Below are 57,018 nucleotides of genomic sequence, written 5' to 3' on the forward strand. Positions count from 1 at the left end.
GAATTTAGACTCAATTTACGATTGTAAAGATGATTCGTTTCTGATTTTCCCATCGTTGGATATAAATCGCGAGTGGTGGTGCTTCTATCAGAATAACAGATTAAACAAAATCGGTATTTTTGAATCGTATCAAGATGCTGTGGAGTATGTGAAATTGAAGATTGATAGTTATATTAATTGATCAATTTCACGCTTTATTTTCTAATTAAACTCTATTATTCTGTACATCTCTTTAAATAATAATTTAAAAAAATAATTAGGAATAACAAAATGAAGAAAATAATTCTATTAAGCGCTGTTATAGCTAGTTTTTTATTAACTGCATGTAATGATAAAATATATACAGTTAAAGAATTTAAAGAAGATAAAGGCCTAAGGGATAAATATTTTCAAAAATGCAATAATGGAGAGCTTAAACCTTTAAGTGATGAAAACTGTATAAATGTCATGAATGCAAAAATAGCGACAGACGGGTTTACTCAATGGAGTAGTAGATAGACGTATTTAACAAGGGTAAGATTATTACATTAATTTTACCCTATCCCTAATATCTAAATTAAGTATATTGATTTATTCGGGCTTAGCCGGAAATACTACATTAATATCTGATGCATCAACACGAGTTAATAAAATGCGGTATTTTCTCCACTGTTTTAGCTGTTCCTCTTCATTATCTTCTTGCATCTCTAAATCAATAGTGTCCTGAAGTACTGCTATTTTCTCGTTAGCTTCGCTTACTAATGAATTTTGTTTTGCTTTGTTTTGTGTGATTAGTTGTTCATTCGTTAAAGCCATTGGCTCTGGTTCGACTAGTTTTAGTTTTCCTTTTACCTCTTTTAGCAGTTTTCCTTCTTCATTCGCTTTTATTGCCATGTCTGCATATTCTTCGTTTGTATATGTCATGTTAATAACCTCTTACCGTCCATCGAATTAAATTTATGCCTGGGTTTATGTCCGTGTATGAAAAAAGCACAAATGAATTGAAATCTGTACTACCACAGGCAAATTTAACCCAGCCCCATGGCCCACCTCTAGCATATAAATCAACACCAACTCCATAATTATTTGTTTTCATTGGTTTTAATAAATTAATTGCCGTCCATTTGGCTTCTTGAATTACATCTGTATTCACTGAAATAACGCCAGATTGCTCTATAAACCCGTTTGAGTATACGTTATACCAACTATCACCATTTATATATGATTCAACAATATAAATCGGTTCAATACCTGCTATTTTGGGGTTTGAATTAAAGTTAATCTGACTTGTTACATTATAAATATTACCTAGTTTAACCGCAGGTAAAGCACCAACAATATCGGCAGAGGCATTCACTGTTGTTATTTGCTCAATCCATGGTCCCCATGTTCCACCGTTAAATCCCCCAGTATAATTTCTTATAAACTGTCTAGAACTTGAAGTTGTATATATTTGAACGCAACCGTTGCCACCAACATACGTTGGTAATACCGTCAATGTTCCAGCCATTTTAATTGGGTAATGTAATTCTGGTAATGCTTTTTCATCTAAGTTTTGTACATATACACCTTTATTCACTGCACCTAAAAAGCTAATATCTTTATTATCAAGATAACCGCGGTATGGGAAAAAATTGGATATATCTATTGTCGATGCTGAATTACGAGCATCATTTGCAGCAAGCTGTGCCTTCTTACGTTCTTCTACAACCTGTTGCAAGAACGATGGAGTAATTTCACTTTCAGACGGGTTTAATAAAAAATCATTTAAAGAGCCATCAAGAGAATCAGAATAAACTTGAATTGTGCCAAGACGTTTCTTTGGGAAGCCATTTATAATAAGACTCACATCATACTCGCATGGCAGTACATTCATTGAATAACTACCATTATTTGCAACTTTAAACGCTTGAGTTTGAGTAAGTACCTTGCTTGTTGTTTTTTTTGCATATAACTCGATAGTGCAGTCGTTAATGATTTGTCCTGCCCCATCTGTTAAAATTCCTGAAATTTTTGCCATAAATTTACCTTAAATTAATCATATGGAGTTGTATCTATATAAAGTGAAGGTGAATGTTCGTCATGAGAGCTTGAGTCGGATATAATTCCACCAGGCCCCGCAGATGTCCCAGCGCCTCCATATATCCGCGTTTGATTGCCATTAGAAACAGCAGCATAGCTATAATCTATGTCATATATCCTAACATCACCACCTTGGGGATCTCTCCATGTAAGAACTATTCCTCCACTGTATTGAGGGAAAACTGCATAGCTACCATTTAATATCATATTTGTTTTAAATGAATTGATTTCACCACTATTTGCTAAACTTAATCTTTTTGTTTCATTTGTTAGAACACACATCCCATTTTCATTGAATAATGCCATCCCATATTTAGGTATTGGTTGAATTAGATTGATTGAAAAAATGTAAATATCGACATCACAAGTAAAACCATAACCGATAAAAACAAAAAGAAGTTTCCAATTATTATTGTCACTTTTTTTTAACTCACAATACGGTGAATCAGGATTATTAATATCAGTTGATCGGTATTTAATAAAAGGAATAATGGGAATCGTTGACGGCGTCATTAAATCAAACCCAATAGTTTTATGTTCAGTTGAATCCAGTCTAATTGAAATTTTATCCTTGAACGTTATGACATCCATTCCGTCTTCATAAAACACATCCCCATTTTCATCTAACAAATATGCACCATATCGGCTCATTGCAGTCTCCTAAAATAAGCAAGAATATAAGCTCCAGTCGCTAGAAAATTTCCAAACCCTGCGGTTGGTTTGGTTGCTGGTTCGACAATAATGCTATTATTTGAAACATAAACCCTTCTGTATTGACCATTACTTGACGAAGCCATATTCATGTAACTCAAATAAATAAATTTAAGTTGCATGCTTTGTCGATCTTCAAACGTATACACAGCATTAGTGACCCCAACATCTAAGTAAATTAATTTTCCTGACGAAATAAACCACCCAGTATTGTTGCTTACACCAGTTTTATCAAATGTTTCTAACCCATATTGCATTTTACTTTTACCTCAATCGTCCAAGTTTCATTCGTATAACACCATTTTCATCAGTTAATTGAATTAAATCATTTTGTTGAATCATTGACGCTTTCCCATTTTGATACTTAATTAATACGTTACCCAATCGATCTACTTTGAATAAATCATTTATATTAATTTCACCACCTTTAATAATAGGGGCTTTGATTTCAGTATAAGCTACTAACCGATCGCCATTTATCGAGCCTGTTGCGATTAATCCACCATCCAGAAATAATGCAGGCTCAATCCATTTTGCGCCGTCATACATTTTTGCTTCTTTCTTTATGATTAATCCGTTGCCATCTTCTGCATAAACAATCAACACGGTATCTCGTGACGGCCACATTTCTAAAACATCATGAAATAATTTGGTTGCATCATCATTATTTTTAGGAAATACACCGTCATTGGTTTTTATTCTGAAAATACCACCTGCTGTGCCGACTGTATCATCGGCTGTTGTCGCTGAGCCTGTACACATACCGGATCGCCCTGCTGCATTAACTGCAATTACACCGTAATAGTAAGTTGTAGACGCTTGTACATCAGCATCAATTAGCTTATTAGAAGTTCTACCCAGATAGTTAGTCATAGCTTTAACTTCATCAAGTGTTGAACCTTTGTAATACTCAAATATCGTACCCAAACCGACATTAGATGACATAATCGGCTTAATTGTGACAGTGTTACTTGTTGATGCGAAAACAAGTTGAGTTGGTGTTTCCGGTGCTAAAATTGAAAAGACTATTGTGGATTCATCACCAAGCCGACCATCTTCTGTTGATATACCTCTGACTGATGCAGTATATTTACCTTCATCAAGATTTTTCATCGTTACGCACATTTCAGGCACTGTCTGGCGAGATACTAAATTACTATTGCGCAAAATAGTGACCTGAAATTCAAGATGGCTCATTGTTCTTGGCGTTGTCCATGAAAGCACCGCTTGATATTCGTCGCTGTCTGGGGTGACTGATACTGCAAGACCTTCTATAGGCGGAATACCCCAACTAATAGATTGATTGTTTTCTGGTGCAAAAACAGCCCCATTATCAACAATTGCCTCTTTTCTTGGCTCGTGCTGTAATGCGGTTATAGAATAAGTACCATCGTCGTTTTCAGCGATAGATATCGCTTTGAATAAGCGTGACGATACATTAACATTAGTTAAAATCCATGTTGACCATTGGTCGGTATTTACATTTTGCTCTAAAACTAAAGTGTTTGGTGCTTTTTGCGAAACGACTTTGACTTTTACTAGTTTTGCATTGATATCTTGATAAGATAAATATGATTTTTTATCAATTTCTACGTCTCTATCAAGCGTAACAATATTATCAACGGCTGAGACAATTCGACCTCCAGATTGAGACATCACATATTCATTATCTAAAATTTCAATCACGTCACCCGGTAAATGCCGCAAGCCCTCACGACCAACTGAAAAAGTTACAGTTTGCTTTTCAAATTTTTCTGTAGTGATTATCCATTTGCCTGTTCTGTGAGCTTGCCCTCTAGATGTACAACCAAACGCTTCAACATCAATAATATTTAATCCAAATCGATTAATTGTTTCATCATCAGCAGGAACATACTCTGGGATTGGTTGCCATCCATAATCAGGGTCGATATATTTAACTCTCGCAGCTGTATGGCGGTCTTTCATTGCTGAAGATGAATAACTGAATTTTCCCTCAACCACATTTGCATTAGTATATATAGCAACGGTATCGCTTGGTCTGTCAATAACAGCGGTTAACTGTGTACCATCCCAGATTGGCATCGCTCTAAAAATTGAGAAAAAGTTATTAATCAAATCGTAGGCTTGTGATTGCTCTGTTATATAACAGTTACAGGTAAAACGTGGTTCTTTACCTCCAAATCCATCATCAACAAGTTGGTCACAATATTGAGCTATCGAGTAAAGCATGAATTTATCAACTGAGAATTGACCAAAGCGATATGCCATGCCATAACGAGTATTAGTGAGAATATCGTAGACTATCCATGCTGGATTATTTGTCCATTCAGTTTTAAACTCACCTAACCATAATCCGCTATAAGTCCGTGATATTGGGTCATAGTTATTTGGTATTTTGCACCTGATGCCTCGAATTAAATATGTTCTAGAGGGTACACCGTTAAACTGTGATGAATCAAACCTTAACCCTACAAGTGCGGTATTTGGATATGACAATTTAACATCGTAAATTTCAGTGTATGACGACCAAACAGTATTATTTACCAGTAAATCGTCTTTACTATCTGGCGTTATACGAACCACTCGAATATTAAAAGGAGCTTTAGGTAAATTATCTAAAATCACTGAAGTTAAATATTGAGAACGTGTTTTTTTGTTTGTGAGATTTACTGTTTTTTTTGTGATCCAGCTATTACCTGAACCTATCTGCACAGCCATGCTTACTGATGTTCTTGAAACATCACCACTTTTATTTTGACTATATAAAGCTGAAACGCCAACTGTTACGCGAACACGATCGACATACGGGTCGGTTATAGTTCTAACCAAAGGATTTGTTTGTTTAACTTCTAACCCAACCGGTATTTCATTTTGCGTTTCGGAAAAACCAGATAAAGGTAATTGTGATTGTGTACCTGTTGTGTATTCAACTTCAACACCGCTGAAATTAAACGAACCATCTTCTGCTTGAATCGGGGTTTTATTTAAAAAAACACCTTTTAACCCACCAACTGGACCCTCAATTTGCCCCTCCCCGATAACGTCAATGATAGCTAACTGTTGTTTTGATTCCAGATTGTCAGCTTCAATGCGTGGCGTTTTGGCCTTTCCTGAACTTTTACCCATTTATCACTCCACGTCCATTGTTTCAACGCCTACTGATTCAACCATTGACCCGACCATTATTTCACCGTAAGGAAGTGGAACAGGTGACCCTTGTGCGGCTGTATTATCTAAATTAGAAAACGATGTGCTTTTTTTGCCTTCATCATTTGACGCATTTTTCATTTTTGGTGTTTTAGTTAACATCATTGCGGTACCACCAACCGCCATTCCTATACCCATCCCAACTAACCAATATTGTCCAGTCCATGCACCTACAGCCACCATTGCTACGCCGGCTATAACACCAAAAATACCGCCACTTTTAGCACCGGCAGTAACTGGTACAATGTGGATTACTGAATTGTGAGGAAGTTGAGATTTAAGCCCAAAATGAAGTGTTTTATCTGAAATGTCTTTTTTATTGATTCTGACGCGAAAATAGCCTTTTTTAATATCTTCTTTAAGTCCTATAATTTGTAGATATAGACAATTGAGGGCTTCTGCTGCTGTATCAGCATTTATTTTGTATTTATCGCCATATTGTTTAAGATTGCCATAAAATTTGACGGTTGCCATTGCTTATGCCTCCAGATTGAATGATAGTTTTTTAACCAATAGCCACTGAATAAATCGCGTTTTGATAGCCGTTTAGGTAAATGATGGAGAATTAAGTTGTTACCGATATAAATAGCTGCGTGATTAACGGTTTTACTATTGAGAGAGAAAAGGATTACGTCACCTTCTTGTAAACTAGATATACTTACTTGATGGAATCCATTGGATTGCATGTTATCTAGATAAAGATTTTGTCCGTTATCCCACCAATCATCATCACGATGGAAGTCTGGAAAGTTAAAACCGCATAAATGATATGCGTCTCTAAATAACGTGTAACAATCTGTTGTGCCGTGTATAAACTCACGACCGATAAGAGGTTGCATATACCTAAATTTATGAATTTGGTTATCACAAACGAGCCACCAATCCACCGCCGTTTGTTGCTGGAAAATTTGGTCGGCTTCGCTAAGTATTGGTAAGCCATCAGGGTGAGAGTGAACAACTGCGGTTATAACGCCCTGTTCTTCTGCTGTTATCCAATCATCAGGTGAGATTTCAAAATGGTTTTTAGGGTCGTTAGATATGTTGTCACATGGAATGTACGTTTTATTATCAATAACAAAACCGCAGCACTCATCCTCACCGCATTGTTTAGCGTGATATAAAATTTGTGTTTTCATAATTAATTAAGAGAGTTTTGCTGAGGCAGGAAAGCCACCGAAAGGAAGAATACCGTTTTTGCCAAACCTAAGTTTGCAACCAGTAAGAGTGTAAGAGCATTTATCTTTAGTTATGTCGTTTGTTGGATTATCTCGTTCATCCGCAACCGCGCCACCTGTATAACTACATTCAGAACTGCGATACCGCCAACAACAAGTGTGCGCAATCATTACTCTGGCTGGTAACATTACTCCGTCACTTTCACATGGTAACGCTAATTCAAATGTAGCTGATTCGCTCGGGATTAAATTTGACGAACGTTCAACTATATATTGAGATACAATTTCTTGAGTAGGGTCAGCTTTATCATTACCAAATTCAAAATTAACAGCATCTAAAAATTCAGCTAAAACTTGACGCCGAGTAACTACTGCACCAAGCAAATCTTCATAGGTACTTGTTAGTCCTGTCATTAAGCCAAAAGCATTTGATACTACCATCGTTGGTCTATTACTCGTTCCTTGTCCATTTTTTTGAAACCCTGTTACTTGGATTGGGTACGGCTCATAAGTGTTACCTTGCCATATAATAGCTTTTCTTAATTGATTTAATCCTGCATGAAATCTGAAAATTAATCGCTCATTAGCAAATTTTGATAAATTAACCTCGTACAAATCAAGAATAGCTCCCTGCTCAAACTTGGTTAGTAATTTGAGTGTTTCTGTAGGTACAGGTGAAGTCATGCAACTACCTCCTCGAATGTAGCGGTGATTGTTTTAGCTGTGTGCATAACTTTTGATGACCACGATGGACATTTAACTGTGATTAGACGATTTCTGTTAGGTTCTTTCCATAGAAATGCTTTAACTCCGCCATGTCTAGTTAAGAAATCATCAATCGGTGGGGCTTCATCTATCGGAACAGTTAGCGTTACACTATATGAACGCAAGTCGTTGTTTATACCGTCTTTGGTACGTTGCTCATAGCCATCGCCTAACTTAATTATTTTCACTTTTGGCTCGGCTTTTTCATTAATACCGGGTGCTACATCCCAATTGAATGTTTCCATATTTTCTCCAGACAATAAAAAACCCGCCGAAGCGGGTTAGATCATAAATTTGGTTAATTAAATTTATTATTCTTTTTTTATGAAAGAAATTTGTACAATACCTACATTATCTATACTATTTTCAGCTTTAATTACAGATAGAGTAATTTTTAATTCGGTATCAATATTATCTGTGTACATTTTCTCTGAAATTATGCATGGTCTATCCCCTTCACATGTAGGGTTAACCCAAAAATTATCGCGAGGATCAATGCTTTTGTTAACAGAACTTGAATAATATAATTTATCAAATTTACTAATATATGAGTTATATAATGATATTGCCTTTTCACCTGTTGGATCATAACTCTCATCACTAATAACTGTTGGGGAAGAATAATAATTACTATTTTGAGTATAATTAATTAATCCGTTATTTTGTTTAAATATAACAATTTTAAAATTCAGTTCAGGAAAAGATTCAGATTTAATTAAATAATATTGATTATTATGATTCTTGCTTTCCCCTTTCAAAGAAATATCGACACCTTTAAGCTTTACGTCATCAACACTCATTCCCCATTTCAGTTGGTTTGGTAGTTCAATTTTAGTTTCTTTTTTATTACAACCAATACTTAGAAAACAAAACAGAATTAAAAATAAGATCTTTTTCATACTATCCTTTTTAATTTTTAGACAATAGTATGAAAATCCACCCATTAAATCAACGCCTATTTAGTTTTCCGCCTGGTCTTTGTTGATCATCAATTATAGATAATACAGATTGTTTAATCATTCCAGCAAATGCTTTTGCATCATCTTCCGTTAATCCGCTATTACCAACATTTACTGGCACTGTAACAGTTATATTTCCTCCAGATTTACTAGATGCTTGCAAGAAATCTTTTAAATCAGAGTTAGTGCGAGCATCAATAACACGTTCGCCTTTATCTAATAGCCAAGTTCCCTCTTTAGGAATATTATCAATACCGCTGTGAGCCATGCCAGCTATAGTTTGTGCCGCTATAATACCTACCGATGCGTAACCTAGCCCTCTTGTAACTCCTGACATAATTCCTGTAGGGTCAAATTCTAATGCTTTTGTAGCTGCTACTTCTGTACTAATGATAGCTTGTGCTATAGATGCCGCTTTACTAGCAAGAAACATTACTTTATAAGCTGCTGATGATTCACCTGCTGTTTCTTTGAACATATCAGCAATTGAGCCAGTTAAGCTTGAAAACGTTCCAAGTGTAGCTAAAGTGTATGCAGATTGAATGTCCTTTTGCTTTTTCTGCATTGTTTCTTCAATTTTAACAACTGCGTTAGCATATTCTTGCTGGTTGATTTTTTTCTGATTCAATAACTCTTGTTGAATTTGTAGCTGTTGCTCGTTCCAATCGCGCAACTTTTTATCATCTTCCGCGACATTCAGTAAATCGCTTCCAATACCGTTGTATGAGTTTTGGAAACTGAAAGTAGGAGCTGATTCCATCGCCTTTTTAGACATCTTATCAAGTAATTCTTCACGCTGTTGCAATGAAAGATTAGCTTTTTCGATAATGCTTAATTGTTCTTTATAGGTATCAAGTTGTTGTTCAACAGGACTACGCAACGAATCAAGAATTGATTTATACTCTTTCTGGGCATTAAGTTTGTCTAGCTCAATGGCTTTTGTTTCCAATGTTTTCTTTTGAATTTCAGATAGCTTATTTAATTCACCATCTGCCATCTGGCGGCGTATTTTTTGCAATTCGGTGATATCAGTATAAGCATTGATCTGATTATTAAGCCGATCAAGTTGCGTTTTATAAATATCTGCGGTGCTTTTGCCTGTTTTTGTATGCTTAAAACCCTCTTGTAGCTTAAAACTTTCATGCAGTTTTTTTGCAAACTCAGATAGTTTTTGAGCGAGTTCATCAGTCATTTCCCCCGATAAATCTTGCCCTTTCGCTAGTGCAATTAAGTCTGCTGCATGTTCAAGTGCAGCATCACCTGCCGCTCGTTGTAAACCAGCTAAAACAAATGCTGCTTCTGCACCATTTTCCGATTTAACTTTATTTACATCAAGTTGCAGACTAAGTGTACCTAATTGATTATCTAAATTTGGAAATGATGCTGTATCTAGTAGTTTTATTCCAGTCGCAGCTTCAGATGATGCTTGGCCAACAGCATCCAATTTTTCTTTATTTTCAGCTAATTTTTGAGTGTTTTGTAATAAATTAGCAGTGATATTCCCAATTAATATTTTAAACTGCTCACCACCACCAGTTGCTGTAATTAATTTTTGACCCAAATCATACAAACTCTGTCCAAATTCAGCTGAAGATATAGAGCCTTCTTTTACCTTATTTTTTAGAGAATCAATCCCTTGTACATAATTATCGATTGCTGCTTTGTTAGATGGAGATAGATAAAACGATGCACTTGATCCATCATATGAAACCAATAATTCGGATAGATTATCTTTCAATTGATCTTTAATATCATCGATATTAACATCAATATCTTTAACATTTACTGTTATTTCTGTTTGTAAGCCAGATGTAATTGATTGTTGTCTGGCCTTATCGACTTCTTTATATTTTGCGAGAAGCTGATCAAGTGGTAACTGTAGTTCTTCAATCGGCTCTTTAGCTTTATCAGCACCGTCGCCCATCATTAGAAATGCTGCACCAACAGATACAGCCGTTGAGAGCAGCCCTACAGGGCCACCTAACAATCCTAATAACCCACTACCTGTCCGAGATAATATACTTAGCCCATTATTAGAAAGAACAGCTTGCTTATTAGCTACTGCTAGCCTATTTTTAGCCTGTATTTCTTTTTCATTTAAAGCTATTTCTTGAGCTTCAAGTTTTAATATGGCTTGTCTTATGTGTATGCCAGATCGAATACTAGTAATATTTTGAGATCTGGCTGTTAATGCTAATTTTGAAGTAGCAATAGATTGCTTTTCAACTGCTATTTGTTGGAGTTCAGCTTCTGCTAGGTGTTTTTGAGCTAAAGCATTTCCTCTTGTCTCATTTGCATTGTTAATTATTTCTACTGTAGCATTTTTAAATGAAGTATATACACCACCTATATATCGAGATAATCCGATTCCAACAAAAGCCGCACCAGCACCAGCAACTAAATTGATATTATCCGCAACAACTCTTAATCCACTAGCAATACTTTGTGTAATACCCTTACTACTGTTTAATTCACCAATAAAATGTTGGAAACTGTTTGATATCTGAGTGAAACCATCTTTAACAGTGTTACCCATGCCGTCAGCAAGTTCACCTGTTCGATCTTTAGCTGCTATCATTGCATCTGCTAATTGACGCATTGAAATTTGACCGTTTACACCTAGTTTTTTAATATTTACTTCAGCCAAACCCATTGAATTAGATAACTCTGTAACGATGTTAGGTGTGGATGTCATTAACTGTTTCCACTGCTCGTTACTGATTTTACCTGTAACCATTGATTTAGTTATAGCATTAATGCTACTCGCCACTTTATCAGCAGATGTTGCATTTAATGTATAGCTGTTTGACATTGATTCTATGAAATCAAGTGTTTGTTCAGTACTATAACCCAAATCACGCATTGATGATGCGGTAGATACATATAATTCTTGTGAATCACTAATTGATTTAGCATTACGATTACTTAACTCAAGTAACCGATCTTGCACTCGGTTATAACTATCAGCCGAACCTTCTACTGAAGTAATAGCCATTTTGACACGAGCAGCCATTTGTCCCCAGTCGTCAGCCATGTTTACAATACTGGTGAATGCAAAACCACCGGCAAAAGCAGTGGCAACGCTTAATGCTGATGATTTCAACTGAGTTAATTGCATGTTCATTGCTTGAATTGAGCGATTATTACTAGCAATGTATGAATCAAAACGGCGTGAGCGTTCCTCCATTGTTTTGTAATAATCTGTACCGAGACGTGACGCCCTATTCATTTCTCGTTGATATGATGATGAATCTGCGGTAACTCGTATCGCCAATTCTCGCAATGTAGCCATAGTTATTTTCCAAATAAATTAGATAACGCCTCAAACATACTTACAGGCTCTTTTTTCTCTTTTCTGAATTTCATCAAACAGTCATCAAAATCGACTTTTGCACCTTGTGAACGATAGATAGCTGATGTAATTTGTGCAGAGTGCCAGTCGTGACGCTCGTCCCCAATTGGGTTTATTCTGTCGAATGCAACCCAGTAGTAGAATTCACGAGAAGATAGTGATTGCTCAAGCTCGGCGAGAGTTTTACCGAGCCTGAGTGCAAGTTTAAGTTTGAAAAAAAGTTCAGGGTCAGAATCTACTTTTTTTCTGCTTCCTCGATAGGTTTGTTTGATAACCCAGTTAAAGCAATAGATTGATCAAGAACTCGGGTATGAATTGGTCCATAGGATTTAATTAAATCCTCAAGATTGCCATCATTTAAAAGCAAATTACCATTATCATCAATTAGCACAGATGCAAATAAAATAGCCTCAGATTTAATATTTTGGATATCTTTTTCGCGTTCAGTTAATTTATCATCTTCCGAAATATCTCTAATTGATTTAATATAACGATTTAGATTGATATGTAACGGCTCTCTGACCGATACGGTTACCCCCCATTCCGGAACTTCAACCTTTTTAGTACGAAACCCCGAATTTTTTGCAGTAATAATTTCCTTTAAATTCATTATTTAGTCTCCGTAGATCGGCTTGACGGTGTCACTGGTGTTGGTTCAGTAAATTGGAATTTACCTTTGACTTTGAATGAAAATGAGCCAGTTACAATGCCATTTTTAGCACCTTTAAATTCATAACTAGTAACACGCGCAATCCAATCAAGAGAACTGCCGTCTTCATATTTGATCTGAAATGCATAGTTTTCACCTGAATCATAAGACTGGCGTAAAATTTTCTGACCAGCATTACCGACCACAAAATTAACATTCATTGACACTGTTGGTTCGGCTGGTAATCCGCTGATTGTCTCTTTAGTGATAGATGCTAGTGTAGAAACGTCAATTTCTTCACCCTCTGGGGCAGTCATAGAATAATCGGTAACAGTCCCCTCAAGGCCTACTTTTGCCATTGCCGATGTTATAAATTTAAGTGATGGGGCATTACTAACAAATACGCCAATATCTCGTGTCTTTGTGTATTCGCTTTTAACTTCTGTTTGAACTTCAGACATATTAATATCTCCAAAAATAAAAAAACCGCAGTTAAGCGGCATAAAGTGTAAAATTGATTGTTTATTGAATATAAAATTCTAATGTAGCGCGATAGAGTTCGGCTTCTGGTTCGTAATCTTGACGATTAACAATATTGAATGGTTTTAATGGTTTTAGGCTTTCATATGCTTGTTGCTTTATGTTTTCTGCTTCAAGTAAGGTTTTTGCATAAACATCTATCTGAAAACAATATTCAACTGATGATTGTCCACACATAACATCATCATAAACGGCAGAAACTTTTGTGTAACAAACATAAGGTGGGCTTGTTCCTTGTGGTGCTATTAATGGACTTACTCGCCCATCACACAAGGCTTTTAGAGCTTCATTTATTTTAGTTTCTATCATTTTGAAAAAATCTCGTCGATATCTTTTAAATATTGCTCAAATGCGGCATCTTCAGCTTTTTTTACGTTAGCATCAAAAGCCGGACGAACAAAAGGACGTGCTGACATTTTCGATGTGCCATTTTCAACAAAAGACCAATAAAACGGAGTTGTTTTTTTCCCTTTACCTCTTTTGACGCGGACCTTTTTGAATTTAACACCTGCGGTTAATGACCCTCTTACAGTATCAACAGAAATAGATTTTTTTAACTTACCTGTTCTGATGGGCGCACTAGCACGAACAGCATCACGGAAAACAACAGCACCAGCCCTAACGGCTTTTCTTGACACTTTCCGTTGTTCAGAATTAGATAGCAGCTTGAAATCAGCATCGAGGGATTGAAAACCTTTAAATGATAATGTTGGTTTAATCATGATAATTCCATTTTTTGACATGGTAATTGCAGATAAGTTTGCCTTTCATTTGTTAGAATAGCTTTAATATTATAAATGTTACCGTTGTAACATGCCCTCATTTCAGAAGTGATTAAAACATTTTTATATTTTCTAACAGTGATTGTACAATTTGTTATAGATAACTCTGTTTGACTAGCATTAAACTCTCTACCAGTTTGATCCGTTACCACCCCCCAAAGAGTATAAACATCAATCCATCTTTCTACAGTTTGTCCTAATTCATCCTTTTCTGTTGTTTTTTTTTGAAAACTGATACGATTACGTAAGCGACCAGGTTGCATAATTTATCCTATTGCATGTTCTTTAAAAGGATGTAACATAACTTCAACATGAGAAGGAATTTCTCCACTACCTCTACCTTCAAATAAGTTACAAACCAAAATTTTTATTGCAAGTTTAACATCAGCTTCTGCAACAAAATAACGTTTATTATCAGTAGGGATTACCTCACCTTTTGTTATAAATATGCAATTACATTCTCTTTCTATTCGCCTATGAACACTTTCAATCAATGCGGATATAACTGAGTCATGTTCAGTTATATCCGTCTCAATTTGAAGAAAGTTTTTTACATCAATTAAGTCAACAATCATATTGAAGTCTCAATTATTTATAAAATTTGGCTACTTTTCGTTTTTCCACTAATTCGTTTGCATAATTAGCGTCAAACCCTGCAATATCACCTTTTGAATACCGACTAAAAGGACACAGGAATTCAACAATAATTTTGACATCTTTTTGAGGGTTTTTAGGCGGTTTAGGTGTTTTAGGTGGTGTTGGTGGTGTTGGTGGTGTTGGTGGTAATCCACTATGTTCTGCTACGTATTTCAATTCAACTTGATTTTGATTAACAACATCATTCAAACTAAAACCAAATTTTTCTGCACCAACTGTTGTTGATGAAACGGTGCAAGTAAATACACCATCATTGTTCATAGTTAATTCAGACAAAGTACCTTTATTTTCAGAAATCAGTGTAACTTTATCTTCACCTGATGGTTTAACATCATTTCCGTTTGAATCTTTTAATTGGACAGTAATAATTGCCTGATCTGTTCCATTTGCCAATATGCTCTCTTTATCAATTAATAAAACAGATAATTGAGCATCTGTAACTACATCTTTACTTTTTGTCATAATCTTCCCCTAAAAATAAAGCCATCTTATTGATGGCTTTATTATTGATAAAATTAAACTAACTAAATTAGAAAGCAACTTTAGTTCCTAAAGATAATCCTTCTGGGTGTCTGAACCCGATATCATGCTCTGTAACAACACGAATTAGCGACTGATTTCGAGAAAAAGCAGAAACGTGATTACCATTAGCATCTACATAAGTTGCTTCTCGAGAAAAATCAACAGTCATGTTGCCATCTTCACCAATTACAACATCATTAAAGTCGGCAAAATAAATTTCAGTTTCATTTCCCCCTTGACCTAGGTTTGCAGGGATAGCGTTAGTGTGTTCAATTGGATAGCCTTTTAACATGTTCTGTGACATTTCCGGATAAACTTTATTTCCATTACCATCACGAAGTCCATATAAGTGCATCCATGTTCGCGGTGACATGGCCCATCCGCAAGCGATCATTAAGCTGTTTGACTCCATTAATTTTAGAATTAATGAATCTAAATACGCATCAACTGCATTCAAATTTACAGCACCAGTCCAGTCAACATTACGTAAAGCATCCATAGCTGTTGCTTTGAAGCCTTTCGGTGTATTGTTACTACCGTCATCACGTAAAAACGCTTTATCTTCACGTACAGCAATTGCTGATAGTACGTCGGCTAATACCATTTGTTCAACATTAAAACCAGCATGACCAATTAATTGATTGGACATAGGTACAAGCGCAATCATTGTTTTAGCTGTTAATTTAACATCATCAAATTTTGACTCAGTCGCTTTTGCGTCATCTCCTTCCCCAACATAAGATGCTGTTGCACCACCCGACATCCTCGGCAGATTTAAATTCCCGTTTGGCAATGGAATTGTGCGAGCACCAAGTTTTCGCACAACAGTTTTATCACGCAATAGTTCAATAACTTCACTATATAAATTCTGTGGAATTAATGCACCGCCTGATGATTGTGTGGTGTTAATTGCCATTGCCACTTCTTTATCACCGATTTCTTTTTCTGCAAATATTGCCGCGTCAGCCAAATTACCTTTACCTGCAGCAATAGACATAGTAATTCTGGCCAGCCCTGCACCAGGATATTTTTTAAGATCTTGTTTAACAACAACTGATGGAGCATTTACAGTCGTCACTGGTTGAGCTACAACCGCTTGCATTTTTTCTGCTTTTTCAAGCTGTTCGATTTGAGCACTAATTTCATCAAACTCAGAACAGAGTTGAGTAAATTGAGTTGATTCCTCAGCAGTTAAACCAACTTCCGTTTCCGTTTTTTTTGCTAAAGTTTGTACTTTATTATTTACTTCAGCACGTTTTCGTCGTAATTCTAGAATTTTAGACATGAGTTCACCTTTTATTTAGATATAAAAAAAGCGACCGAAGTCGCTTGAAATGAGAGTAAAAAATATTAATTGTTAGAGTCGTGATGCGTTATCAATCGCCTTAGCACGAATTTTGATACTACTTGAATTTTGCTTTGTATCTTGATGATATTTTGCTGCTATTGTATTAATTGCATCTTGTGGGTTTTGTATCTGATCTGCTAACCCAGTGTTTATTGCGTCATTACCAAAATAACATTTAGCCTGAGTATCAATAACCTTTTGAACATCAATACCTCGATATTTAGCAACAGATTCAGTGAATAATTTATAGGTCCAATCCAATTGTCCATTAAGAAATTCTAGTGCCGGATCGCTTAATGGTTCATGACTTGATCCTGCGTTTTTAAAATCACCCCGATATAGCGTGGTGAATTTCAAACCTACACTTTCCTCCAGTTTTGATGTTTCCATGTGTTCAATAATCACGCCAATTGATCCAACACCTGATGTTTCACTAATAATGACATTAGAGCATGCTGACGCTATGAAATATGCCGCAGAAAAAGCATAGAAATTAACAATTGCGGTTATTGGTTTTATTTCACGGGATTGATAAATGAAATCAGCTAACTCTTTACAACCAGTTGCAGCACCACCACCAGAATTTATATCAAGAACAATTTCTTTTATTGAGTCATCATTTAATGCTTGACTGATGACATTTCGTAAACTTTCATAACTAACTAGTTCAGTACACGCAGCATTAATAGATCCTCGACGTGTAGTCAACAAACCATGAACGGAGATTACTTTTACTGGATTTACATTAGTTGTTATCTTTGTGCTTCCATTAACATTTGTACTTAAATTGATTTTTCCCAGATCAATTTCTGATTCTGATAACGAACCACTTAATAAACGAGGTATTACAACAGCTTTTACTGCATCTAACGTTTGTGGAGTAGCATAATGTGGCACTCCGAAAACCTGATTTGCTAAATGAGGATAATTAATTAATTTCGGCATAGTATTGTCTCTATTTCTTTTAGTTGAGATGGAGTTGCTTTTTCAATTCCTGTTAATGTTGATGTATCAACCATATTCAACGGTGTTAAATAAGTATCTCCACCAGGTATTGGAGTTAAATTTTCCATTCTTCGGATATCATTGACAGATAACCACCCCCATTGACGTCCAATTGCATATGATTCATATCGAGCTTTTTGATCACCTCTTAGTAATCCTGATACATTAAATTCAATATATAAATCTTTACGTTCTGACGGTAATAACAAATCACGCATCATTGCTGCTTCGTGGCGTTTTAACCATGGCAATAGTGTATAAATAACAAACTGTAACCCTTGATGCTCAATATTACTAAATGTGGCCTTGTCCAATGACTGGATCATATGAGGAGGAACTTTATACAACCGACAAACTTCGATTACTCCATATTGCCGGCTTTCCAATAGTTGTGCTTTTTCGTTGTCCATCGCCAATTGTTTATAAGTCATACCCTCTTGCAATAAAGCTACTGAAAATGCATTACGGATCCCACTGTGTTTTTCTCTCCATTTATTTAAAATAGCGTCCACTTTTTCTTGAGATTCTATGGGCTTAACATCGCTTGGACGTTCAATTACTCCACTCATGGTAGTACCGTTAGCAAACACCTGAGAGGCATGTTGATCTACAGCTATTCCCAACCCAATAACATCAGCATTAGTTTGTATAGGTGATACGCCTACATAACCATCAAATGAAAAAGCCTTAACATGATGGACCATGTGCATTGGTACAATTTCATTGTGTTCTAGTAGATTGTAAAAAGGTAATCCATCTGGAGATTTTAAAACCTGAATTTTTTTTGGGTTAACAGGAATTAATTCCGTCACATACCCTTTCCCATCGCGCTCTATTAATGAATAACTATTACCTTCAACCCCCAAAAAACCTTGTTTTTGCTCGTTATACTCAAAAATTGTGTCTTTTTTATTAGGTTGACTGTGAATTAGATCATATAGAGGATGATCAGTTGCACGTTCACGTTGTCCATTTTTACCACGTCGATATAACTCACATGGTAATTGAGCGACTGATTCAGCTAGAAGCGTTACACACGCCTGAACAGCACTTTGAGCAAATGCTGTATCACGATTCACCATCACTCCGGCGGTACTAGATTTTCCAGTAACGGAGCTAATCCAACGCCAAGCGTTACCTTGTGGAATTTTATGCTTAGACTTAAACATTGACGGGGTAAACATTATGAACCTTCTTTATCATCAAGTGATCGTGAGTTTGCAATAAATTTGGATGCAATATATGACCACGTAATACAAATAATACCTGCAGTAATTAATCCATATGCCGGCATTATTAACCACGCACCATACGAAACCAAAACTCCACCTAAAATACCGACAATAAATATAATTATATTTAACATAAGACATCCGAATTTTCGTAAATTGAACTGTTATCTTCTTGATCAGATAAAATAATTCGACCAACAGCCATGATTAAACCTAACGCCCCATCAATTTTATTTTCATTGTGTTCCTTTATTGGTCTCACAACATCATCATTACCTGGTAAATATTTAGCAACCACGTTACTGATACACCAAGTCAAGATGGGGTTCCCATCATGATGAAAGCGTCCTGACTGAATAGCTGCTTCCAATTCTTTCATTGGATCGCTTAAATTTGTATAGTTCTGAATTATTGTGACTGGATTCAATCCTTCATCTGCAAGTTGATGTGATAAATTTGTGGCGCCATGAGGGTCTATCGCTGAAACAACAACAGGATGATCCTTATTTGATTCTACTGCTTCATGTAAAATTTCACGATAATCAATTTCAGCACCATCAGTAACAGTTAAATGACCTGTATTAACCCATTTTTGAAACCTTTCCGCTGTTTTTCGGTCCTCAACATCTGCACTATAAACAGAGTCATAAGGGACCCAAAACTTAGGAGCTATTGAATAATAATGTCGTTTACCATTAATGATTCGATAAAACAATTTAACTCCGCTGTTCATATCCAATTTTCGGGCTAGATCATATCCACGAATAACGGATTGCCCTTCAAACTGTTCTAAGGATAAATTTTTATCCTCACAATTAGCCCAGTTAACCATATTAAAAAAAGCTGATTTTGCGGAAACCCAAACATTTAAATGTTTTGTTTTAAAAACATTGGCCAACCTAGCATTATTAATCGCCTTTTGTTGTTGGCTTATCAAAAACTCACGATAAACTGACACGCCAATATTTGGATTTGCTTTTTCAAGCGATCTAGGATCTGTCCAATCATCACCTTCATCAATGGTATAAATAATGCCCAATAGTTCATCATTAGGAACTGAACCATTTAACATATCAATAACTTCTCGACGTTTGTCGTAACATGGACCTTCGATGTTATAACCTGCAGTTGTGATTGCAAACATCAACGGTTGTTTCCGTGCGCCCATACCTGTCAGCATGGTTGTATAAAGGGCATCCGTATCATGCTCATGATATTCATCAACTATCGAACAATGAGGAGAGGCACCATCACCAGGATTACCGATCAATGGTTCAAAGCGAGCACCATCTGCAATTCGGCTAAGATTAGATGCATTAACTGTTATTCCAAATGCATCACAAAGTAAAGGCGTCCGTTTACACATTAACCTGGCTGGACGAAACACTTCCCATGCTTGTTTCTCAGTAGTTGCGCCTGAATAAACTTCTGCCCCAAATTCATTATCAGCCGAAAAACAATACAACCCAACTCCAGCTGAAATAGCTGATTTACCATTTTTTCTCGGAATTTCCGTGTACACTTCACGAAATCTACGTAAATTTGTTTTTTTATGAACCCAACCAAACGCACAACAAATTATGAATAATTGCCATGGCTCTAGTGTAATTAGCATTCGTTTAAATGCCCAATCCCCTTTCGTGTGTGGCAATAATTGAATAAATTTACATGCTTTTTCTGCAAGATCCTTATTGAATTTATACTTAAAAGACTGTTTTTTTTCTTGTTCTAAATCATTTAAATGTCGTTGACATGCTTCAATTACATATTTACATGCAATAATTTTCCCTTTAACTACATCTCTTGCATATTGATTTGCTGAATTAACATTTTTATATGATTTTTTAGCCATAGTTATAGATTACAGAACGGATTGTTTGATTTTTCTTTAGTAGCTAACCCAATCAAACGTTGACGGCTACTAGGATCCAATCCTAACAACGCACCAGTTGTGTTCATTTCTGATTCTTGCTCTTTTTTAGCCGTTAACTCAGGGTTTTTAACTGGCCCACCAGTTGCACCAATAACAGTATTACCCTGTCGAGCAATGTTAATTACTGCCCTTCTCCAAAATTCATATGCAACACACCAACGTTCTAAAATACTTAAATCGGTCACGCACAATAAACCTTCCGCACATAATTCTTTTGCAGTAAGTTTCCACATGATAATAGCGAGGTGCAATTCAGCTTCTACAAACCATTCTGGAGGGTTAACGCCTTTTATTGGTGTAAATGTTGGTTCATATTTGTTAAGTTTTCGTTTACCTGGATTGTTTGTGAGCTTTTTAATTGCAACTGGTTTTGGCTTACGTCCTGACCGTCCGCTTGCACCAGCCATAACATCTCCAATTTAAAGTTCATTTTTCGCGGTTGTAAAAATTTGACTAGGGGGGCGGTCCCTAAGGGCAAAAGCTGTAGAGATTTGAACCCCCCTACCTATTATATCTTTCTCTTGCCGTTTTCTTTTTGTGACATTCTTTATTAATAGCACGCAGATTACTTGGATCATCTGTACCACCATGAGCCTTGGCAATAATATGGTCAACATGAGTCGCTTCTTTGATTAAACCTAACCGTTGACATTCATCACAGCGACAAATATATTTATCACGTTGTAAAATCTGTTCTCTTAGTTTATCCCACGCTGAACCATAACCTCTTTCGTGTCGGCTACGCCCTTTTTGATATCTACCCCAACCACTATCTGACGGTTTATGCGTTGAACAATAACCTGATACATCTGTTGTGACGCGAGGACATCCTTGCTTTCTACATGCTTTTGGGGTCCTTGGTGGCATTGTTAACTCCTGTTTTAGATATGGAACGGTCATGAACTGAACAGTAAAGCTTACCTTTTTGAACTATGTTTTTGCATCCTTTTTTATTACAGATTAGAGAGAACTTTCTGTCAGTTATTTTATTTGCTTTAATCATATACAGATGTTTATCACAATAACCACTGGCAGAATATGCACATACACAACAACCTTTTGCTTTACATTTCAATTTAATACCTCAATTTTAAATTATTAAAAAAGTCGCGGCTTTAGTTGATACATTATGCAATACATCAAGAACATTATTATTAACAAACCAAGAACATAAAATGCAGCAGTGAATAACCATCCAAAGTATGCGAGTAATACAATTGAGAATATATTTACTAACAAATTAATTATTTTTTTAGATTTACTTATCTGTAACGATTTTACTATTTTAGCTATTTGATTTGGATTTAGCTTATTCGTGTCAAGCACCAACAAGACTAAACATCCATTAACAGCAATAGCTAAAATAAACAAGACCCAAACAGTTACTACATACACATTCATTAAAGACTCATTTCGAGTTAAAACACATAAGCACAACCCTAGAAATAAAACAGATTGAACAAACAAATTTCTAATTATCATTTTTAGATTCCTTTAAACATAAAAAAACCGCAGTTAAGCGGTTTGATTAAATATTTAGTAATAGTTATTTATTGGTCAGACTTCCCCGATAAAACCCCATTCTGATGATGATATAAAAAATTTCTTATCATTAGATAACGTTATAATTAATTTTGATTCTTCAAAATAAACGCTATCATCATATACTTTTAGAGCTTTTGAATTGCTGCAATAACCATTATAAAATTCATCTTCTATCTCAACAGATTTAAAACAATCTCCCATAATCTCTTTGAGTTTAGCTGCAATTAGATTCGTCAATTCTTCTTTTGATAATGGTTTATTGCTCATGAAAGATGTTTCTCTATAAATATTTCTAATTAAATTGAAGATATTTTTTTGTAATACCATGAACGGTATCTGTAACGGTTTTAGTTCCTATTACGTTTTCGAGCATTTTACCTATGATTTTATCTGCAACAAAATCAACATCATCATCAATTGAGAAGATGTCTCCAAATTCTTTATCATCTATTACTAAAAATATTCTCAAGAATTCACTTGAATGCGTTGAGCTAATACAGACTTCGCGCGCATTGTTATTTACGCCTAAATCACCTAGCTTGTTTATAACCATATAAATTAAAGAATTGTATTTGTCAGTATCAACGTTCATTTTGGTGTTCGCCTTAGTTATTTAATTTCTATATAGTCGGGTAACGATTCTGGCAAGTTATCCACGTCATAAAAAAACCAATTATCTGCGATTGGATTCGCTTGAGATGAACTGTAAGTTATTCCAAGCGATCTTATCACTTCACACGGAGGTCGTTCTTCACCTGCCATCCAAGCACCAATTTCCCAGTAAACTAGCTTCATTTATTTAATCCAATTCCCAGTAATGATTAATTATGCAGTTTTTAAGTTTGGTACCACGTAAATTTTTATACTTTATGCGGTAAACATGAATAGTTATTTATTTTTGGGTAAATAAAAAGATTACCCGTTAAATGTTACTATTTCTGTAGCGTAATGTAATGTTTGTTGACCTCTATTAATCAAATTAGCTGAGTGATTTTTATATTAAAACCCTTATTATCAAAATAAACACCATTTACATCCAGCCCTTTTTCATATTTTTGGATAAATGGGATTAATCTTTCATATATTTCAATAGATCGCCCGCGATTAATCGAAATAAGATCACAATCCAAATAAAAATAATTTATTTTATTATCAATAATATATTCGCAAAGCCTTGCTTGCCACTCTATAAAACAACCTGATTTATCGACCTCACCTTGTGAAATGCATGGATCAATTTCAAGACGATCTTTTATAAAAGAAATCACCTCTCGACTGTTATCTATATTTATATTTTTAAAATATAGATTCCATACATCTTTGCAATAGTCGGCCTCAACGTAACCATTCATATATATTAATAGCATATCTATCCCCTATCTATAATATGATTCTATCACAAACAGAAAATAATTTATTTTAAACATGAATATATTTTCTTTGCCAGAGTAGGGTAAATGCCATATGCCAACGCATAGTGGGTATAATTCATTTGAATGTATTCTTTTGAAACGCATTTAAATATTGCCATATTTTTTACCAATAAAAATGGCTGAGTGATTTTTCATTCAGTCGCGCTAACACTCAGCCGATGCGCTTTTTTATTCATTAGCAATTTGCTTGATAGCCCTTTTATCTGCATTACATTGCCTAAGTTCGTTTACTGCTTCGTTGTAAAGAACTGGACATTGTCCCCATGTTATTTGCTTATCAATATGAGGCTCGTTATTTTCTTGGGTTAATGAAGGCGAGATATTGCATTTATTAACATATTCAGTTTTTACCGTTCCGCATCCAATCAGAAACATTGGAAGGCATATACTCATTAGCACATTGATTATTCTTAAGCGCATCTTTTATTCGCTCATTAAGTTGTTTGATTGATATAGCATCTTGAGCCTTTTCTTTCTCTCGTTGTGCTATGATTTGGTTGTTTTTGGTTATGTTCTGTTCAAGCTGTTCGATTTTATTTGTTAGCTCTGTGACTTTGTCTTGCGCGGCTTTTTCATCTTGCCAACAGTTGAAAGCGAAGTAGATAGAAAATCCGCTTACTAAAAATAATATTATTGTCGTTACAATAAGCGACTTATTTAATTTAGACATAGTCAATCCTCGACGACAATCACCGCTTCAATTGGCTGATTTTCAATTTCGACAACTTCTCTGATATTCCATCCATCCTTGTCACTATCTTTAACTTTATTCATTGCTATTTTCAAAGCTTCATCTTTACTTAGTGCTTTTATAAGCAAAATTAATCGTCTGCGATCAAACGGATTGTTAAAATTCATAACATAAGTGCATACATATCTATTCATAACAACTCCGTACGACTAAAGTGATTTGTATTCCATACATCGATTAAACTCAACCTGTCGCCTTTTTGTTAATCCATTTAAGACTTTGCCACCTGCCTTATTCCATTTTGGGAACTCATTACAAGCGGCTTTGTAGTCACCAGTGTTTAAGTATTTATACATTGTTGATGTACGCATTTTTGTGCAACCAACGTTGAAAGTAATCGAAGTGACAGCATCAAATACTGATTGAGGTAAGTGAAAACCATTGGCATGACGATATACGCATTGCTCGGCTGTTTTAATATCATCAACCCATCTTTTTGCTATTTCTTCATCTGAATAGATTTTTTGTTCTACATTGCCAGTTGAACCGATACCAACAGTTAACACATTTGCAGGACAATAGTATGGCTCTCTTACGCATGATTCAGCATTACCAATTATTTCTAGCCCAGCTTTACTTGTTTTTATTTCATCTGAATAATTAGCTATGACTATACTGATAATTACAGCTACTGAGCATATAGCACTATTTGCGATTCTTTTTTTGATTGCCATTTTTATTACTCTCAAAATTTTGCTTCTTCAGTTTGAATTCTTGATGCTTGTAGTACCAAGTTATGAGAAACCCGAAAATGGTTGCTAACATACCGATAACTACAGCCCAGTCATTCAGCGAGAGTGAGCCGAGATACATGACTGTCCAACCATACAGGTATGTGAAGATCGATGTTTTATTATTATCCATTTTGTTTGATTTCATGATGTGCCTCCTGTAATGAGGCGGTTAAATGAGTGGCAACGTACCAGCTAAATGTTAGTTATGCGCGTGCCGATTTTTTATAAATTTTTTACTGATTTGATGTGACGTGCTTTTTCTTCATCAGAGAGAGCTATGAGAATACACCAGCAATTAAGAGATATGGTACCTAGTCTGAGAGGTATAGACGAAAAATCACCATTAATTATTGCGTACACTAGGGCTATAAAACTCAATATCAAACCCAAAATTGAGCCATATAATATAAATTTATTCATTGAACACCGCTTAAATAAAAAACGCCGTTGTTAGCGGCGTAAAGGAGTATAAGAAAATCAATCTAGCTCTTGAATTATTCTACGTCCTATCCAATGCATAACTGGAACAGCCATTGAATTACCAAGAGCTTTATAACGCGGAGAGTCAGGGCAATCTTCTTTATTTTTCATTCTATAAGGAACTTTAGTGAAATTATCAAAAAAACCTTGCAGTCGCTCGCACTCAATTGGTGTTAATCGGCGAACTCTGCCTAAAGAAATAACACCTGGAACATTTCCACCTCCTGTTCCCATCCGTGCTGTTAATGTGGGAGATAAATTACTGTGGGTTTCAATCTCTGCTCTGTTTAATCTGGAGTATACAACAGCATGAGGACTGGTTGTATCTAATGTATAACTTTTTTCCTGTTGAAAGCCTTTACCATTACCACCATTTTTAGCCGATCTATTTATAGTGTTATTTGCAATGCAAAATGTTGGATTCTCAACAATGCGATAATCTCCAGAAAATGCCTCCTGATTTCCGAGCCACTGCTTTTGCCCACAATTTGCTAAAAGTGGACCGGTGACTTGCTTTCCGCGCGCAAGGCGAGTTCTAGATGATCCGGCAATTGAATCCCCCTCAACTCTGCTCTGCGCAATATCCCGAGGCATGCTTTCGGACTCAAATAATACTTTTCGTGGATCAAACCCTGCTCTAGCACTTGCGACAACGAACAATCGACGGCGTCGTTGGGCGACTCCGAAATATTGAGCATCAAGGATTCTCCATGCAACATTCCTTTTGGGTCCAGACACATAACCAACGTTTGTCCATTTTCTCCCTGCCGGTTGCAACGCAACACTTTCTCCGGCAAGTTTTCCAATAAATTGTCCAAACGCGTTGTCTTTACTGGACAACACTCCTGGTACATTTTCCCAGACGATAATTGATTCTTTTTTACCTGATTTTTTTCGTTCTTCATCAATGACATTAGCTAACTCTATATATGATAAACTTAATTGACCACGACTATCGCCCAAACCTTCTCTTGGCCCTGCAATACTAAAAGATTGACAAGGAGTACCACCTACTAATACATCGGGTGTGAGCTGTTCTCCTTTTGTTATTTTTTCATGTATTTTTGTCATATCTCCGAGATTAGGAATTTGTGGCCAATGATGATCTAATACAGCAGATGGAAAAGACTCTATTTCACTAAACCACAAAGGCTTAAAACCCAAAGGCTCCCAAGCAATGCTTGCTGCTTCAATACCACTACAAACAGAACCAAAAGTTAACACTCAGAAACCCCCTTAACAGTTTTTAAGTAAGTTTCTTCTTCAAATTCAACCCCTAAACCATGACGATTCAGTTTTTTGGCTGCTTTTAATGTTGAACCGGAACCCATGAAAAAATCAGCAACAAGGTCACCTTCTCGCGAACTAGCGTTTATGATATCTTCAATCATGTTTGATGGTTTTTCACATGGATGCTTACCTGGATAATAAGCAACAGGCGTGTATTTCCAAACGTCAGTGTATGGAACATCTTTAGTTACAAAAAATGGTCGTCTGAGATGTTCATATTCTTTTTTCAGATCATCATACTGTCTAACTAAAACCATATAATTTTCACGTAAATGGCTATAATCATCAGTTAAGTCACTATGACTAATATTCAACAGGTTATTGTTATTCTTTTCTTTAGCTTTTTGACTAAACAAATCTTGCAATGCTTTATATTGAGTTTCGTTTGGTAATTGCCATTGACTGTAACTGAACCAGTGTGAACACATTTGAGTACCAGTTGCTTTGTTAATATCGGCAGCCGAAACACCTAATTTTTCACGCGCATTTTTGAAATATTCTATAAGTGGAGCAAATACTGATTGTCTTAAATCTTCGCATTTAAATGCATAACCATTCTGGGCTTTAAATGAACCTTCTGAATTATAATGTTCAGCAAAAATAATCCGTTCACTTGATATGCAATAGGTTCGTAATGATTCTTTATGCTGTCTTAACCACGTGCCATTAGGTTTAGCCCACACTATGTGATTTAAAACATTAAATCGTTGTTTGATTAATATTTCGGTTTCAGCCGCTAACCGTGGACCACAGAAAACATATAAAGATCCATTTGGTTTTAACACGCGCCAAAATTCAGCAAATATATCATCTAACCACGCTAGATAATCATCTGCTGTTTTCCACTGATTATCCCATTGGTTAGTTTTAACTTTGAAATATGGTGGATCTGTCAGAATCAGATCTATGTGATTGTCTGGTAATGATTTTAATACATTCCGACAATCATCATGTATCAAAGTTAGGTTATCTATTTGAATTTGATCGCTTTTTTTGTTGGTCATTTTCACAGTAGTCCTGTAGAATATGCTCCGCCGATCGGCTGGGGCTTGGTTGATACTCATGACCTTGGGAATGGGTATTGATGTCTGATGCATGTGTCAGCATGTATCAGTCCCCCACCTCACATAAAAAAGAGGTGGCGAGTTGCAGCGATATAAACAAAGTGAGCAGTGTGGAGTGCGATGTTTATATCTTCTCGCCATAATTTTTAGACATAAAAAAAGCCGCTCGGAAGCGACTTATTAAAAAAATGGTGATTTATTCCATCATTAGAGAGTAGTTTGCCAAAATAATGCACTTTGGTCAATAGTTAATCAGTAATTTTTTTAAATTCTTTTGCGGCTTCTGATTCTGCAGCTTCACATTTAGAAATAAGCTCATCATAAAATGGCTTCCAATACCTAACCCATGCCGTTTTCTCTATATCTAAAATACCTATCATCAAATTGTATATTTTAACTGATGAGATTCTTCTTATACCGTTTCCATGGCACCTAGTACACACATTGCCGTTAACTAGTCCACGACCACGACACCTACACGGTAAAATGACTGTATCAGCCGTTCGGCTATAATCATTTATTACTAAATTACATAAGGTATGTATTACGAGATTTAATTTTTTTGATGCAGTTTTTCTAACATGATATGGAATTGATGCACTACATTCTTGCTTCAATATCGATAATGCGCGTTCTCGCGAACTCTTATCCTTTTGATACTTAGCTAGTATTAAACTCAATCCGAACGGACATCTTGATTGCAAGATGCCAAGAGACACCATCACATCTGATTTTGTAAATTGACCTTTAGTAGTTGATGCAGTAAATAATAAATTGACTGATTTTGGATCAACCATAGTAATGGCATATTCTAATAGCATACGACTCCTACCAAATGATAATTGGTTTACAATATAACAGTCTGCACTCTGTTAATTGCAAATACTCCACGTGCATTATTTTACCATCTAGACGTATAGATGGCAATAAATAGGTGGTGATATATCTCACAAAAACAATATATTAAACTACATAAAAAATACTGATGCCATATAATATTAATACTAATAATATTTGGAGGTTTTTATATGGGTCACCGATGGAAAGATATAGATTTTGTTATTACTGGAGTAAAAATTGATAATGGCAAAATTTCTTTGGTTAAAGTTAGAAACGTGTATAATTTAGGTGCTAATATTGGTTCAGAAAAAAAGGTTCCTCGAAAATTTATTGTTGATCTTCTCAAATTAAAAAATAAAAATAAGCATATTATATTTTATACATCCACTTTTGATGAAATGGAAGATGGATGGAACCTTGGAGATGAAGTAACTTTATATAATGATGAATTTATAACAACTAACGGCAATAGAACAACAAAAGATAATCTAGGTAACTTACCTGAATTTAAGTAGACTATTGTATAACTTTCATCCCAAAAACACGATCCAAAAATTGCACCAACAACAATATTTGCGATCCGTGTTTTTGTTCCCATTCTTCAACGTTTTTATGTAATTCATTATGATGTTTTCTGCACAACGGTATTGTGAATATATCGTGGGCCTTTCCTCCCATCTTGCCTTGACCATAACCAATTATATGATGCGGATCGTCAGATTGTTGCCCACAACATACGCAAGGTTGCGTTTTTACCCACTGTAAGTATTTAGTTGATTCCCATCGTTTCATTTTTGGCCGTAACATAAATGATTCTGGCGATTCAGGATCCACTGTTATTGTTTTAATTGTTTTTTCTAATTTCTGTAGATGTTGGTATGCTCGGTTAATTTCATTTATTAGCCTCGGGCCGGAGCGATCATCACTCGCAATTAAATCAGATTCTTTATAAACCGACTGTATTTGTTCAATCGGGCGATTATGTAATAATCTGGCCATACTCTCTGGTATGTATTCATATAGATTATTAATGACAGACCACCATGCTAACTCTTGTATTGATAATTGATGATTATTTCCAAGTTCCAACTCTTTAATAATGCAATCAATAAGAAATGACTTTAAATTTCTATTAGCGATAGTTTTTATTCTATCGTCAATAACTAAGTCTTTATTATGATGCCAACATATGTGTATTGCTGAATTTCCTATTTTTTCATTAACAAACTCATGATAACAATACTTTCCGTCTTTCAGTTGGCAATTAAAACGATTATTTAACCATTTGTCGAAACTATATAAATTCTTCAATTTATTAACTACAGCGTCATGTAAGATAAATGGATCTATATATTTATTTGTTAGCAACGGCTGGGCATTTTGAATAATACCTGACTTGGTACCTGAGTGTTCATCCTCTGTTTGAGAAATTATAATACGATTGCCGGTACTCAGTTTTTTTAATAACTCGGTACCAGGTTTTAAAATAATAAGCCCAAGTTCAGGCTGATAGTACGGCGTGAGTATTGCTTTCATTATGCAGCTTTTGTGTTTTGCATTAATTTTAATAACTCTTTGAAACGGCTATCATAAAAATGAGGTTGTGTTTCCCTTGGATTGTTCGGTGAGGTCAAATTTTTACCATACATTAACCCATATGGTGTTATTGACCAAAATTCTTTCATCACATCTTTTTTTGTGCTTCTTCTTTGATTCCGCACGACCACACCCAATTCCTTTAATAAAGCGTATGCCATAGTGATATTAATTGGAACATTGTACTTTTTAAGTAAATGAGTTAGAGAATAAGATGTTCGGCTAGAACCATCTACCGAATCACTAGGCGCATCAACTGCATAACTTGGTAATAAATTAGGTAACCCAGCTAATTTTTGTAATTGTTGATATGCTTGAAGTTTAGATGAATTAGATAGATTTAACAGTTTTGCTGATGATTCAAGAATTGATATTCCTGCATTAATATTATCAACTACTGATGGACTTTTAGAAGTGACACTATTTCTAAAAACTTGATAGACTTTAACTTCAAAAGATGGTTCTATCCATGCAGCATACCGAATTGCAATAAGTTCATGAGCATAAGTTCCTTGAAAAACTCCGCCCTTATATGTTTTAACCGATGCGACATTTATCGCATCGCTTACACTTTGCACAAAAGATTGGGCGCTCTTAGATTTTAAAAATTCGGATGGCCTTTGTGATTCATTTGCTTTACCTGCAACAATTGCTGCTTTATGCAAATCATTTAAAGAATAAAATTGATCTTGATCTTGACGGATAAAAATACCATCAATAGAAATTAGTTGATTCATTTAGAATACTCCTATTACTCCACTGTGTTAAATATCCAACCATGTTGGACATTTCATAAGTTACCAGTCTGCACTCTGGTAATCATTACTATATAAAATAACATCCATATTATCAATGCTGTTTTTTATAACATTCATATCTAATTTAATTTATTAATTAATTTTTTAATTTTACCTATTAAATTAATGTGCCAATTTATAACAATATCAATTTTTCCATCTTCTGTATAAAGTCTAATTCCATCTTGAGAACATATGGAATTTGGTATTATCTTGCTCCACTTTTTACCCATTAAAGATACATTTTCTGGTATATGAAAAATGCCTGTAATCATCCATAAATCTTCAGCACATTTAGTAATACCATCTACACCAATATACATAGGCATCTCAAAGCCTAAACTATCAGTATTTGCAACTCGGAAAAAATGCTTTTTAGGTAAGGTTCTTGAAAAGATAACAGCTGGAAGCGGATAACGAATGCAAAGAGAACCCAATTTTTCTAAATTATCTCCTAATACGCTTACAGGAACATTATAATTTTTAGTGTTAATAGATTTAGCTGAAGGAGAACGTCCCGACGGCATATCTTCAAGATATACAATACCCACAAGATTTTTTTGTTCAATACAGCAACGATTATAAGTATATTCAGCAACTATTTTATAAAAAGTAGTTAATTCTGTTTCCGATAACTGGCTTAAATTATAACGCTCCAAAATAGCTTTTTTATTAGGTGAATCAAAAATTGAAAAACCTTTAGTTATTGTCACATCAGATAATGTTTCTCTATAACCAAACCGATCTACTAATGACCAAAAAAGCCAAGCAGCAATATCTTCAATGATCCTATTGTTTTGCTCTTTTTGCATTCAGTTTCTATGCTTCAATTAATTTTATATTGATTAATAATTTACCATTTTTTATAGGATCATACCAATCGGATTCAATTCGTTTGATCTGACTATCATCAACCCAAACACCTGCAGTTGTAAGAGAATCAAACAAAGCCTTAAAGCAATTGTCCATATCACGTCGAATGTTGTTAGGTGGGTAAAACTCAATTTTAACAGCTACATTACCAGTAATTGGTACCGGCTTCTTTTTTAACTGATCATAAACTGCATAAACAACATCATTCTTATACTTGCGCCCTTTTGCACTTAATAACGTTCTTCCTTTTAAATTACGCCAATATGTGTTCATTGAGGGCGGAAATGGTAATACTAAATTTATCATTTTTTACCTTTCTTTTTGGCAGGTATATCTCGCCATGTCATTTTTGGTTTTCTTGGCAATAGCTCCCGAATTAAGTTGTTTATCCTTTTTGTCGATTTTTTGGTTAACGAGAAAGATACGGATACATCAACAGGATTAGAAAACCCTTCTATCTTGTCATTTGTAAATAAAACTGGTAACTCTATTGAGTTAATTGTTACATCTATTTCTTTACCTTCAATTAATATCTTCATCTCTGTTGGATCGATCATTGTTTATTTGCATTTTCCCTTCTCTGTTGCACTGCCTTTAAAAGCCATCCTTGAAATGCTGACTCCGTGTTTTTTCTCAAATAGTTACCTTTACGATCCTTTCTTAAGTGAGTATCAGGAAAACCATTTTTGCGCATAACAGATTCAAACTCTATGCGCTCACCTGGTATATTCAACATGATTAAGCTACCTCCCTGACAACACATAATTCTGGCATGTTAGCCCTTACAAGAGCCTCGGCAAAAGGTGGTGGTACCGCATTACCACATCTAGCAACTTGTGCTGATTTTATATATTTTTTGCCTTTATAATCGCGATCAAATATATACCAATCAGGAAACCCCTGAGCCTTATAAAGCTCATTCGGTTGTAACATACGCATACCAATATCAACTATTTGATAATTAACACCATGAATAGTTACCAACCCAAACCGATCTTTTGATGTTACTGTGTGAAGTGGTTCATCGAGACTTGGGCACTCTTTTTCATTACCGTAGTATTTAAGTAAAAAGGCATTAACTTGCGCTAAATGAGCACCACTGGTCGTGATTGTTGGTACTGGTTTATCAAGCATACGACCATCTTTACAAAATCCGCGTAACTCCATTAAATGGGATGTAACTAATGCATTATGATCGGTTGCTGTTACTGTGTGTACCGGTTCTCTAATATCAGATCCTGCACCAGTATAATTACCACCAAAATGCTTGGCTAAAAAACTAGCTACCACCGCATAGAGTGGATTTGTATCAATTGTTTTAATTGGAGATTCTAGATCTTGACCTCTCACTTCACTACTATTACGTTCCGTGTGATATTGGATAATTGTAGGACTAACTAATAAATGCTCTGTTTTGGTAGTGATGGTTGTTAATGGCTTGTCAATATCATAAGACAGACGATCACCACCAAACCCTGTTTGACCTATTCTCACAATAAATGGATTTGGATTATCAATAACAAATCGTTTAATTCCCCTAGCGATGCGTTTCATTGTATTTTCAGCTAAAGGCTTTTTGCGGTTAAAAATACTACGGCAAGGAATAGACCAATCAATACAATCTGCAGCAGTGAGATATGGCAATAATTTACCACTTTTAACATCATCTGAATTTGGATCGCCGTGCGTAGCTTCAGGCCAAACTATTGGTTGCCCATCACAACGCATTACCATAAAAAACCGTTTTCGAATTGTAGGTGCTCCGTAGTCACATGCTTTTAATTCAGTAAATTCGACATCATAACCAAGTCCTTTGATTAGTCGTTCTACCTCAGGCCCATTTCGATCAAACCCTAAAACCTCACTCACTTCATCTAATGCAGGATCTTCTCTATCAACACCTGTACTTAACATTTCAACAAACGAAAAAAAGGTTTCGCTTTTATTATCTGGATCAGGAACTTCTTGACCACGTTCATTAAAAATAGTTGGTCCCCAAGTTTTAAACTCTTCTACATTTTCAAGCATCATCACGCGAGGACGTTTAAGCAAAGCCCATCGAATAACAATCCATGCAAGACCTCTTATATCTTTTCTTACTGGTGTTGAACCTCGAGCTTTTGAAAAGTGAGTACAATTATGAACAATGATTCCTTCCGCCACATAACTTTCATCATCTTCAACACTAATATTGTATACTTCACTTTTTTTGTTCAACGTACGGTTATTTTTTATTGCACTCCATTCCAAACCGCCTTCCGTAAATGTTTGCTTATGTGATCCACAAATTCTAGAACGCCATTTAATTCTAAAAACATTATTAGTATTAACCTTCCGACCTTCAATAAAATTTGCGTGTTGTTCGCTTTGGTAAATTGTTGGTGTAAAGTTTAATGTTGATAATAATTGTTTAATTCCAAATGCTAATTTTTTGGATATCGTAGTTATTTCATGACACGCTGAGCCATTTTTTAATACTTGCTTATGCCCGTCAGCTGACATATATCCATCAATAAAAGCTTTTTTAAACTTATTACTAGCTCCAAACATCCATGCAGGAATAGATTTATTCAATGCACCATGTCCAAAATTGTCACGCAACCATTTAACTAGAGCACGGTTATTTGCGGAAAATTGATAACCTGTTCTAACCTCACGACAATGCCAAGATAATTCATTATTAGATGCTCTCATTCCAGATCTTGACCACATATCAATTTTATCTTTTAGAAGATCATGTTTTTTTTGACCAAAGGAAAGAACTAACTCTCCTTTAGTATCGGTTAGCCTTGTCCAACCATCACCGACATAAAGCCCAGCTAAAAACATCAATCTTTCATCTACAGGCAACCAATTCCCTTTAGCTGTATTTTCTAATTCAGGAATCAATATACTAGGTATATTTCTTGGTGTCGACCAATAGCAGTCTTTACCGATAACAGATGATGGAGCAAACTCAGGATCAGAATAAACATGGTCATAATTACGTTTATTGTTATTCCAAACACGCCCTTTACGTTTTATATAAAACGGATGCTCGGGACTGCATTGGATGCCATAATGCCCATGCCCACTTAGTTCAATAAGTGGTTTAATGGCTTTATTTGTATCAGTAACCTTTTTCCATCTTTGTTTATGAGTTAGGACGTAATCACCAATAGATATAGATTCAATTTCTTTGTACCCTTTATCCGTTAAAATTAAAGTACCTGCAGGGAAGCAATCAGGACTAAACCACGCTAATCCCACTGGATGCCCTGCTGTAGCCACGATTGGATCGACATCAAAAACAGATTCACAATAATGTAACGTGTTGGGATGATTAGTTTCATGCATTGCAATAGCATTCTGATCATGATTGATAGCTATATCAACACTGCGACCGATCGCAAGTTCAATACCAGTAGAAGCCCCACCCCCACCTGCAAAATTATCAACTATTAATTCGCGCATTGTTTACCCTCCATTCTATTGACCAAAAACTTTGTAGCGTCATATATTTGAGCAGAAGGCAACCGGTATATAATCATTTTATTAATGCTTTGCTTAACTTTTATTTGCAGATCAGGACTTAAATTGTTTGCATATTCAACCGAGTTAAAAATAGAGTTAACTTCTTTTGGCCAGACTGTAGCTACTTTAGGATCTGGCAAAGTATCTTTAATTTTTTCATAAGTTTTGTAAATTTCATCCCGACCAACAAATGAAACCTTGCAATCACCAAACCCACGAGGATTGATTACTGCAAATAATGAGCCTCGATTATTACCATCGATTTTTTCCTGAGTTTCAGCACACACAAATGAAATTCGCCCATTTACAATAAAAATAATTTCATTTGCCAATTTGCGTAATTCATCAAACCACTCAACAGAAGTGTCTACTGGTAACAGCATCACAGTACCTACGCCATGATCGGCTGCTTCTTTCGCTTTTTTAATCCAAGGCAAAATTTTAGAATATGGCGGATTACAAAATGCATAACCACTTTTTAGGTGTGACCATCCATTTAACAGCGAATCATAAGACTCAGTTAAATAATTTAGATGTAGATGATTGTTATCACTAGCTGCAACATCACAGACAAAACTAAATCGAGTATTTAAATATTCGTATAACTCGATTGGAGTTTGCCAAAAATCTTTTATATTAGGATTTGTTTTGCTTTTTGAATGTTTATAATCACGTTTAGCCATTTTTACGACTCCGTTCTGATCTTATTCTTTTCCACAATTTTTTTACTTCTTGTGTTTCGTGGTATTGTGTTTTAACAACTGGTTCTGGTTTGTGTTCTATTTGAACTTTAATCTTTGGTATAACTTCACCGTTGCTTAATTTTTTAGCCCATTTATTAATTAATAAAGCGGCTCTTTGTTCTATTTCATATTCAGATTGGTTATATTGACGCATATGTTTTCTAAGGTCGGTGACAATCCAGTACATAACAGGTTTAGACCAAGGAAATTGTTCTGCTGTCTGACATGAGAAACCTATTTCAGCACTGTAGGTCCTAAACTCTTTCATAACCTGATCTACTGACGGTAATCCAAGTTCTTGAGCCATAGCTTCTTTGCACCACGCAACAAATTGACCAGGAGAAATGATATATGGCTTATTTTGTTGACGTGCAAACTTCATTCCTAATTCAATTTGCCGTAATGTGGTTATTCCATTTTCAGCAAATGATAATAGCCATTGCTTTTTAAATGTATCTAGCTCCAACTGACTTTTAATTACTGTTGTTATTGCAGGGAAGTTTGCTTTCAAATCCAAAAATATTTGATTGAATTGCTTTTCAATTTCATTAATGCCTTGGCTACGAGTTTTTGTAGGTTGTGATTGAAACACCAAACCATTGTTATATATTTCAGCTACTGATTTCACATTGAACCTCCACCAGCCCAACCTGTACTCTCCCAATTTATTTGTGATTGGGATTTAGGATCAACTGAATGAAATCTATCCCAATGCTTACGTAGTTTTGTTGGACTCAAAATGTTTTTATTCCAAAAATCATCTTGATTAGCTATTTTGAATCTACGACAAATTTCATGATGTGGCTTACTGAACTTGTCGCAAAGCACCTGAGTTCTCAACAACCGAATATCATTGGCCCAATCAAACCAGTTTGGTACCTGTGCTGTGGGATTAGCTTCCACAATTTTGTTGAAAATATAGGATGCTGCTTTTAAATCGTCTTCTGTACCCCATTTTTTACCAACTGGTGTATAGATAAAAGCATCGGGATGTTTTGATAAAAATTGATTCAATTTTTCTTCCTCTTGCGAGTTTGAAAAATTCCGAGACATATTAATTAGGATCTGTATGTTAGTAATAGGATCTGTTATAGATTCGGTAATTTTCCCGAATCCATGGTTTCGGTAATTTTCCCGTTTCGATTCGGTAACTTTACCGAATGGGGGCGGTAACGGTTCCCCCTCTGATTCGGTAATTTTCCCGATTCGGGATTGCTCGGTTTCTTCACCATTTGGAAACAACAATTTGACTAATAGATCTTCATTAAAACGATAATGTGTTGTAGGTGTGCCATATGCCTTTTTTTTGCAAGTTTCTAAACTGGTACCAAGTAATAACTTCAATTTTTTAATTGAATATCTAACTTGATCAACTGTTAAACCAAGCTCGTCACCAAGTTCCTCATTTTTCTTCCAAAACCAACCATCATCTCTCATCCCCATACCAGACAAAAAAACAAGTTGAGCAAGCACAGCTGCAAGATTATAGTCCCCTTTGCAAAATGATATGTATGGGCGCGGTATGCTAATGTTATTCCGCTGTCCACTCATTTGAGTAACTACGTCAAAAAGTCTACTCATGAGTAAGACCTTCTAATCAGATCCCACAATTTTTCGACATATTGGTGGGTGACAGGTTGCCAATGATTGTTTATCATGGCTTCATATTGAATGCCGGACGGCAAAAACCTACAACGCAATTGCGTTATAGAGCAAAATAGTGTTAAACTAGACATGCGACTAATACTCCACAAGTGTTGTTGCAACCAGACCGATAGTGCTTCTGCAAAATTCGCTATCGGTCACCTTTTTCCAAAAATCAAATCCGTTAATTGGACTATCTCCGTAAGTTTTGATTGAAGACTATATGCATTTCCTGATAGCGATTTCTTTTCTTTCTTATCAAAAATCCCATCTGATATAAATTCATTATGTTTACGACAGAACTCTCCCAGTTCTGAAACCAATTCAGTAAATTTTTTAAGTAGATCATCATTATCGACATTATCTACATCGGGTAATTTCACAAACACACCGTTTTGATGACGTGCTATTGCTTCTGTAATAACATTAGAATTGGCTTCTGCTTCCATTTCTAATATCATTCCCAACGTGATTTGTTGATCATTCCTATCTTTTCTCACTCTATTTCGTAATGAGTTTTCAGTACCAGATTCAGGATCTAATCGTTTGGCCATTACACTGTATCCACCAGGATAAGATCGTATCAACTTATGCGTAGCGTCTATAATGTCATCTGGAATTGGAAAATTTTTATTATCCACATGAACTCCTTATTTTTTGTGGTTGTTCTGGTTCTAATCTCGATATAACTTAGGATCAACTCTTAACTCACCGTTTGTTATTTCTTGAATTCGATAAGCGTTTTTTTCTGGAATAATTTCTCCCCATTGAGAAATGGCTCCTCTTGAAAGGTTCAATATTCTAGCTAATGGAGTTACACCATTAAAATATTTTAAAACGATATTCTTTAACATTTTTGGCTCCTGTTGTTTAGTTCTCTAAACTATATATGTTTATTTTTTTAAAGTCAACAAATGTTAAGATAACTAAACATTTTTTATAGGTATAAATTATGAATACACTTGGTTCAAGAATAAGAAAAAAAAGAACGGAACTTGGTCTGACGCAAAGAGATCTTGCAAAAGCAATAAAAGGAGCTAATCATTCATCTGTTTCGCAATGGGAATCAGACACATCTACGCCTAGTGCTAAAAACTTATTTGATTTATCAATTGCTCTTAATTGCGATTTTGCTTGGTTATTAAATGGTGGAATTGAATCCAATATAACCCCTGTTGAGCTAAAATCATACAAAGTACCACTAATAAGTTATGTTCAGGCCGGGATGTGGACAGAATCTTGTGAACTCCGTGATTCAACTGGATTTGAATATATTATGACATCATTAGAATTATCAGATAAAGCGTTTGCATTACAAATCAAGGGAGACTCAATGGAACCTGAATTCAAAGAAAGTGATGTCGTTATTATTGATCCTGCTGTTAAACCAACCCCTGGTGAATTCGTTGTAGCAATGAATGGTGAATCCGAAGCCACGTTCAAAAAATATAGAGAACTGGGATATGATGAGCATGAAAGAATGCAATTTGAGCTTATTCCGTTAAATCCTGACTATACAATTATGAATTCATTAAAACAACAAATCAGAATTATCGGAACAATGGTTGAGCATAGAATATTTAGAAGGAAAAGGTCATGATACATAATAAATCTATCTGCGTTTTTTTATTGATTTGCATTAGTGGTATGTCTTATGCGGATTGGAAGGTAATGGAAGATGGAGAAAAAGAAATATCTGCAAGCATAACAGCGAAGAAAGCAAGTGAAAAAAATACTGTAATGACTATCGGCTGTACTGATATTTTTGCTGTTAATGATAATGGTGATCATATCGTCACAGACATAGAAAAAACTTGTAAGTAAAAATAACTATTTAACATAGTAAGCACGATGTAACCTCTCCTTTCTGTTCACATATCTAAATTATTTTTGGTCATTTATTTAAAATAATATTGACTTATTTGTTTAGTTATCTAAAATTAAAGGCAATTAATTTTACATTGCTCTTTAAAAATCAAAACAACTAATTATTTGTTCGTTTTGTCAGTTCGTCAAATTTAAAGCACGATTCTGACTCCATGTATTCTATGGCTGAAATTGGATAACCACAGGTTAAACACGAGATACTTTTGACAAAGATAGCTTCATCTTTGGGATTCATTTTGGGTTCATATTCAAATAAATACTCGTTACCTTGGCATATAACGCAACTGTGTTTTAACGTTTCAACTTTACTCATGATGAGTGACTCAATTAATTAGTAATTATTTATTATAATAAATAACTGTATATAATCACAGTTATTTTGATAAATTGTTTTGATTATCAACTTACGAAGTGGAGTACCATCGTACGCTCGTGGAGTGCAGACCAGAGCGTTTTTTTAATAATTTGTGGGGCTAATGCAGTAGCTCCACAAAATAGAAATTAATTTACAACATGTGTGGAGTGAAAAATGACAGATAAAACATTAAAGGAATTGTTGCAAGAAGGTGTAGAACGTTTTAATAACAGTGGTAAACCAACAACAATAATTGATAATGCAATAGAAAAACTATTCAAAGACATAATCGATAGTGAATTTCGCTCTTATGGAAATTTTGGTGAAATAGTAAGAGATGCAGTAAAAAAAGCATTACCAGCCAATATTCAAGATATCATTTCCCTTCCTAAATATAATCAATTGATTGTTAATTCTCTTCAACAACAATGGCTGTCATCAGGTGTTGAACAACATTTTGTAGACAAAGCGACAAACCTGCTTAACGACATAATTAATGAATACCCTATACCTGAATATATTTATCTATCTGATTTACTGGAAGCGTTTGTTGAGGAATACGTCGAGGATGCAGAGGAGGAAAGGTGGGACAGACCAGACATCCGGCTTGAGGTAAGTGATTATGATAGTGGTCATATTCGTGTCTATTTTGATAAGAAACCTGGAGCTAACAGAAGCTGTTACTCGCTGGACAACATTCTCGCTTGTTCCCGTTTAGACGAAAAAGTAATAGATAAATTAGAGCTAAATGAATGTGAAGTTTATAAAGTTTATTCAGCCAAAATTGATGGTGACTGCATAGGTAAATTATTACAACCAACCAATACAAAATATCAAAACTTAATTATTGCTCTTTATTATGGTCAATCAAAACTAGTATTTGACTGTGACGTAGATGACATTGTTTACCCGAATGATTGCGATTAATTGAATATCTTATTGCAGAAAGATTAAATGAAAAGTGGAGTATTAATATGAGCATTGAAACCGTAACATTAGATAATTTTATTAAAGTCCCTTGTTTTCGTTATTTTCAAGCTGGGCGACTATTTTATAGCGTCACGCTGCCAATGAATCAGCTAGAAAAGTTTTTAAGTATTGATAATGAATTCGATGTTCTTAAACGTTCACAGCGCATTGTTGATAAAAGTAGAGTTAAAAAATTAATTAATTACCTTGAAAAAGATAAATTTATACTTCCGTCTTTAACTGGTTTTATTGATGGGGATTGTCAATTTAAAGAGTATGGAAAAGATTCAGGAATCGGTTTTCTTGAGCTATCTCTTGATTGTGTGATCAAGTTATTTGATGGACAACATCGAGCAAGTGGGATTGTTTCAGCCTGTAAGAAATCTTACGAACTAAGATATAAACTTCAAAAAAGTAGCATAACGTTAAATTTAACAAACTCTTTAACATTACAAGAGCGTCAGCAGTTTTTTTCAGATATTAACACTAATGTATCAAAACCAAGCATCTCCTTAAGCAGTGTTTACAACCAACAAGACTCAAGGTCTGTATTTGCAACCAAAATCATTGATTGGTTACGCATGACGAACATCATTGAATACGAAAAAAATGTTATTAGCAAAGATGAAAAATTTAAGGCTTTTACTTTCAAATCATTTGTCGATTCAGTAACTAAAGCCTTTGGACTGAAAAAAAATACAGATATAACGCCAGACTTATTAGCGCAAGGTGAAATTATTTATAAGGCATGGTCCTCAAAATTTCACTGGGTAGATTCTATTGATATCAGTTACCAAAAGCAAAACACATTAAACTACCACAACCTAATGATAATTATTATTGGTGATGTTACCAAAAGATTATTAGAAAAACACAGTGCTTATGATGTAAGTAAAAAAATTGAAGATAGCACCTTTGATTACCTCACTCTATTTAGAATTACAGATTTATATGATGTTTGTGTCGATAAAGAAACCAACAGAGTTAAGCTCGATGCAGATTCAAAATACAAGGCTATAGATAGGCTTTTATACGCCTTAGATGATAAGTGAAAGCTAGTTTGATTAATTAAATATCTTTGTGCAGAAAGATAAAATAAAAATGTGGAGTATTAAAAATGTTTTTTAAAAAACTAATTGTTTATCAATTTAACAACGACAGTACTATTAACAACCTTAATAATGAAATATTGACCAAGTTATCATTTACACCATGTGGACCATTGGATTCTATCAAGCAAGGTTTTGTATCAGTTACTGATGATGATTTATTAAAACTAGATATCCAAGGTCACTCTTTGTTAAAAGTACGAACTGAAAGTAAAATCATTCCTAGTTCTGTTATTAAGAAAAAAACATCTGAACGAATTGAGCATTTAGAACAACAGTTTGGACGTAAAGTAACTAGAAGTGAAAAGCAAACGTTAAAAGATGAAGTTATAGCTGACTTATTGTCTGTTGCATTCACTAAAGATCAATACACCTATATTTGGATTAATCATCAAGATCAATTCATAGCAATCGAAACATCTAGTTTTAAAGTGGCTGAAAATATTTTGTCATTAATTAGAAAAGAACTAGGCCAATTATCTTTAACACCACTTCATACTGAAAAACCTGTAGCCCCATTTTTTAAAGGATGGGTTTTAAATGACAGTTCCCCTACTAACTTTTTTATCCTTAATGATGCGGTATTAACAGATCCGCTAGAAAGCAATGGAAAAATTAAACTCATAGACGAAAATTTAACAGCCGATGAAGTAAAAAGTTATCTTAATTCAGGTCGTGAAATCAAGTCATTATCGTTTTCATATCAACAGCGAACAGTCTTTACAGTAAATACCGAGTTAGTTTTTTCTAAGATTAATTATTCATCTGAAATGCTAGATGAAAATTGCGATATTTCACCTGATGATAAAGCTAAACGAATAGAAGCAGATTTTTATTTGGTTGCTAATGAATTAACTAAGTTGATTAATGATTTTACTAGGTCCTTGCAATAAAAAAAGCGTCTGGTATATGCGCCGATAATTAGCGGTGACCATTTCCCACTAATTTGAAATATACAAGCCTAATAGTCCTATTCCATTGTGGTAGTTGCGCCACAGGCGACAGAGCGACAATTACTTAATGTAGAAAAACAAGTTTGAGGTGATTAATGAAAAAAGGAGAAATTGTTATGACAATTAATACAGTTATTATTGATATTGAAACACTAGATACAGCACCCACCGCTGTCATATTATCGATCGGCGCATTTGCGTTTGATAGATTTAATTTAAATGGAACTATTGAAAATATAAAAAATTCAAGCATTGAGGAAAATGAAGGACTTTATCATCTGTATTATGTTTGTAATTTAAATGAACAATTAGTTTCGTCAAAAAGGACAATTAGTCAATCAACACTGGATTGGTGGAGAAGACAATCATCTGAGAATAATAAACACATATTCCTTAACCATAATAGCCAAAATTTGGAAAAAGTCCTTAACGCGCTGCTTGATAAAATGAATGAATGGAAAAGACTTAGTGATAACTTTCGATTTTATTTCCGTGGTACCGACTTTGATCCTGTAATTATAAAAAATGCATTCAGTGAATACGGATTACCAACCCCTTGGGAATATTATAATGTTAGAGATGTTCGCACCTATATTGATGCTCTTAGTGGAGATGACAGCGGTTATCTTGACGGACATAAACTATCATTTAATTATATAAAACATAATTCATTGCATGATGCTATGAGAGATGCCGAACAAATGTGTGCGGCTGCAGAATAACATTAAACAAACATCGTTAAGTTGCAGATAACGATAGTAAAAGTGGAGTATTAAAAATGAATACAGTATTTTTATTGATGGCCGAATTTAACACACCAACAATCCCTCTATCACAAATTGCTGAAAAATATTTAGGCATGACAATAGCAACAGCAAATAAAAAAGCTAATTGTGGCGAGCTTGCTTTACCCTCTTTTAGATTAGATCAGGGACAAAAAGCACCCAGAATCGTGCATATCCAAGATTTAGCCGACTACATTGATGAAAAGCGTCTTGAAGCAAAAAAGGAGCTTGAATATATAAATAAGTGAAGGAATCCTTCACTTATTTTTTAATGCTTAAGCTCTTACTAAAAAAGCCCAAGCCTCATAACCGTAATCTTTAGCATATAGAACCTTATTGGAACTACCTCTAACTTTACGATGCGGACAAAAAATCCATTTAAAACCTGCAGGAGCAGGACCTTTAGGTATTTTGCGTAATGGCATTCATAGTCACCTCCTTAAGGGAAGAGATTTTTTCCTTGCAAATCATTACAATCTGTATTATTGTGTCAGATGTCTAATGTAAGTCGACAAGGTGATGATACTTCCCGTATTATCATCTTTTTGTGTATAAGCCCTTCTGATTGCAGTCAAAAGGGTTTTATCTTTTGTATCCTTTGTTTTTGAACATATGCAGCATCATAAGAAACACCGCATAAATCAGCTATTTCATTTTCAGATAAATAATGTAAGCGCGAATCTTGCACAGGAACCAATAATTCACCAGCAAAACATTTAGCCTGCCATTCACTATCTTCTATAGTCTTTATAACCCCGTTATCAGTCATATTCCTAGCAAATAATGGTATATTTCTGTGTAACAAATTATGCCCCAACTCATGGGCAGCAGTCATCCTATCCCGACCATTTCCTGCAATTGCCCCCTCATATATATCTTCTCGAAGGCAAATAACATTCTGATCTGGATAAGTTAATCCATGATTACTCCCCATTTCCTCAATATCCAAAACTTCTAACCTAAAATTAGGATCTAAACGAGGTAACGCAAATTCTAAAAATTCCATAATAGGAAAATAAGGTTGCTCAATTTTTAAAATTGTTCTTAGCTCATTTGCAATCTTTCTTAATTGAACAATATTTTTTGCAGGTACTTTTACACTATATCCACTCAAAACAAGTCTCCTACTATCCTTTATTTATTATTTTTATTTAAGATATTACTAAGAGACTCAAAATCATCATCGTTCAATTCGTCAAAGCGGCGAGCAAATGATAAGGTAAAATCACGTGCAGCGTCCGTTTTCCCGATTAAATTAATATCAACAGTCTCAACAGTCTCTTTTGCTGCAACTCTTAACACTTTCTCGTCATTACGATTCTGACATAAAATACTAATAACTGTTTCTAGTAATGGTTCAGTTACCGCTCTTTTCCCTGTTTCAATAGCAGAAAAATAAGATGATGTTTTATTAGCTTTCTTAGCCATTTCAGACAATGACATGCCGAGATCTATTCTCATTTTCCTTACAGCTTTACCAAAAGGCGTTAACATAATATATCCCCCTACATACACAAATTAAGATGATATGCGTATTTTCATACCACTCTTTGATGATAACAAATTCACGTTATCATTGTCAACAAAAATTAGTTGATAAATTAACATTTATTTGAAAAATAGAATTATTATGGAAAGTTTATGACTTTTATTGTTTCAATCAGGAACCCAATAGGAACCCAAGAGGGACGAAAAACTTTTAAAATATAGTTAGTTTGTCCTATCAAGCATAGGGGCGATTGCAAACCGGTTTAACCTAGATGGAAACAGCAAAAATACCTCGACAACAATAATAAAAGTGCTATTCTAGCTAGCGTTTTTTAACAACGCAATATATAAAATATAAGGAATGATGATGAATTTTAATGAAACCAATACCATTACAATTGAAATAAATGAACTATTACAAAAAAAGATGCGTTTCATCGCTATAATGCAACAAATTTATGGCGTTTTGCTTGCAATTGGCGGAGGGTTGACTTGTATAGGTATAATCACGGCAATTATTGGCGTGCCAATGCTAATTGCTGGTATAAAATTGTTTCAATCAGGTAGCGCTTTTAGTCTTACCGCGAATGCCAAAAGGCCAGAGGATTTAGTTAATTCCATTAATAACTTAGGCTCATATTGGAAATTCACTTTAATTGGCTTTATTGCTGTAATTGTAACCTATTTGCTTATTTTTATATCTATTTTATTAATTATGCCTCATTCAGGTTACTAATAAACAATAGTTATCACATTTTATGAAAATAAATTTATGACTAAAAAAACCTCGTTAACTGACGAGGTTTTCTTTTTTATTCAGTTGGTTCGGAAGGTTGTTGTTGCCCAGGAGTATTTCCTGATTTATCTTCATCAGATTTGAGATCATCAATCGGATCTGAGATTCCTTGCTTATTCATTTCTTCTAACGATTTAGAACCTTCTAAAGCGTTAGCTTTAATATCGGTGACAATCCCCATTTCATTAAAATAAACAGCAAATGTTCTTTGGCTGACTACATCATGTTGTGGTTGTTGGCGGAAAACATAGTACCACACATTATCACCAAAAGCCGATGTCAACATAGGTGATCCCATAATAAACACGACCTGCTCTTTATTTTGACCAACTTGTAAGGTATCAATAGCTTCTTGGGTTACATAATTACCTTGATTGATATCAGGTCTATATACCCAACGATCAACAACTGAACAACCACTCAATAAAACACCAGTTATAATTGCAAGTGAGGTAAATTTATGAAACTGCATTTAACTTAATCCATTTTTAAAAACAAAATTTGGCATATTATCGCTGATATTTTAACTAAGTGCTAGACAAATTAACAAATTATTCCAGAATTATGTAATAAAATAGTAAGTAACAAGCTTATAATTAATTTACAACTTGACATTTATTCACGTATCGCCAAACTACACAACGTCATCAAAAACATTACTGATAACTAACCAAAGGTAAAAAATGAAATTAGAAACTATAGATCAAAAAGCAAGCTATGCTATTGGATTACAAATTGGGCAACAATTAAAAGAATCAGGATTAAATAACTTAGAACTAGACGCATTAAAGTTAGCAATGGCAGACGTATTAGCGGGTAATCAACCAGCGCTTCCATTACAAGAATTACATGATGCGCTACGCCATGTACATGAGCAAGCCACTAAAGAAAAAGCTAAACAAGCCGAGAAAATTGCCCAAGCAGGCAAAGATTTTCTAGCTAATAATATTAAAAAAGCAGGTATTAAGTCAACCGAATCAGGTTTACAGTATGAAGTCATTAAATCTGGTAATGGGGCTATACCTAAAGCCAGTGATCAGGTTCAAGTTCATTACACTGGTCAATTAATTGATGGTACAGTATTTGACAGTTCCGTACAGCGCGGTGAGCCGGCCGAATTCCCGGTTAATGGCGTTATTCAAGGATGGGTTGAAGCATTACAGCTAATGCCTGAAGGTTCTAAATGGCGATTATATATTCCCCAAGAACTCGCATATGGTGCCCAAGGAGCAGGTGCATCTATTCCACCATATAGCGCCCTAATTTTTGATGTCGAATTATTAAAAGTATTATAAACATATTTGGACGCTAATTAGCGTCCAGCTTTTAGATTTTTAGGTAGAGTAAATGAAACACTAGCTGCAATGAATAGCAACACACTAGCTGCACCAAAGGCAATAAAATGAGTATGAAAATTATCGTACAACCACCCGCCTAACCAAGAGCCTGTCATAGCGCCAATTTGGTGACCAAGGTAAGTTAAGCCTGAAAGTAAACCTACAATTTTAACTCCATAAATATCTGCTGTGATTGCCCCGGATAATGACAAAGTTCCAGCCCAAACCAAGCCACTTAAAGCAGCAATAATAAATAATTGCCATTTAGTTGCCACCATAACTAATGCAATAAATCCGAATCCTCGAACCAAATAGACTAATGTCAAAAGATTTTTTCGTTGCACAACGTCAGAAAAGTAACCTAATGCCAGAGTACTAAAAATAGCCACTAAACCAATTAAACCGATCCCGGATGAACTTGTCACCAGATCAAAACCATGATCGATCAGCATAGGTACGCCATGCGTTCCTAATAAATTCATACTAAATCCACAGGTAAACAATCCAAAACATAACAACCAAAATGGACGCGTTTGTAAAACATAACTAAGGTTGAGTATTGGCTCAGAACTCATTGATGGCACTGTTTGATTATTGAAACTTGTATTGGATATTTGGGCAGGATTGTCTTTCATAATGAAAATTGCAATCGGCAAGGCAAGTATAAAAAGCACAACAGCAAAGGCGATCAAGGTTGTTTGCCAGCCATAAATCGGAATGAAATAAGCAAAAACGGGTAACATTACTGCAATACCAGCCATACTGCCGGTTGCTAAAATAAATAATGCTAATCCTCTTCTTTTAATAAACCAACTTGCCACAATAGGGGTGAAACTAACTGATCCAACAAAAGAAGTCCCAAAAGACAAGGCAATACCAAAAGAAAATAAAAAACTCCAATAATCCCGAAACATAGCCGCCCATACAGTTGCAATAACTATGATAACTGCACCTAATAATAAAACGATACGAGTGCCATATTTACCGACTAAATAACCAGCAATCGGCATAGCAATACCGGAAAAAAGCATACCGATAGCGATAATACCAGAAAGCACACTACGACTAAAATTAAGATCACTGGCTATCGGCAAAAAAAACGTTCCCATACTCATGCGTAAACCACTAGAGAGTAATGTTAACAATGCTGCAGCTATGACTATATTCCAACCAAAATACCAAGGGCAACGCATAATGTTATCCAATTAATAGCAACCAGGTTTGAAAACGGTTTTAACTATAACATTTTAATAATTATGCTGTATATAAGGTCTTTATTTTTCGCTATAATATTAGTTTATGACTAATTTAATTAGAGTAAGGAAAGGTATATGTCTACAGACTTGATTCGTATTGCTATAGCTGGCGCTGGTGGCAAAATGGGGCGACAACTGATTCAATCAGTATCACAAATTGCTGGTGTTACCTTAGGTGCCGCATTGGAACGTCAAGGATCATCACTAATAGGTAGCGATGCTGGCGAACTTACCGGCATTGGTAATTGTGGAATAACAGTCACCGACAACCTTGAACAAGCACAGGATCAGTTTGATGTCTTAATCGATTTTACTCGCCCGGAAGGCACACTCAATTACCTAAAATTTTGCGTGCAACATAACAAAATGATGATAATTGGTACCACTGGTTTTGATGAAGCCGGTAAACAAACCATTGCTGAAGCAGCCCAAAAAATTGCTATTGTATTTGCTGCAAACTTCAGTGTTGGCGTCAATCTAGTGCTTAAATTACTCGAAAAAGCGACCACTATTATGGGGGACTATGCCGATATCGAAATTATTGAAGCTCATCATCGCCATAAAGTTGATGCCCCATCCGGCACCGCCTTAGCCATGGGTGAATCCATCGCTAAAACTTTAAATTGTGATCTTAAAGATCGGGCGATTTATTGCCGTGAAGGCCATACTGGAGAAAGGCCTAAAGGTGCCATCGGTTTTGCCACTATCCGCGCTGGCGATATTGTCGGTGAACATACTGCAATTTTTGCTGATATTGGTGAGCGAGTCGAAATTAGTCACAAAGCATCAAGCCGCATGACATTTGCTAATGGCGCCGTACGTGCAGCCTTATGGTTAGCTAAACAACCTATTGGTTTATACGACATGCGTGATGTACTAAATTTAAACAATTTATAATAGTATAATCATGGCAGATGAATTTTGGATGCAGCAGGCATTAGTGCTAGCCAAACGTGCAGCTACAATGGGCGAAATCCCAGTTGGTGCGGTAATTATTGATGACAACCAACACATTATCGGCGAAGGCTTTAACCAAGCAATTTTGCAGCATAATCCATCTGCTCACGCTGAAATGGTAGCCATAAAACAGGCCGGCCAAACTATACATAATTATCGTTTAGTTAATACAACCCTTTATGTAACTTTGGAACCGTGTATGATGTGCGCTGGTGCTATTATTCATAGCCGCATTAAACGAGTTGTCTATGGAGCAAGTGATTATAAGACTGGCGCTGCGGGTTCGTTTATCGATATTCTTGCCCTTCCCGGCATTAATCACTATGCCGAAGTCACTAGTGGGGTGTTGGCAGATGAATGTAGTAATCTATTGAGCGATTTTTTTAAACAACGGCGTTTACAAAAAAAACAAACAGGCAATATTTTGTAAATAAAGTTTTAGAAAAAAACTAAGAATTTAAATAACAACTAATATTTAATAAAAAACTGGCTAGCTTATTCTTTTTATCCGGGAAAATTGCTAAAATCTAGTTTAATTTTAAAAAGTTAATTTGAGCATAGTTAATGAAAAAACATACCTTAGCAACAATGATATCAGCGGACGATATCCAAAAACGCGTTAATGAACTGGGTCAACAAATTAGTCAAGATTATCAACACAGTCAAAATGAGCTTATTTTAGTCGGATTATTACGAGGTTCATTTATTTTTATGGCCGACTTAAGCCGGGCCATCAGCGTTGGTCATGAAGTTGATTTTATGACTGCCTCCAGTTATGGCAATGCGGTGGTTAGTAATCGTGATGTAAAAATTCTAAAAGACTTAGACGAAGATATTCGTGATAAAGATGTCCTAATCGTTGAAGACATTATTGATACTGGCAATACCCTGAGTAAAGTGATGGCCATTTTAAAATTACGCCACCCACGCAGTATCGAAATTTGCACATTATTGGATAAACCATCTCGACGCGAAGTTTCAGTACCAGTAAAATATATTGGCTTTTCAATTCCGGATGAATTTGTGGTTGGTTATGGCATCGATTATGCACAACATTACCGCCATTTGCCTTATATAGGGAAAGTTAACCTACTTTAATCTTAATATTAACTATCTGGGGTGTATGTGTCACGATTTTCTTGTTCATTGTGTTTACTTCTAGTCCTGACTACAGCATCGAGTTATGCTGATATGTCGTTATCAATAAAAGGGCTATCCGGTGAACTAGCTGAAAATGTTAATGCCAGAATTTCGCTGATCACCCCTAACCGCATCAACAATTCACCCAATTTTAAGCGTTATTTTGAAAGCGAAGCCCAAAAAGCCATGCGGGCTTTAGGTTATTACTCCCCTACTTTCGAATATGACGAAAAAGATCCTAAAGTCTTAGTTGTTACCATATCGCCAGGCCAACCTATAACCATTGAGCAATTAAATGTTAATATTGAAGGTGAAGGACAAAATGACAAAGATTTCAAAGCATTATTAAAAAATTCCTTACCTAAAATTGGTGATATTTTAAATCATGGCATTTATGAGTCTTTCAAAAAGAGTCTACAAAATCTAGCTTTAGAAAAAGGTTATTTTGATGCTAACATGCCTACCCACCAACTAGCTGTTTCTAATTCTGAACATCAAGCTTATTGGAATATTGATTACAATACCGGGCAACGTTATAAATTTGGTGCAGTGAATTTTCACGATGTCAAAATTCGTAAAGACTACTTGGCCAATATTGTGCCTTTCAAAGAAGGGGAAGAATATACCGCAGAACAATTATCATTGTTTAATCGCCGCCTTTCATCCACTAACTGGTTTAATTCCGTTGTAGTTGCTCCCGATTTTGCCAACGTCACCAATAATAAAGAGTTACCTATAGATGTGGCGACTTCACCGCGCAAAAAAAATAGTATGGATTTAGGTTTAGGTTACTCTACCGATAATGGCGTGCATGGCAAAATTGGTTGGAGTAGGCCGTGGATTAATAGCCGAGGTCAAAGTTTTCAAAGTAATCTATCGCTATCTTCTCCAGAACAAACGATCACCATGGCTTATAAAATCCCATTGAAAAGATCGCCACTAGAACATTATTACACCGTCCAAGGTGGCTATAAAAAGATTGATAATAATGACACCTATTCGCGTTCCTACACTTTCGGAGTGTTACGTAATTGGGATAAATTTGAAGGCTGGCAAAGCGCATTAGGCTTAAGTATGATCCGCGATAACTTTACCCAAGGTGATGCCAGTTATAAGACTATGCTTTTATACCCTTCAATAAGTCTGTCACGGATCCGTACTGATGGTAAATTATTTGCCATGTGGGGGGATTCACAACGTTATTCAATTGAAGTAGCTGGCGACTCAGTTGGTTCCGACATTAATCTGGTACGGTTTCAAACTCAGCAAAGTTGGATTCGCTCAATTAAACAATCGCATCGTTTTATTGCACGGGGTAACTTCGGCATAATTCAAGCCAGTAATTTCGATCGGGTACCCCCTTCCTTTAGATTCTTTGCCGGTGGTGATCGCAGTATTCGTGGTTTTAAATATCAATCAATTTCGCCAGAAGATAAAAAAGGCAAATTAAAAGGTGCGTCTAAACTCATCACCGGATCATTAGAATATCAATATAACGTTACTGGTGATTGGTGGGGGGCGCTATTTGTTGACAGTGGTGAAGCGATTGATAAAGTTGATAAAGCAAAATTTTATACCGGTTCTGGCTTTGGGGTGCGCTGGGCATCACCTATTGGTCCGGTAAAAGTAGATTTAGCCACCCCAGTCAATAGAAAAGATACTGGCTCTATTCACTTATATATAGGTTTAGGAACTGAGTTATAATATGACTAATAATCCAATTAGAACCAAGAAAATTAAAAAATTGAAACGCATCCGCAAATGGAAGAAGCGTAGCGTAGTAATTTTGTCGATTTTTGTATTTCTAATTGCCTTTATCTGCATCACAATTTACACCAGTGTTGGGGTAAAACTCACTACCTTAGCCTTAAATAAATGGCTTCCGGAACTCAAAATCGCTCAAGTCGATGGCACCTTTCATGATTTACATATTAAAGGATTTTCACTGGAGTTACCTGGAGTTAACGTCCAAATCGACGAGGCCTCCTTTGCTCTTTCCGGGTTATGTCTATTAAAAACCACCATTTGTGTTCAACATTTCGAAGCTGATGGCGTAAAAGTTACGGTGAATACCGACCAATTAAGCACATCTACAGAAGAAGAAAAAGAAGAAGGACCGCAATCTGAGCAACGCTTTGTTATCAACATGCCATTACCAATAAAACTTGCCGAAACCCACCTTACCAAAGTACAAGTTAATGTTGATGATATGCAATTTGGCATGTCAGATTTTACTGGTAAAGCCAACTGGGTAAAAGAAAAACTCTACGTGTACCCTTCTGTAGCTATAGGTTTAAATGCTATTTTTAAGGATCCTGCGCCAAGTAAACCAGTAACAGAAAACTCGGAAAATGATATCCCACTCAACCAGAAAATTAATCAATTATTCAATCAACCATTAATTGATTCATTACCTCAGGTTAGTATTCCATTAGATATTAATGTCACCTCGTTAACCGGCGATGATTGGTGGTTACACATCGGTGGTCAAGATCTGCGTTTCAACCAAGTAACCATTAAAACTAATATGGTAAATAACCATATTGTAGTCAACCAAGTAGATACAGTAGCCAAAACCCCTTATGCTAACGGCCATGCGTCAGTTTCTGGGGAAATTACTTTAGGTGACGACTGGCCAATATTTGCCTTAGTAAACGTCATAACCGAACACAACCAACTGGATGGCCAATTTTCGGGTAAATTGTTAGGCGAATTATACACCAACTCTAAACTAACAGGCTTAAATGACATCCAAATTGATGGTCATATTAATTTTATCGAAAAATACCTGCCAGTGATGGTTAATCTTAACGGTAAACATCTGCAATGGCCAATCGAAGGGCAATCTCAATACCAACTTGATAACTTTAATTTAAATCTTGATGGCAGTGTACAACAGTATAAATTAAACAGCCAAGGTCATTTTAATGGTGACAATTTACCTGCCACTGTTTTTGATGTATTAGCTAATGGTACCAATCAAGGTGCCGCCTTTGATCATGCCAAAATTCAATTACCACAAGGTGATATCAACCTTTCCGGGGATGTAAATTGGCAAACCGCTTTACAATGGAATGCTAATGTTAAACTCAATAATGTCGATATTAGCCAAGAACTACCAAGTTACCCTATCAAATTAGCTGGTCAACTACAAACTAGTGGCACAGTAGCCGACAACAATTGGCAATTAAATTTAGCTCAAGTAAACCTAAAAGGTAGTATCAAAAAAGCTGATTTTGCTACTAATGGTGATTTGAGTGTCGATGACAATAGCAATATTAGTGCTAATAACTTTACTGTCAATTGGGGGAAGAATTTAATTAACTTAAATGGGACTACCAATAAAGGTAATTTAAATGCCAAACTTAATTTAGCTTCATTGTCGTTACTAGTTGACGATATGCAAGGTAATATTAACGGCAACATTAAAATGACTGGTGCAGTTGACGACCCTATTATTGATACTAATATTATGGTTAACAACCTAAGTTTGCCAGACATATCGGTAGCTAAAGCTAATCTTACCGGCAAAGTACAATACCAAAAACAAGTGCGTGGTCAACTCAACTTGACCGGACAAAATATTGAATTACCAAGCTTATCAATTAAAAAAAGCGAGCTGCAACTGTCCGGCAATGAAAATCAGCATACTTTAACTTTGAATATCGATGGTATACCGGCATCATTAACCACAGCATTAACCGGGCATATTGATAAACAACATACCCAATGGACCGGCAATATTACTCGGGCATTGGTGAAATTTAATGATAAAAATCATTGGCAACTAAACAAATCAGTAGGCCTTAGTTACGATATTAACCAACAGGTACCAACAATTGCGGCTCATTGTTGGCTAAATGCTAATTCAAGCATATGCTTAGATAAAGAATTAAAAGTAGCGGCTAACACAGCTACTAGCGTGACTTTAAAAGACATCGATCTAAGTAAATTACCGATCCCCAACGATGGTGAAACCAAACTAAGTGGTTACGTCAATGGCAAAGTAAATATTCAATTTAATGAAGGCAGTAACATTCCTACGATTAAGGCCAATATCAGTAGTAATAAAGTTTATATTCAACAAATGGTGACTAACCAAGCGTTACCGATCCCCTTCAATCTATTTAACATTGAGGCCGAATTTAACCAACAACAGGCCAAATTAAATTGGCGCTTTGGCTTAAATGAACTGGGCAAAATATCCGGTAATTTAGCCATTGACGATCCAATGCAACAAAAAAAATTAAGTGGCCAATTAGTTATTGATAAACTGGCTTTAGCCATTATTAATCCATTATTAGATCGCAATGACTATGCTAAAGGGGCAATTAATGGCACGGTTAAATTTTCGGGAACCTTAATGGATCCTTATTTAACAGGTGGTATCGATCTAAGGCATAGCGAAATTAAAACCAGTCAACTGCCAATAGATCTTAAATCAGCGGTGATTGATATTAATTTTAATGGTAAGTCTTCAACCTTAAAAGGCATCTTAACCACCCAATCGGGTAACATTAATATTAATGGTCAAGCAAGTTGGCATACACTTGATAAATGGCAGGCCTCATTAGCGGTCAAGGGTGCGGCAATGGAAGTAAATGTACCGCCAATGGTGGTCATGACCGTAGTCCCCGACATTACCATTAAAGCCAGTCAAGACGAATTAACCTTATCCGGTAAAGTTGATATTCCTAAAGGTAAAATAACCGTGGAATCCTTACCGCCATCAAGTGTTGATGTGTCACCAGATGAGGTAATGCTAGATAAACAATCTAAGGCTAATTCAGCACCAAAATTAGGCATGAAAATTAATAGCCATCTTGAAATTAATATTGGCGATCAGGTCAACGTGGATGCATTTGGTTTGAAGGCATCATTAACTGGTCATTTAATTGTATTGCAAGATAATAAAGGTTTAGGTGTACATGGGCAAATACTCATCCCGACTGGGCGATTCCAAGCGTATGGTCAAGATCTAATTATTCGTAAAGGTGAGCTAGAATTTGCCGGACCAACCGACCAAGTTCGGCTCAGCATCGAAGCTATTCGTAATCCGGAATCGATGGATAATAATAACATTACTGCCGGGATTCGCGTTACCGGCACATCTGATAGTCCAAAGGTTGAAATTTTTTCCGATCCGGCCATGTCACAACAAGAGGCTTTATCCTACTTAATTCGTGGGCAAGGGCTTGATAGTTCCGAACAAAGCGATAATGACATGATGACCGCCCTATTAGTCGGCATCGGTACTGCTAAAACCGGTAAATATATTGGTGATATTGGTAATATCTTCGGTATTAAAAATCTAACGCTAGACACCCAAGGTGCTGGCGATAGTTCCAAAGTTGTAGTGAGTGGTTATATTTTACCGAATTTGCAGCTTAAATATGGCGTAGGGATTTTTGATTCACTAGCCGTATTTACGCTACGTTACCGGTTGATGCCTAGCCTATACTTAGAAGCCACCTCTGGCCTTGCTCAAGCTGTAGATCTTATCTATCAATTTGAATTTAATTAGATGTAAAAATCAGATCTATTAATAACTGTGCCGTTAATCTTAGCGGCACGGTTAAATCAAGGTTTATAACCAATAAGCATTTCGCGTTTAACGCCAAAGCCTTGGCGTTTACTCACCACAAAGCCGGCATTGATTAAATTGCGGCGCACAAAACCTGCTGCGGTAAAAGTAGCAAAGCTCCCTTGGCTTGCCGTTAACTGAAAACATGCTTTAAATAACGATTCCGACCACATATCCGGGTTTTTAGCCGGTGAAAAACCATCAAAAAACCACGCATCC

Annotated in this window: 71 protein-coding genes (1 of these 71 running past the window's edge); 16 read left to right on the plus strand and 55 right to left on the minus strand. The window is 35.5% G+C overall.

The annotated features are described in order from the left end of the window. Window positions 1-270 precede the first annotated feature (270 nt). Complete coding sequence (locus A9G13_RS02270; protein WP_065555998.1) at window positions 271-498, plus strand: EexN family lipoprotein; 228 nt, start codon at window positions 271-273, stop codon at window positions 496-498. A 72-nt stretch (window positions 499-570) separates the two neighbouring features. Here the strand turns inward: A9G13_RS02270 and A9G13_RS02275 are convergent, their stop codons facing one another. From A9G13_RS02275 to A9G13_RS02455, 37 genes are all read right to left on the minus strand, one after another. Continuing rightward, window positions 571-903, minus strand: a complete 333-nt coding sequence (locus tag A9G13_RS02275) for a tail fiber assembly protein (protein WP_065555999.1) — start codon at window positions 901-903, stop codon at window positions 571-573. A gap of 1 nt (window position 904) precedes the next feature. Then, window positions 905-1,999: a prophage tail fiber N-terminal domain-containing protein gene (locus tag A9G13_RS02280; RefSeq protein ID WP_065556000.1), complete on the minus strand. Its 1,095-nt coding sequence runs from the start codon at window positions 1,997-1,999 to the stop codon at window positions 905-907. A 14-nt stretch (window positions 2,000-2,013) separates the two neighbouring features. Further along, on the minus strand, window positions 2,014-2,712 hold the full coding sequence (locus tag A9G13_RS02285; protein WP_065556001.1) for a hypothetical protein: 699 nt from the start codon (window positions 2,710-2,712) through the stop codon (window positions 2,014-2,016). Then, a complete protein-coding gene (locus A9G13_RS02290) occupies window positions 2,709-3,029 on the minus strand; it encodes a hypothetical protein (RefSeq protein ID WP_065556002.1) in 321 nt (106 codons plus the stop codon). Before A9G13_RS02290 ends, A9G13_RS02285 begins: the two co-directional genes overlap by 4 nt. Before the next feature lie 7 nt (window positions 3,030-3,036). Further along, complete coding sequence (locus A9G13_RS02295; protein ID WP_065556003.1) at window positions 3,037-5,880, minus strand: host specificity protein J; 2,844 nt, start codon at window positions 5,878-5,880, stop codon at window positions 3,037-3,039. Between the two features lie 3 nt (window positions 5,881-5,883). Then, window positions 5,884-6,435, minus strand: coding sequence for a tail assembly protein (locus tag A9G13_RS02300; RefSeq protein ID WP_065556004.1), 552 nt, complete (start codon window positions 6,433-6,435; stop codon window positions 5,884-5,886). Further along, window positions 6,378-7,097, minus strand: a complete 720-nt coding sequence (locus A9G13_RS02305) for a C40 family peptidase (protein WP_442902784.1) — start codon at window positions 7,095-7,097, stop codon at window positions 6,378-6,380. The genes A9G13_RS02300 and A9G13_RS02305 overlap by 58 nt, the downstream gene beginning before the upstream one ends. Before the next feature lie 6 nt (window positions 7,098-7,103). Next, window positions 7,104-7,820 (minus strand): phage minor tail protein L, encoded by a 717-nt coding sequence (locus A9G13_RS02310; protein WP_065556006.1) that lies wholly within the window; start codon window positions 7,818-7,820, stop codon window positions 7,104-7,106. Continuing rightward, a complete protein-coding gene (locus A9G13_RS02315) occupies window positions 7,817-8,146 on the minus strand; it encodes a phage tail protein (RefSeq protein ID WP_065556007.1) in 330 nt (109 codons plus the stop codon). Before A9G13_RS02315 ends, A9G13_RS02310 begins: the two co-directional genes overlap by 4 nt. A 66-nt stretch (window positions 8,147-8,212) precedes the next feature. Then, complete coding sequence (locus A9G13_RS02320) at window positions 8,213-8,800, minus strand: hypothetical protein (protein WP_141670846.1); 588 nt, start codon at window positions 8,798-8,800, stop codon at window positions 8,213-8,215. A gap of 49 nt (window positions 8,801-8,849) precedes the next feature. Further along, complete coding sequence (locus A9G13_RS02325; protein ID WP_065556009.1) at window positions 8,850-12,152, minus strand: tape measure protein; 3,303 nt, start codon at window positions 12,150-12,152, stop codon at window positions 8,850-8,852. 2 nt (window positions 12,153-12,154) lie between these two features. Next, a complete protein-coding gene (locus A9G13_RS11310; RefSeq protein ID WP_218059144.1) occupies window positions 12,155-12,505 on the minus strand; it encodes a phage tail assembly protein T in 351 nt (116 codons plus the stop codon). Then, on the minus strand, window positions 12,448-12,822 hold the full coding sequence (locus tag A9G13_RS02330) for a phage tail assembly chaperone (protein ID WP_065556010.1): 375 nt from the start codon (window positions 12,820-12,822) through the stop codon (window positions 12,448-12,450). The genes A9G13_RS11310 and A9G13_RS02330 overlap by 58 nt, the downstream gene beginning before the upstream one ends. Beyond that, window positions 12,822-13,322 carry a phage tail tube protein gene (locus tag A9G13_RS02335; RefSeq protein WP_065556011.1) on the minus strand — a complete coding sequence of 167 codons (501 nt, stop codon included), beginning with the start codon at window positions 13,320-13,322 and terminating at the stop codon, window positions 12,822-12,824. Before A9G13_RS02335 ends, A9G13_RS02330 begins: the two co-directional genes overlap by 1 nt. Window positions 13,323-13,383: 61 nt before the next feature. Further along, window positions 13,384-13,710, minus strand: a complete 327-nt coding sequence (locus A9G13_RS02340; RefSeq protein ID WP_065556012.1) for a DUF3168 domain-containing protein — start codon at window positions 13,708-13,710, stop codon at window positions 13,384-13,386. Continuing rightward, window positions 13,707-14,123 carry an HK97-gp10 family putative phage morphogenesis protein gene (locus A9G13_RS02345; protein WP_065556013.1) on the minus strand — a complete coding sequence of 139 codons (417 nt, stop codon included), beginning with the start codon at window positions 14,121-14,123 and terminating at the stop codon, window positions 13,707-13,709. The genes A9G13_RS02340 and A9G13_RS02345 overlap by 4 nt, the downstream gene beginning before the upstream one ends. Further along, on the minus strand, window positions 14,120-14,446 hold the full coding sequence (locus A9G13_RS02350; RefSeq protein ID WP_065556014.1) for a phage head closure protein: 327 nt from the start codon (window positions 14,444-14,446) through the stop codon (window positions 14,120-14,122). The genes A9G13_RS02345 and A9G13_RS02350 overlap by 4 nt, the downstream gene beginning before the upstream one ends. A gap of 3 nt (window positions 14,447-14,449) precedes the next feature. After that, window positions 14,450-14,758: a head-tail connector protein gene (locus A9G13_RS02355; RefSeq protein WP_065556015.1), complete on the minus strand. Its 309-nt coding sequence runs from the start codon at window positions 14,756-14,758 to the stop codon at window positions 14,450-14,452. 13 nt (window positions 14,759-14,771) lie between these two features. Then, entirely contained in the window at window positions 14,772-15,302 is a 531-nt protein-coding gene (locus A9G13_RS02360) for an Ig-like domain-containing protein (RefSeq protein ID WP_065556016.1), read from the minus strand. Between the two features lie 67 nt (window positions 15,303-15,369). After that, window positions 15,370-16,647: a phage major capsid protein gene (locus A9G13_RS02365; RefSeq protein WP_065556017.1), complete on the minus strand. Its 1,278-nt coding sequence runs from the start codon at window positions 16,645-16,647 to the stop codon at window positions 15,370-15,372. 72 nt (window positions 16,648-16,719) lie between these two features. Next, window positions 16,720-17,655, minus strand: coding sequence for a S49 family peptidase (locus A9G13_RS02370; protein WP_065556018.1), 936 nt, complete (start codon window positions 17,653-17,655; stop codon window positions 16,720-16,722). Then, entirely contained in the window at window positions 17,643-18,899 is a 1,257-nt protein-coding gene (locus A9G13_RS02375) for a phage portal protein (RefSeq protein WP_065556019.1), read from the minus strand. The genes A9G13_RS02370 and A9G13_RS02375 overlap by 13 nt, the downstream gene beginning before the upstream one ends. Continuing rightward, window positions 18,899-19,081 carry a hypothetical protein gene (locus tag A9G13_RS02380; protein ID WP_065556020.1) on the minus strand — a complete coding sequence of 61 codons (183 nt, stop codon included), beginning with the start codon at window positions 19,079-19,081 and terminating at the stop codon, window positions 18,899-18,901. The genes A9G13_RS02375 and A9G13_RS02380 overlap by 1 nt, the downstream gene beginning before the upstream one ends. Further along, complete coding sequence (locus A9G13_RS02385; RefSeq protein ID WP_065556021.1) at window positions 19,075-20,799, minus strand: terminase large subunit; 1,725 nt, start codon at window positions 20,797-20,799, stop codon at window positions 19,075-19,077. The genes A9G13_RS02380 and A9G13_RS02385 overlap by 7 nt, the downstream gene beginning before the upstream one ends. Before the next feature lie 2 nt (window positions 20,800-20,801). Then, window positions 20,802-21,287 (minus strand): phage terminase small subunit P27 family, encoded by a 486-nt coding sequence (locus A9G13_RS02390; RefSeq protein ID WP_065556022.1) that lies wholly within the window; start codon window positions 21,285-21,287, stop codon window positions 20,802-20,804. A 94-nt stretch (window positions 21,288-21,381) separates the two neighbouring features. Continuing rightward, window positions 21,382-21,747, minus strand: coding sequence for an HNH endonuclease (locus A9G13_RS02395; protein WP_065556023.1), 366 nt, complete (start codon window positions 21,745-21,747; stop codon window positions 21,382-21,384). A gap of 690 nt (window positions 21,748-22,437) precedes the next feature. Beyond that, window positions 22,438-22,692, minus strand: coding sequence for a hypothetical protein (locus tag A9G13_RS02405; RefSeq protein ID WP_141670847.1), 255 nt, complete (start codon window positions 22,690-22,692; stop codon window positions 22,438-22,440). Window positions 22,693-22,717: 25 nt separating this feature from the next. Next, window positions 22,718-23,017 (minus strand): hypothetical protein, encoded by a 300-nt coding sequence (locus tag A9G13_RS02410; protein ID WP_065556026.1) that lies wholly within the window; start codon window positions 23,015-23,017, stop codon window positions 22,718-22,720. Between the two features lie 382 nt (window positions 23,018-23,399). Continuing rightward, window positions 23,400-23,792 carry a hypothetical protein gene (locus A9G13_RS02420; RefSeq protein WP_065556028.1) on the minus strand — a complete coding sequence of 131 codons (393 nt, stop codon included), beginning with the start codon at window positions 23,790-23,792 and terminating at the stop codon, window positions 23,400-23,402. Between the two features lie 234 nt (window positions 23,793-24,026). Then, the gene (lysC, locus tag A9G13_RS11315) at window positions 24,027-24,278 is read right to left on the minus strand and encodes an Rz1-like lysis system protein LysC (RefSeq protein ID WP_442902785.1); all 252 of its coding nucleotides are present in this window, start codon (window positions 24,276-24,278) and stop codon (window positions 24,027-24,029) included. Then, window positions 24,199-24,528 (minus strand): DUF2570 domain-containing protein, encoded by a 330-nt coding sequence (locus A9G13_RS02425; RefSeq protein ID WP_065556029.1) that lies wholly within the window; start codon window positions 24,526-24,528, stop codon window positions 24,199-24,201. Before A9G13_RS02425 ends, lysC begins: the two co-directional genes overlap by 80 nt. Window positions 24,529-24,530: 2 nt before the next feature. After that, window positions 24,531-24,743, minus strand: a complete 213-nt coding sequence (locus A9G13_RS02430; protein ID WP_065556030.1) for a hypothetical protein — start codon at window positions 24,741-24,743, stop codon at window positions 24,531-24,533. Between the two features lie 15 nt (window positions 24,744-24,758). Continuing rightward, window positions 24,759-25,283, minus strand: coding sequence for a lysozyme (locus A9G13_RS02435; RefSeq protein WP_065556031.1), 525 nt, complete (start codon window positions 25,281-25,283; stop codon window positions 24,759-24,761). After that, window positions 25,255-25,488 carry an HP1 family phage holin gene (locus A9G13_RS11320; RefSeq protein WP_218059125.1) on the minus strand — a complete coding sequence of 78 codons (234 nt, stop codon included), beginning with the start codon at window positions 25,486-25,488 and terminating at the stop codon, window positions 25,255-25,257. Before A9G13_RS11320 ends, A9G13_RS02435 begins: the two co-directional genes overlap by 29 nt. Before the next feature lie 332 nt (window positions 25,489-25,820). Continuing rightward, window positions 25,821-27,047, minus strand: coding sequence for a DNA cytosine methyltransferase (locus A9G13_RS02445; protein WP_065556032.1), 1,227 nt, complete (start codon window positions 27,045-27,047; stop codon window positions 25,821-25,823). Further along, window positions 27,041-28,117, minus strand: a complete 1,077-nt coding sequence (locus A9G13_RS02450; RefSeq protein ID WP_065556033.1) for a DNA-methyltransferase — start codon at window positions 28,115-28,117, stop codon at window positions 27,041-27,043. The genes A9G13_RS02445 and A9G13_RS02450 overlap by 7 nt, the downstream gene beginning before the upstream one ends. 308 nt (window positions 28,118-28,425) lie before the next feature. Next, complete coding sequence (locus tag A9G13_RS02455) at window positions 28,426-28,998, minus strand: antitermination protein Q (RefSeq protein WP_065556034.1); 573 nt, start codon at window positions 28,996-28,998, stop codon at window positions 28,426-28,428. Window positions 28,999-29,205: 207 nt separating this feature from the next. Here A9G13_RS02455 and A9G13_RS02460 point away from each other — a divergent pair, with 207 nt between their 5' ends. Continuing rightward, window positions 29,206-29,532, plus strand: coding sequence for a DUF3892 domain-containing protein (locus tag A9G13_RS02460; RefSeq protein ID WP_065556035.1), 327 nt, complete (start codon window positions 29,206-29,208; stop codon window positions 29,530-29,532). 1 nt (window position 29,533) lies between these two features. Here the strand turns inward: A9G13_RS02460 and A9G13_RS02465 are convergent, their stop codons facing one another. From A9G13_RS02465 to A9G13_RS02520, 12 genes are all read right to left on the minus strand, one after another. Then, the gene (locus tag A9G13_RS02465) at window positions 29,534-30,553 is read right to left on the minus strand and encodes a DUF968 domain-containing protein (RefSeq protein WP_065556036.1); all 1,020 of its coding nucleotides are present in this window, start codon (window positions 30,551-30,553) and stop codon (window positions 29,534-29,536) included. Next, window positions 30,553-31,350: a KilA-N domain-containing protein gene (locus tag A9G13_RS02470; RefSeq protein ID WP_065556037.1), complete on the minus strand. Its 798-nt coding sequence runs from the start codon at window positions 31,348-31,350 to the stop codon at window positions 30,553-30,555. Before A9G13_RS02470 ends, A9G13_RS02465 begins: the two co-directional genes overlap by 1 nt. A 140-nt stretch (window positions 31,351-31,490) precedes the next feature. Further along, window positions 31,491-32,222: a hypothetical protein gene (locus A9G13_RS02475; protein ID WP_065556038.1), complete on the minus strand. Its 732-nt coding sequence runs from the start codon at window positions 32,220-32,222 to the stop codon at window positions 31,491-31,493. Window positions 32,223-32,229: 7 nt separating this feature from the next. Continuing rightward, entirely contained in the window at window positions 32,230-32,589 is a 360-nt protein-coding gene (locus A9G13_RS02480; RefSeq protein WP_218059126.1) for a RusA family crossover junction endodeoxyribonuclease, read from the minus strand. Next, the gene (locus A9G13_RS02485) at window positions 32,586-32,840 is read right to left on the minus strand and encodes a hypothetical protein (RefSeq protein ID WP_065556039.1); all 255 of its coding nucleotides are present in this window, start codon (window positions 32,838-32,840) and stop codon (window positions 32,586-32,588) included. The genes A9G13_RS02480 and A9G13_RS02485 overlap by 4 nt, the downstream gene beginning before the upstream one ends. Beyond that, window positions 32,837-33,019, minus strand: coding sequence for a hypothetical protein (locus A9G13_RS02490; protein ID WP_065556040.1), 183 nt, complete (start codon window positions 33,017-33,019; stop codon window positions 32,837-32,839). Before A9G13_RS02490 ends, A9G13_RS02485 begins: the two co-directional genes overlap by 4 nt. A gap of 2 nt (window positions 33,020-33,021) precedes the next feature. After that, window positions 33,022-35,736: a DNA cytosine methyltransferase gene (locus A9G13_RS11205; RefSeq protein WP_065556041.1), complete on the minus strand. Its 2,715-nt coding sequence runs from the start codon at window positions 35,734-35,736 to the stop codon at window positions 33,022-33,024. Then, on the minus strand, window positions 35,724-36,479 hold the full coding sequence (locus A9G13_RS02500) for a phage N-6-adenine-methyltransferase (protein ID WP_065556042.1): 756 nt from the start codon (window positions 36,477-36,479) through the stop codon (window positions 35,724-35,726). The genes A9G13_RS11205 and A9G13_RS02500 overlap by 13 nt, the downstream gene beginning before the upstream one ends. Then, entirely contained in the window at window positions 36,472-37,167 is a 696-nt protein-coding gene (locus tag A9G13_RS02505; RefSeq protein WP_065556043.1) for a replication protein P, read from the minus strand. Before A9G13_RS02505 ends, A9G13_RS02500 begins: the two co-directional genes overlap by 8 nt. Further along, complete coding sequence (locus tag A9G13_RS02510; RefSeq protein WP_065556044.1) at window positions 37,164-38,120, minus strand: hypothetical protein; 957 nt, start codon at window positions 38,118-38,120, stop codon at window positions 37,164-37,166. Before A9G13_RS02510 ends, A9G13_RS02505 begins: the two co-directional genes overlap by 4 nt. A gap of 221 nt (window positions 38,121-38,341) precedes the next feature. Beyond that, window positions 38,342-38,824: a YmfL family putative regulatory protein gene (locus A9G13_RS02515; RefSeq protein WP_065556045.1), complete on the minus strand. Its 483-nt coding sequence runs from the start codon at window positions 38,822-38,824 to the stop codon at window positions 38,342-38,344. Between the two features lie 33 nt (window positions 38,825-38,857). Continuing rightward, window positions 38,858-39,037, minus strand: coding sequence for a Cro/CI family transcriptional regulator (locus A9G13_RS02520; RefSeq protein WP_065556046.1), 180 nt, complete (start codon window positions 39,035-39,037; stop codon window positions 38,858-38,860). Between the two features lie 98 nt (window positions 39,038-39,135). Here A9G13_RS02520 and A9G13_RS02525 point away from each other — a divergent pair, with 98 nt between their 5' ends. The 7 genes from A9G13_RS02525 to A9G13_RS02555 all read left to right on the plus strand — a co-directional run bounded on the left by A9G13_RS02525 (window position 39,136) and on the right by A9G13_RS02555 (window position 44,489). Beyond that, entirely contained in the window at window positions 39,136-39,783 is a 648-nt protein-coding gene (locus tag A9G13_RS02525) for a LexA family protein (protein ID WP_065556047.1), read from the plus strand. Beyond that, window positions 39,780-40,007 carry a hypothetical protein gene (locus A9G13_RS02530; protein WP_065556048.1) on the plus strand — a complete coding sequence of 76 codons (228 nt, stop codon included), beginning with the start codon at window positions 39,780-39,782 and terminating at the stop codon, window positions 40,005-40,007. Before A9G13_RS02525 ends, A9G13_RS02530 begins: the two co-directional genes overlap by 4 nt. Before the next feature lie 592 nt (window positions 40,008-40,599). Continuing rightward, on the plus strand, window positions 40,600-41,352 hold the full coding sequence (locus tag A9G13_RS02535; RefSeq protein ID WP_065556049.1) for a hypothetical protein: 753 nt from the start codon (window positions 40,600-40,602) through the stop codon (window positions 41,350-41,352). 47 nt (window positions 41,353-41,399) lie between these two features. Beyond that, window positions 41,400-42,446 carry a DGQHR domain-containing protein gene (locus A9G13_RS02540; RefSeq protein ID WP_065556050.1) on the plus strand — a complete coding sequence of 349 codons (1,047 nt, stop codon included), beginning with the start codon at window positions 41,400-41,402 and terminating at the stop codon, window positions 42,444-42,446. A gap of 65 nt (window positions 42,447-42,511) precedes the next feature. Continuing rightward, entirely contained in the window at window positions 42,512-43,396 is an 885-nt protein-coding gene (locus tag A9G13_RS02545) for a recombination-associated protein RdgC (RefSeq protein ID WP_065556051.1), read from the plus strand. A gap of 155 nt (window positions 43,397-43,551) precedes the next feature. Then, a complete protein-coding gene (locus tag A9G13_RS02550; RefSeq protein WP_081301132.1) occupies window positions 43,552-44,178 on the plus strand; it encodes a 3'-5' exonuclease in 627 nt (208 codons plus the stop codon). Between the two features lie 56 nt (window positions 44,179-44,234). Then, window positions 44,235-44,489 (plus strand): pyocin activator PrtN family protein, encoded by a 255-nt coding sequence (locus tag A9G13_RS02555; protein ID WP_065556052.1) that lies wholly within the window; start codon window positions 44,235-44,237, stop codon window positions 44,487-44,489. A 27-nt stretch (window positions 44,490-44,516) separates the two neighbouring features. Here the strand turns inward: A9G13_RS02555 and A9G13_RS11140 are convergent, their stop codons facing one another. From A9G13_RS11140 to A9G13_RS02565, 3 genes are all read right to left on the minus strand, one after another. Next, window positions 44,517-44,666 (minus strand): hypothetical protein, encoded by a 150-nt coding sequence (locus A9G13_RS11140; RefSeq protein ID WP_176701936.1) that lies wholly within the window; start codon window positions 44,664-44,666, stop codon window positions 44,517-44,519. 146 nt (window positions 44,667-44,812) lie between these two features. Then, window positions 44,813-45,355, minus strand: a complete 543-nt coding sequence (locus tag A9G13_RS02560; protein WP_065556053.1) for an ImmA/IrrE family metallo-endopeptidase — start codon at window positions 45,353-45,355, stop codon at window positions 44,813-44,815. Between the two features lie 20 nt (window positions 45,356-45,375). Next, window positions 45,376-45,702, minus strand: a complete 327-nt coding sequence (locus tag A9G13_RS02565; protein WP_218059127.1) for a helix-turn-helix domain-containing protein — start codon at window positions 45,700-45,702, stop codon at window positions 45,376-45,378. 394 nt (window positions 45,703-46,096) lie between these two features. Here A9G13_RS02565 and A9G13_RS02570 point away from each other — a divergent pair, with 394 nt between their 5' ends. Continuing rightward, window positions 46,097-46,465 (plus strand): DUF5362 family protein, encoded by a 369-nt coding sequence (locus tag A9G13_RS02570; RefSeq protein WP_065556054.1) that lies wholly within the window; start codon window positions 46,097-46,099, stop codon window positions 46,463-46,465. A 76-nt stretch (window positions 46,466-46,541) separates the two neighbouring features. On the opposite strand, the gene bamE is transcribed toward A9G13_RS02570, so the two are convergent. Further along, on the minus strand, window positions 46,542-46,997 hold the full coding sequence (gene bamE / locus A9G13_RS02575; protein ID WP_065556055.1) for an outer membrane protein assembly factor BamE: 456 nt from the start codon (window positions 46,995-46,997) through the stop codon (window positions 46,542-46,544). 211 nt (window positions 46,998-47,208) lie between these two features. On the opposite strand from bamE, the gene A9G13_RS02580 reads away from it, so the two are divergent. Next, window positions 47,209-47,820, plus strand: coding sequence for an FKBP-type peptidyl-prolyl cis-trans isomerase (locus A9G13_RS02580; protein ID WP_065556056.1), 612 nt, complete (start codon window positions 47,209-47,211; stop codon window positions 47,818-47,820). Between the two features lie 17 nt (window positions 47,821-47,837). Here the strand turns inward: A9G13_RS02580 and A9G13_RS02585 are convergent, their stop codons facing one another. Continuing rightward, complete coding sequence (locus A9G13_RS02585; RefSeq protein WP_065556057.1) at window positions 47,838-49,055, minus strand: MFS transporter; 1,218 nt, start codon at window positions 49,053-49,055, stop codon at window positions 47,838-47,840. Between the two features lie 138 nt (window positions 49,056-49,193). Between A9G13_RS02585 and dapB the strand changes: the two genes are divergently transcribed. From dapB to tamB, 5 genes are all read left to right on the plus strand, one after another. Then, entirely contained in the window at window positions 49,194-50,015 is an 822-nt protein-coding gene (dapB, locus tag A9G13_RS02590; RefSeq protein WP_065556058.1) for a 4-hydroxy-tetrahydrodipicolinate reductase, read from the plus strand. A gap of 10 nt (window positions 50,016-50,025) precedes the next feature. Further along, window positions 50,026-50,505 (plus strand): tRNA adenosine(34) deaminase TadA, encoded by a 480-nt coding sequence (gene tadA / locus A9G13_RS02595; protein WP_065556059.1) that lies wholly within the window; start codon window positions 50,026-50,028, stop codon window positions 50,503-50,505. A 134-nt stretch (window positions 50,506-50,639) separates the two neighbouring features. Next, window positions 50,640-51,173 carry a hypoxanthine phosphoribosyltransferase gene (gene hpt / locus A9G13_RS02600; RefSeq protein WP_065556060.1) on the plus strand — a complete coding sequence of 178 codons (534 nt, stop codon included), beginning with the start codon at window positions 50,640-50,642 and terminating at the stop codon, window positions 51,171-51,173. 21 nt (window positions 51,174-51,194) lie between these two features. Beyond that, a complete protein-coding gene (tamA, locus tag A9G13_RS02605) occupies window positions 51,195-52,919 on the plus strand; it encodes an autotransporter assembly complex protein TamA (RefSeq protein ID WP_442902786.1) in 1,725 nt (574 codons plus the stop codon). Between the two features lies 1 nt (window position 52,920). Beyond that, window positions 52,921-56,739, plus strand: a complete 3,819-nt coding sequence (gene tamB / locus A9G13_RS02610; RefSeq protein ID WP_065556062.1) for an autotransporter assembly complex protein TamB — start codon at window positions 52,921-52,923, stop codon at window positions 56,737-56,739. Window positions 56,740-56,795: 56 nt separating this feature from the next. Here tamB and mnmD read toward each other — a convergent pair whose 3' ends face one another. Continuing rightward, a protein-coding gene (gene mnmD / locus A9G13_RS02615; RefSeq protein ID WP_065556063.1) for a tRNA (5-methylaminomethyl-2-thiouridine)(34)-methyltransferase MnmD crosses the window boundary here: on the minus strand, window positions 56,796-57,018 show its 3' portion. It continues 488 nt past the right edge of the window; only the last 223 of its 711 coding nucleotides appear in the window; the start codon falls outside the window, past its right edge — the gene reads right to left on this strand; the stop codon is at window positions 56,796-56,798.

Source organism: Gilliamella sp. wkB178, assembly GCF_001690705.1.
Taxonomy (GTDB): Bacteria; Pseudomonadota; Gammaproteobacteria; order Enterobacterales; family Orbaceae; genus Gilliamella; species Gilliamella apicola_K.

Bases quoted from the DNA above. Each gene is read 5' to 3' on its own strand.
- A9G13_RS02395 (WP_065556023.1), bottom strand. From the start codon at position 21,747: ATGCCACCAAGGACCCCAAAAGCATGTAGAAAGCAAGGATGTCCTCGC.
- A9G13_RS02535 (WP_065556049.1), top strand. From the start codon at position 40,600: ATGACAGATAAAACATTAAAGGAATTGTTGCAAGAAGGTGTAGAACGT.
- A9G13_RS02540 (WP_065556050.1), top strand. From the start codon at position 41,400: ATGAGCATTGAAACCGTAACATTAGATAATTTTATTAAAGTCCCTTGT.
- A9G13_RS02360 (WP_065556016.1), bottom strand. From the start codon at position 15,302: ATGACAAAAAGTAAAGATGTAGTTACAGATGCTCAATTATCTGTTTTA.
- A9G13_RS02500 (WP_065556042.1), bottom strand. From the start codon at position 36,479: ATGGCTAAACGTGATTATAAACATTCAAAAAGCAAAACAAATCCTAAT.
- A9G13_RS02325 (WP_065556009.1), bottom strand. From the start codon at position 12,152: ATGGCTACATTGCGAGAATTGGCGATACGAGTTACCGCAGATTCATCA.
- A9G13_RS02390 (WP_065556022.1), bottom strand. From the start codon at position 21,287: ATGGCTGGTGCAAGCGGACGGTCAGGACGTAAGCCAAAACCAGTTGCA.
- A9G13_RS02530 (WP_065556048.1), top strand. From the start codon at position 39,780: ATGATACATAATAAATCTATCTGCGTTTTTTTATTGATTTGCATTAGT.
- A9G13_RS02565 (WP_218059127.1), bottom strand. From the start codon at position 45,702: ATGAGAATAGATCTCGGCATGTCATTGTCTGAAATGGCTAAGAAAGCT.
- A9G13_RS02525 (WP_065556047.1), top strand. From the start codon at position 39,136: ATGAATACACTTGGTTCAAGAATAAGAAAAAAAAGAACGGAACTTGGT.
- A9G13_RS02340 (WP_065556012.1), bottom strand. From the start codon at position 13,710: ATGATAGAAACTAAAATAAATGAAGCTCTAAAAGCCTTGTGTGATGGG.
- A9G13_RS02435 (WP_065556031.1), bottom strand. From the start codon at position 25,283: ATGGCAATCAAAAAAAGAATCGCAAATAGTGCTATATGCTCAGTAGCT.
- A9G13_RS02460 (WP_065556035.1), top strand. From the start codon at position 29,206: ATGGGTCACCGATGGAAAGATATAGATTTTGTTATTACTGGAGTAAAA.
- A9G13_RS02290 (WP_065556002.1), bottom strand. From the start codon at position 3,029: ATGCAATATGGGTTAGAAACATTTGATAAAACTGGTGTAAGCAACAAT.
- A9G13_RS02485 (WP_065556039.1), bottom strand. From the start codon at position 32,840: ATGATCGATCCAACAGAGATGAAGATATTAATTGAAGGTAAAGAAATA.
- A9G13_RS02510 (WP_065556044.1), bottom strand. From the start codon at position 38,120: ATGAGTAGACTTTTTGACGTAGTTACTCAAATGAGTGGACAGCGGAAT.
- A9G13_RS02470 (WP_065556037.1), bottom strand. From the start codon at position 31,350: ATGAATCAACTAATTTCTATTGATGGTATTTTTATCCGTCAAGATCAA.
- A9G13_RS11205 (WP_065556041.1), bottom strand. From the start codon at position 35,736: ATGCGCGAATTAATAGTTGATAATTTTGCAGGTGGGGGTGGGGCTTCT.
- A9G13_RS02305 (WP_442902784.1), bottom strand. From the start codon at position 7,097: ATGAAAACACAAATTTTATATCACGCTAAACAATGCGGTGAGGATGAG.
- A9G13_RS02380 (WP_065556020.1), bottom strand. From the start codon at position 19,081: ATGTTAAATATAATTATATTTATTGTCGGTATTTTAGGTGGAGTTTTG.
- A9G13_RS02365 (WP_065556017.1), bottom strand. From the start codon at position 16,647: ATGTCTAAAATTCTAGAATTACGACGAAAACGTGCTGAAGTAAATAAT.
- A9G13_RS02545 (WP_065556051.1), top strand. From the start codon at position 42,512: ATGTTTTTTAAAAAACTAATTGTTTATCAATTTAACAACGACAGTACT.
- lysC (WP_442902785.1), bottom strand. From the start codon at position 24,278: ATGCGCTTAAGAATAATCAATGTGCTAATGAGTATATGCCTTCCAATG.
- A9G13_RS02550 (WP_081301132.1), top strand. From the start codon at position 43,552: ATGAAAAAAGGAGAAATTGTTATGACAATTAATACAGTTATTATTGAT.
- A9G13_RS02350 (WP_065556014.1), bottom strand. From the start codon at position 14,446: ATGCAACCTGGTCGCTTACGTAATCGTATCAGTTTTCAAAAAAAAACA.
- A9G13_RS02300 (WP_065556004.1), bottom strand. From the start codon at position 6,435: ATGGCAACCGTCAAATTTTATGGCAATCTTAAACAATATGGCGATAAA.
- A9G13_RS02330 (WP_065556010.1), bottom strand. From the start codon at position 12,822: ATGAATTTAAAGGAAATTATTACTGCAAAAAATTCGGGGTTTCGTACT.
- A9G13_RS02480 (WP_218059126.1), bottom strand. From the start codon at position 32,589: ATGATAAATTTAGTATTACCATTTCCGCCCTCAATGAACACATATTGG.
- A9G13_RS02355 (WP_065556015.1), bottom strand. From the start codon at position 14,758: ATGATTGTTGACTTAATTGATGTAAAAAACTTTCTTCAAATTGAGACG.
- A9G13_RS02295 (WP_065556003.1), bottom strand. From the start codon at position 5,880: ATGGGTAAAAGTTCAGGAAAGGCCAAAACGCCACGCATTGAAGCTGAC.
- A9G13_RS02385 (WP_065556021.1), bottom strand. From the start codon at position 20,799: ATGGCTAAAAAATCATATAAAAATGTTAATTCAGCAAATCAATATGCA.
- bamE (WP_065556055.1), bottom strand. From the start codon at position 46,997: ATGCAGTTTCATAAATTTACCTCACTTGCAATTATAACTGGTGTTTTA.
- A9G13_RS02335 (WP_065556011.1), bottom strand. From the start codon at position 13,322: ATGTCTGAAGTTCAAACAGAAGTTAAAAGCGAATACACAAAGACACGA.
- A9G13_RS11140 (WP_176701936.1), bottom strand. From the start codon at position 44,666: ATGCCATTACGCAAAATACCTAAAGGTCCTGCTCCTGCAGGTTTTAAA.
- A9G13_RS02270 (WP_065555998.1), top strand. From the start codon at position 271: ATGAAGAAAATAATTCTATTAAGCGCTGTTATAGCTAGTTTTTTATTA.
- A9G13_RS02430 (WP_065556030.1), bottom strand. From the start codon at position 24,743: ATGAATAGATATGTATGCACTTATGTTATGAATTTTAACAATCCGTTT.
- A9G13_RS02285 (WP_065556001.1), bottom strand. From the start codon at position 2,712: ATGAGCCGATATGGTGCATATTTGTTAGATGAAAATGGGGATGTGTTT.
- A9G13_RS02275 (WP_065555999.1), bottom strand. From the start codon at position 903: ATGACATATACAAACGAAGAATATGCAGACATGGCAATAAAAGCGAAT.
- A9G13_RS02345 (WP_065556013.1), bottom strand. From the start codon at position 14,123: ATGATTAAACCAACATTATCATTTAAAGGTTTTCAATCCCTCGATGCT.
- A9G13_RS02555 (WP_065556052.1), top strand. From the start codon at position 44,235: ATGAATACAGTATTTTTATTGATGGCCGAATTTAACACACCAACAATC.
- A9G13_RS02425 (WP_065556029.1), bottom strand. From the start codon at position 24,528: ATGTCTAAATTAAATAAGTCGCTTATTGTAACGACAATAATATTATTT.
- A9G13_RS02455 (WP_065556034.1), bottom strand. From the start codon at position 28,998: ATGCTATTAGAATATGCCATTACTATGGTTGATCCAAAATCAGTCAAT.
- A9G13_RS02320 (WP_141670846.1), bottom strand. From the start codon at position 8,800: ATGAAAAAGATCTTATTTTTAATTCTGTTTTGTTTTCTAAGTATTGGT.
- A9G13_RS02280 (WP_065556000.1), bottom strand. From the start codon at position 1,999: ATGGCAAAAATTTCAGGAATTTTAACAGATGGGGCAGGACAAATCATT.
- hpt (WP_065556060.1), top strand. From the start codon at position 50,640: ATGAAAAAACATACCTTAGCAACAATGATATCAGCGGACGATATCCAA.
- A9G13_RS02520 (WP_065556046.1), bottom strand. From the start codon at position 39,037: ATGTTAAAGAATATCGTTTTAAAATATTTTAATGGTGTAACTCCATTA.
- A9G13_RS02420 (WP_065556028.1), bottom strand. From the start codon at position 23,792: ATGCTATTAATATATATGAATGGTTACGTTGAGGCCGACTATTGCAAA.
- A9G13_RS02570 (WP_065556054.1), top strand. From the start codon at position 46,097: ATGAATTTTAATGAAACCAATACCATTACAATTGAAATAAATGAACTA.
- tamB (WP_065556062.1), top strand. From the start codon at position 52,921: ATGACTAATAATCCAATTAGAACCAAGAAAATTAAAAAATTGAAACGC.
- A9G13_RS02585 (WP_065556057.1), bottom strand. From the start codon at position 49,055: ATGCGTTGCCCTTGGTATTTTGGTTGGAATATAGTCATAGCTGCAGCA.
- dapB (WP_065556058.1), top strand. From the start codon at position 49,194: ATGTCTACAGACTTGATTCGTATTGCTATAGCTGGCGCTGGTGGCAAA.
- A9G13_RS02450 (WP_065556033.1), bottom strand. From the start codon at position 28,117: ATGACCAACAAAAAAAGCGATCAAATTCAAATAGATAACCTAACTTTG.
- A9G13_RS02475 (WP_065556038.1), bottom strand. From the start codon at position 32,222: ATGCAAAAAGAGCAAAACAATAGGATCATTGAAGATATTGCTGCTTGG.
- A9G13_RS02375 (WP_065556019.1), bottom strand. From the start codon at position 18,899: ATGTTTACCCCGTCAATGTTTAAGTCTAAGCATAAAATTCCACAAGGT.
- A9G13_RS02410 (WP_065556026.1), bottom strand. From the start codon at position 23,017: ATGAACGTTGATACTGACAAATACAATTCTTTAATTTATATGGTTATA.
- A9G13_RS11320 (WP_218059125.1), bottom strand. From the start codon at position 25,488: ATGAAATCAAACAAAATGGATAATAATAAAACATCGATCTTCACATAC.
- A9G13_RS02465 (WP_065556036.1), bottom strand. From the start codon at position 30,553: ATGAAAGCAATACTCACGCCGTACTATCAGCCTGAACTTGGGCTTATT.
- tadA (WP_065556059.1), top strand. From the start codon at position 50,026: ATGGCAGATGAATTTTGGATGCAGCAGGCATTAGTGCTAGCCAAACGT.
- A9G13_RS02315 (WP_065556007.1), bottom strand. From the start codon at position 8,146: ATGGAAACATTCAATTGGGATGTAGCACCCGGTATTAATGAAAAAGCC.
- A9G13_RS02405 (WP_141670847.1), bottom strand. From the start codon at position 22,692: ATGAGCAATAAACCATTATCAAAAGAAGAATTGACGAATCTAATTGCA.
- A9G13_RS02370 (WP_065556018.1), bottom strand. From the start codon at position 17,655: ATGCCGAAATTAATTAATTATCCTCATTTAGCAAATCAGGTTTTCGGA.
- A9G13_RS02310 (WP_065556006.1), bottom strand. From the start codon at position 7,820: ATGACTTCACCTGTACCTACAGAAACACTCAAATTACTAACCAAGTTT.
- A9G13_RS02490 (WP_065556040.1), bottom strand. From the start codon at position 33,019: ATGTTGAATATACCAGGTGAGCGCATAGAGTTTGAATCTGTTATGCGC.
- A9G13_RS02580 (WP_065556056.1), top strand. From the start codon at position 47,209: ATGAAATTAGAAACTATAGATCAAAAAGCAAGCTATGCTATTGGATTA.